This is a genomic window from Leptolyngbya sp. FACHB-8, assembly GCF_014695575.1.
Lineage (GTDB): Bacteria > Cyanobacteriota > Cyanobacteriia > Elainellales > Elainellaceae > Vacuolonema.
This window is the reverse complement of the sequence record NZ_JACJOO010000030.1, coordinates 1-41,923: the sequence shown is the minus strand read 5'-3', so window position 1 is coordinate 41,923 and position 41,923 is coordinate 1. Positions and strand designations below refer to the sequence as shown.

40 protein-coding genes, 2 tRNA genes, 1 pseudogene, 1 riboswitch and 1 other annotated feature are annotated in these 41,923 nt (G+C 51.7%); of the genes and pseudogenes, 14 read left to right on the top strand and 29 right to left on the bottom strand.

Annotation, left to right across the window (positions count from 1 at the left end):
- Positions 1–96: 96 nt before the first annotated feature.
- A complete protein-coding gene (gene larC, locus H6F91_RS06205) occupies positions 97–1,542 on the bottom strand; it encodes a nickel pincer cofactor biosynthesis protein LarC (RefSeq protein WP_190770478.1) in 1,446 nt (481 codons plus the stop codon).
- 170 nt (positions 1,543–1,712) lie between these two features.
- Here larC and H6F91_RS06200 point away from each other — a divergent pair, with 170 nt between their 5' ends.
- Positions 1,713–2,366: an L-threonylcarbamoyladenylate synthase gene (locus H6F91_RS06200; protein ID WP_190770477.1), complete on the top strand. Its 654-nt coding sequence runs from the start codon at positions 1,713–1,715 to the stop codon at positions 2,364–2,366.
- A gap of 300 nt (positions 2,367–2,666) precedes the next feature.
- The gene (locus H6F91_RS06195; protein WP_190770476.1) at positions 2,667–3,947 is read left to right on the top strand and encodes a HetZ-related protein; all 1,281 of its coding nucleotides are present in this window, start codon (positions 2,667–2,669) and stop codon (positions 3,945–3,947) included.
- Positions 3,948–4,078: 131 nt separating this feature from the next.
- On the opposite strand, the gene H6F91_RS06190 is transcribed toward H6F91_RS06195, so the two are convergent.
- Positions 4,079–4,738, bottom strand: coding sequence for a sigma-70 family RNA polymerase sigma factor (locus H6F91_RS06190; protein ID WP_190770475.1), 660 nt, complete (start codon positions 4,736–4,738; stop codon positions 4,079–4,081).
- Between the two features lie 313 nt (positions 4,739–5,051).
- Between H6F91_RS06190 and nuoH the strand changes: the two genes are divergently transcribed.
- The 5 genes from nuoH to H6F91_RS06165 all read left to right on the top strand — a co-directional run bounded on the left by nuoH (position 5,052) and on the right by H6F91_RS06165 (position 8,908).
- Entirely contained in the window at positions 5,052–6,170 is a 1,119-nt protein-coding gene (gene nuoH, locus H6F91_RS06185) for an NADH-quinone oxidoreductase subunit NuoH (protein ID WP_190770474.1), read from the top strand.
- Between the two features lie 57 nt (positions 6,171–6,227).
- A complete protein-coding gene (gene ndhI / locus H6F91_RS06180) occupies positions 6,228–6,842 on the top strand; it encodes an NAD(P)H-quinone oxidoreductase subunit I (protein WP_190770482.1) in 615 nt (204 codons plus the stop codon).
- 52 nt (positions 6,843–6,894) lie between these two features.
- Positions 6,895–7,485, top strand: coding sequence for an NADH-quinone oxidoreductase subunit J (locus tag H6F91_RS06175; RefSeq protein ID WP_190770473.1), 591 nt, complete (start codon positions 6,895–6,897; stop codon positions 7,483–7,485).
- 73 nt (positions 7,486–7,558) lie between these two features.
- Complete coding sequence (gene nuoK, locus H6F91_RS06170; RefSeq protein WP_190770481.1) at positions 7,559–7,864, top strand: NADH-quinone oxidoreductase subunit NuoK; 306 nt, start codon at positions 7,559–7,561, stop codon at positions 7,862–7,864.
- 123 nt (positions 7,865–7,987) lie between these two features.
- Positions 7,988–8,908 carry an NAD(+) kinase gene (locus H6F91_RS06165; RefSeq protein WP_190770472.1) on the top strand — a complete coding sequence of 307 codons (921 nt, stop codon included), beginning with the start codon at positions 7,988–7,990 and terminating at the stop codon, positions 8,906–8,908.
- Between the two features lie 143 nt (positions 8,909–9,051).
- Here H6F91_RS06165 and H6F91_RS06160 read toward each other — a convergent pair whose 3' ends face one another.
- Together H6F91_RS06160 and H6F91_RS06155 are read right to left on the bottom strand one after the other, a co-directional pair.
- Positions 9,052–9,804, bottom strand: coding sequence for a hypothetical protein (locus tag H6F91_RS06160; protein ID WP_190770471.1), 753 nt, complete (start codon positions 9,802–9,804; stop codon positions 9,052–9,054).
- Between the two features lie 186 nt (positions 9,805–9,990).
- The gene (locus H6F91_RS06155; RefSeq protein ID WP_190770470.1) at positions 9,991–10,734 is read right to left on the bottom strand and encodes a DUF4231 domain-containing protein; all 744 of its coding nucleotides are present in this window, start codon (positions 10,732–10,734) and stop codon (positions 9,991–9,993) included.
- A gap of 683 nt (positions 10,735–11,417) precedes the next feature.
- Here H6F91_RS06155 and puuE point away from each other — a divergent pair.
- The 3 genes from puuE to nth all read left to right on the top strand — a co-directional run bounded on the left by puuE (position 11,418) and on the right by nth (position 14,481).
- Entirely contained in the window at positions 11,418–12,341 is a 924-nt protein-coding gene (gene puuE / locus H6F91_RS06150) for an allantoinase PuuE (RefSeq protein ID WP_190770469.1), read from the top strand.
- Positions 12,342–12,531: 190 nt separating this feature from the next.
- Positions 12,532–13,620, top strand: a complete 1,089-nt coding sequence (gene rseP / locus H6F91_RS06145; RefSeq protein ID WP_190770468.1) for an RIP metalloprotease RseP — start codon at positions 12,532–12,534, stop codon at positions 13,618–13,620.
- A 162-nt stretch (positions 13,621–13,782) separates the two neighbouring features.
- On the top strand, positions 13,783–14,481 hold the full coding sequence (gene nth, locus H6F91_RS06140; protein WP_190770467.1) for an endonuclease III: 699 nt from the start codon (positions 13,783–13,785) through the stop codon (positions 14,479–14,481).
- A 127-nt stretch (positions 14,482–14,608) separates the two neighbouring features.
- Here the strand turns inward: nth and H6F91_RS06135 are convergent, their stop codons facing one another.
- The 19 genes from H6F91_RS06135 to H6F91_RS06045 all read right to left on the bottom strand — a co-directional run bounded on the left by H6F91_RS06135 (position 14,609) and on the right by H6F91_RS06045 (position 32,102).
- A complete protein-coding gene (locus tag H6F91_RS06135) occupies positions 14,609–14,971 on the bottom strand; it encodes a VOC family protein (RefSeq protein ID WP_190770466.1) in 363 nt (120 codons plus the stop codon).
- Positions 14,972–15,181: 210 nt separating this feature from the next.
- Complete coding sequence (locus tag H6F91_RS06130) at positions 15,182–15,988, bottom strand: HAD family hydrolase (protein ID WP_190770465.1); 807 nt, start codon at positions 15,986–15,988, stop codon at positions 15,182–15,184.
- Between the two features lie 131 nt (positions 15,989–16,119).
- Complete coding sequence (locus H6F91_RS06125) at positions 16,120–16,893, bottom strand: ABC transporter ATP-binding protein (protein ID WP_190770464.1); 774 nt, start codon at positions 16,891–16,893, stop codon at positions 16,120–16,122.
- Between the two features lie 117 nt (positions 16,894–17,010).
- Positions 17,011–17,808, bottom strand: coding sequence for an ABC transporter permease (locus H6F91_RS06120; RefSeq protein WP_347280013.1), 798 nt, complete (start codon positions 17,806–17,808; stop codon positions 17,011–17,013).
- Positions 17,809–17,970: 162 nt separating this feature from the next.
- Positions 17,971–18,999, bottom strand: a complete 1,029-nt coding sequence (locus H6F91_RS06115) for an ABC transporter substrate-binding protein (RefSeq protein ID WP_190770462.1) — start codon at positions 18,997–18,999, stop codon at positions 17,971–17,973.
- A gap of 83 nt (positions 19,000–19,082) precedes the next feature.
- Positions 19,083–19,850, bottom strand: coding sequence for a hydrogenase nickel incorporation protein HypB (gene hypB, locus H6F91_RS06110; protein ID WP_190770461.1), 768 nt, complete (start codon positions 19,848–19,850; stop codon positions 19,083–19,085).
- 43 nt (positions 19,851–19,893) lie between these two features.
- Entirely contained in the window at positions 19,894–20,268 is a 375-nt protein-coding gene (hypA, locus tag H6F91_RS06105; RefSeq protein ID WP_190789256.1) for a hydrogenase maturation nickel metallochaperone HypA, read from the bottom strand.
- Between the two features lie 66 nt (positions 20,269–20,334).
- Positions 20,335–21,525, bottom strand: a complete 1,191-nt coding sequence (locus H6F91_RS06100; protein ID WP_190770480.1) for an agmatinase family protein — start codon at positions 21,523–21,525, stop codon at positions 20,335–20,337.
- A gap of 111 nt (positions 21,526–21,636) precedes the next feature.
- Positions 21,637–21,775, bottom strand: a riboswitch (guanidine-I (ykkC/yxkD leader).
- A 484-nt stretch (positions 21,776–22,259) separates the two neighbouring features.
- The gene (gene rplL, locus H6F91_RS06095) at positions 22,260–22,652 is read right to left on the bottom strand and encodes a 50S ribosomal protein L7/L12 (protein WP_190770459.1); all 393 of its coding nucleotides are present in this window, start codon (positions 22,650–22,652) and stop codon (positions 22,260–22,262) included.
- 87 nt (positions 22,653–22,739) lie between these two features.
- Positions 22,740–23,282, bottom strand: coding sequence for a 50S ribosomal protein L10 (gene rplJ / locus H6F91_RS06090; RefSeq protein WP_190770458.1), 543 nt, complete (start codon positions 23,280–23,282; stop codon positions 22,740–22,742).
- Positions 23,283–23,326: 44 nt separating this feature from the next.
- Positions 23,327–23,476 (bottom strand) — a sequence feature (ribosomal protein L10 leader region).
- Between the two features lie 63 nt (positions 23,477–23,539).
- A complete protein-coding gene (rplA, locus tag H6F91_RS06085; RefSeq protein WP_190770457.1) occupies positions 23,540–24,256 on the bottom strand; it encodes a 50S ribosomal protein L1 in 717 nt (238 codons plus the stop codon).
- Between the two features lie 76 nt (positions 24,257–24,332).
- A complete protein-coding gene (gene rplK / locus H6F91_RS06080) occupies positions 24,333–24,758 on the bottom strand; it encodes a 50S ribosomal protein L11 (protein ID WP_190770456.1) in 426 nt (141 codons plus the stop codon).
- Between the two features lie 7 nt (positions 24,759–24,765).
- Positions 24,766–25,416: a transcription termination/antitermination protein NusG gene (gene nusG, locus H6F91_RS06075; protein WP_190770455.1), complete on the bottom strand. Its 651-nt coding sequence runs from the start codon at positions 25,414–25,416 to the stop codon at positions 24,766–24,768.
- A 3-nt stretch (positions 25,417–25,419) separates the two neighbouring features.
- Positions 25,420–25,596, bottom strand: coding sequence for a preprotein translocase subunit SecE (gene secE / locus H6F91_RS06070; protein ID WP_242035657.1), 177 nt, complete (start codon positions 25,594–25,596; stop codon positions 25,420–25,422).
- 549 nt (positions 25,597–26,145) lie between these two features.
- A complete protein-coding gene (locus tag H6F91_RS06065; protein WP_190770453.1) occupies positions 26,146–27,309 on the bottom strand; it encodes a glycosyltransferase family 4 protein in 1,164 nt (387 codons plus the stop codon).
- A 367-nt stretch (positions 27,310–27,676) separates the two neighbouring features.
- On the bottom strand, positions 27,677–29,257 hold the full coding sequence (locus H6F91_RS06060; RefSeq protein ID WP_190770452.1) for an MFS transporter: 1,581 nt from the start codon (positions 29,255–29,257) through the stop codon (positions 27,677–27,679).
- The gene (gene recO / locus H6F91_RS06055; protein WP_190770451.1) at positions 29,254–30,297 is read right to left on the bottom strand and encodes a DNA repair protein RecO; all 1,044 of its coding nucleotides are present in this window, start codon (positions 30,295–30,297) and stop codon (positions 29,254–29,256) included. The genes H6F91_RS06060 and recO overlap by 4 nt, the downstream gene beginning before the upstream one ends.
- Before the next feature lie 34 nt (positions 30,298–30,331).
- Entirely contained in the window at positions 30,332–31,039 is a 708-nt protein-coding gene (gene deoC, locus H6F91_RS06050; RefSeq protein WP_190770450.1) for a deoxyribose-phosphate aldolase, read from the bottom strand.
- 211 nt (positions 31,040–31,250) lie between these two features.
- The gene (locus H6F91_RS06045) at positions 31,251–32,102 is read right to left on the bottom strand and encodes an Npun_R2479 family HD domain-containing metalloprotein (protein ID WP_190770449.1); all 852 of its coding nucleotides are present in this window, start codon (positions 32,100–32,102) and stop codon (positions 31,251–31,253) included.
- A gap of 491 nt (positions 32,103–32,593) precedes the next feature.
- Between H6F91_RS06045 and H6F91_RS06040 the strand changes: the two genes are divergently transcribed.
- The 3 genes from H6F91_RS06040 to H6F91_RS06030 all read left to right on the top strand — a co-directional run bounded on the left by H6F91_RS06040 (position 32,594) and on the right by H6F91_RS06030 (position 36,881).
- Entirely contained in the window at positions 32,594–34,528 is a 1,935-nt protein-coding gene (locus tag H6F91_RS06040; protein WP_190770448.1) for a Calx-beta domain-containing protein, read from the top strand.
- A gap of 545 nt (positions 34,529–35,073) precedes the next feature.
- Positions 35,074–35,904 (top strand): CAP domain-containing protein, encoded by an 831-nt coding sequence (locus tag H6F91_RS06035; RefSeq protein WP_190770447.1) that lies wholly within the window; start codon positions 35,074–35,076, stop codon positions 35,902–35,904.
- A 590-nt stretch (positions 35,905–36,494) separates the two neighbouring features.
- Entirely contained in the window at positions 36,495–36,881 is a 387-nt protein-coding gene (locus H6F91_RS06030) for a VOC family protein (protein ID WP_190770446.1), read from the top strand.
- Between the two features lie 215 nt (positions 36,882–37,096).
- On the opposite strand, the gene H6F91_RS06025 is transcribed toward H6F91_RS06030, so the two are convergent.
- The 6 genes from H6F91_RS06025 to H6F91_RS06000 all read right to left on the bottom strand — a co-directional run bounded on the left by H6F91_RS06025 (position 37,097) and on the right by H6F91_RS06000 (position 41,280).
- On the bottom strand, positions 37,097–38,827 hold the full coding sequence (locus H6F91_RS06025) for a glycosyltransferase (RefSeq protein ID WP_190770445.1): 1,731 nt from the start codon (positions 38,825–38,827) through the stop codon (positions 37,097–37,099).
- 182 nt (positions 38,828–39,009) lie between these two features.
- A tRNA-Asn gene (locus H6F91_RS06020) sits at positions 39,010–39,081 on the bottom strand.
- Between the two features lie 88 nt (positions 39,082–39,169).
- A tRNA-Asn gene (locus tag H6F91_RS06015) sits at positions 39,170–39,241 on the bottom strand.
- 231 nt (positions 39,242–39,472) lie between these two features.
- Positions 39,473–40,018: an NYN domain-containing protein gene (locus tag H6F91_RS06010; RefSeq protein ID WP_242035656.1), complete on the bottom strand. Its 546-nt coding sequence runs from the start codon at positions 40,016–40,018 to the stop codon at positions 39,473–39,475.
- A gap of 298 nt (positions 40,019–40,316) precedes the next feature.
- Complete coding sequence (locus tag H6F91_RS06005) at positions 40,317–40,994, bottom strand: ABC transporter ATP-binding protein (protein ID WP_190770479.1); 678 nt, start codon at positions 40,992–40,994, stop codon at positions 40,317–40,319.
- A gap of 10 nt (positions 40,995–41,004) precedes the next feature.
- Positions 41,005–41,280, bottom strand: coding sequence for a hypothetical protein (locus H6F91_RS06000; protein WP_190770443.1), 276 nt, complete (start codon positions 41,278–41,280; stop codon positions 41,005–41,007).
- 503 nt (positions 41,281–41,783) lie between these two features.
- Between H6F91_RS06000 and H6F91_RS05995 the strand changes: the two are divergent.
- Positions 41,784–41,923 (top strand): annotated as a pseudogene (locus H6F91_RS05995) (photosystem II D2 protein (photosystem q(a) protein)); the annotation flags it as partial.

Genomic DNA, 41,923 nt, shown 5'->3' with positions numbered 1-41,923 from the left:
CTCTAACTGCTCCAGGCTCTCCGTCACCGTGACTTGAAAAGGACGTCCTGTCATCGCCCATCACCTCAAAGAGGACTCTTCTAGTTTGGCGCAGCTTCATATTTGTTTGGTATTAGCTTGTTCATGCCAGGCTTGTAAGGCAATGCGGTGTACTTCACGCCACGGCACATTCTGTTGGCGAGCTGCTTTGGCACAGTCCTCATACTCAGGTTGTGCATTGGAGATCGGTGCGTTTGTGGCAGGGCGAGCTAGCTTGATGCGAATACTGCCATACGGGGTATCTACATGCTCAAAATGACGTTGCAGGATGTGGCGTTGTTGCTGGCTTTGACGGATACCCAGAGTTGTAGTTTCCCGGAATAGAAGGGTTTCACAAACCTCGGCCTGTTCTGGTCGACAAATTACGGTGATCAAGGTGCCCATCCGTGACTTTTTCATCGTAACTGCCTGGGTAAAGACATCTAAAGCCCCTGCGGCGAGGAGGGCTTCTTGGGTGAAGGCGATCGCTTGTGGGCTAACGTCATCCACTTGAGTTTCGAGAACCGTTACCGTTTCAGTACTGGTTGGGTCATGCTCATGGGAGTAATCATGAGCCTGCTCGGAGTCATCGGAGGCATGAGGAGAATGCTCGTGGCTATGCGTATGGCTAGCAGAGTGAGCATGCGGTTGTGTTACTCCGATGGTAGTTCTCTCGGGTTGCCCGCTGTCTACTCTGGTATCGCCAAGCCACAGCCGCAGAATGTTGGGTAACGAGAAGTTGCGTGATCCAGCTCCCAGACCCACTTTAGTTAAACGCATGGGAGGTGGTGCGCCAAACTCATGAGCCAGAGTGGTGACCAGCGCTGCACCTGTGGGTGTGACCATTTCACGCTCGATGCCGTTGCTATAGATAGGCACTTGTCGTTGCTCCCAAAGCTTCAGGACGGCAGGCGCAGGTACCGGTAATCGTCCGTGAGCAGCGCGGATAGTTCCACCACCGATAGGTAAAGCTGAGCAGTAGACAGCATCGACGTTGAGCCAATCCAGCCCCAAGCAGGTGCCCACAATGTCTACAATGGCATCAGTGGCTCCTACCTCATGGAAATGGACATGTTCCATGGTTGTGCCATGAACGGCGGCTTCCGCTTCGGCTAAGCGCCGGAATACGGCCAGGCTCCAGGCTTCTGCCCGAGGAGGCAACCCAGCTTCCTGGATTATTTGCTCAATGTCAGGCAGTCGGCGATTTTTGACAGAAGACCCGACGGGATTGTTGTGGGAATGCTCACTTCCCTGGCCATGCTCATGGTGAACCGTACGAGGATCAGAGGCGGCAAAGGTGGCATATTCATCCCCGTCTCCCCGCAGCAAATCTACATGCACCTTTGTCGCGGCCTGGCCATTACGCATCACGATTTCAGACCACAAGTGAAACTCATCCCCAATGCCCAGGCGCTTCAATTGGTCGCTCAGGTAGTTTAAGGGCACGCCTGCGTGCACCAGGGCTCCCAGACACATATCTCCAGCAATGCCGGTTGGGCACTCAATATAAGCGATCTTCGTCATTGGGCTTAGGGGTGTAGATAAATAGGGTCAGCGTGATTCGGAGTTCAATGCGACCTGCTACTGAAAGCCGGTGTGAAGTGGAATGTGTTCAATCTGATTGTGCCTGAAGCTTCTGTGAGGCAGATGAAACTTAACAGCAGAAATCGGGTGATTTCTGTCATCTTTAAACTATGGCAACAATTTATACCCTCCATCCAGAAACACCGCAAACGCGGAAGGTTGAGCAGATTCGAGAAGCTCTCCAACGGGGAGCGGTTATGCTGTATCCCACTGATACGGTCTATGCCATTGGCTGTGACCTGAACTCAAAGGCAGCAATCGAACGGGTGCGGCAAATTAAACGGCTCTCTAACGAGAAGCCCCTAACGTTTCTCTGCCCCTCGCTGTCCAACATTGCCAGCTATACCTATGTGGCAGATTCATCCTATCGGTTGGTTCGTCGTTTGGTGCCCGGGCCTTACACCTTTCTATTGCCTGCAACGAAGCTGGTTCCTCGGCTAGTTATGAGCCCCAAGCGGAAGACAACGGGGATTCGGGTGCCTGATCATGCCATTTGTCAGGCATTGCTTCAATCTTTGGGAAACCCTGTGATCTCATCATCCGCTCCTGTTCCTGCTGATATGGATCATCGTGATGTCAGTAAGCCAGAGTTATTCGATTTTCTGGGTCCTTTGGTCGATATCGTGATTGACGATGAGGATTCAGTGTTACGTCACGAGGTGTCCACTGTACTCGACTTGACAGGGGAGGAGCCTGTGGTACTCCGCCAAGGGCTGGGCTGGGAGGCGGTAGATGATCTGCCTCTAGCTTTGGAGGTTGGATGAATCATGTTGACCAAAGTTCTGAACTGTCACAGGGTGTCACAGTCAACTCAAGCTCCTAAAAGTGCCCTTGAAGCCTTCAGTTGAAAGAAATGTAGCGATTTAATGCAGACTTATCACATCCCGTCTAATCGGTGTGCCAGTCAACCACCTCAAAAAGTGCCATACCTCTGTCCAGGTCTGCCCGTAGTCCCTCAGAATTGAGATGTAGACAAGTTTGTGGCAGAGAGGCGAAGCGAACTTTCAGTTCCAAATGTCTAGCGCCGCACGACTCAATTCTGTGCATCACCACCAACTTCCGCCATGAACGTCGAACCCGCGAACTTTTCTGATTTTGCTGAATCCGCTGACACACCATCGCAAGATACTCAGCCTACGAGTGATGGGCTAACCCCAGATGATGCGTCCGCTGAGATTGTGTCTGTGGATGACCTCGACAATTCTACTTCTGTCAGCGAACCTGACGAAGCGCTCATGGAAGCGCTGCTTGAAGATTTGCAGAAGACGCTGTCAGTTGCCCCATCTGCTGGTGCCCAGGCGATTGTGCGACGCATCGCAGTCGAAGTAGAGCGTATTTGTGAGAAGAGCGATCGCATTCAAAGCTCTGGCCAGATTAGCACCTGGAAGATGACCCTGGCTCAACATCGGCTTCAGAAAATTCTGGCTTACTACAAGCTAGGTTCTCGACGGGGCCGTGTCGAGTTGCATAGCCATCTGAGTGCTATTGTTTATCGCCATATTTCTCGCAGCCGTGCGCAACTGGGTTTCCAGGGCCGCTATGGATTAATTGAAGATTTCCTGCAAGGGTTTTACATTGAAGTATTAAAAGCGTTTCGTAAAGAAAATAACCTGCCTGAAGACTATTCTCCCCGTTCTCGTTTAGAGCTATCCGAATATATGGCGTTCTCGGAGCAGTACGCCAAGCGCCGGATCAACTTGCCGGGACGACGTAACCAGCAGTTGATTGTGCTGCGGGCTCAAGGCTTTGCTAAACGCCAACCGGAAGAAGCTTCTGTTGACATTGAACTGGCGGTGGAATCGGGCAAGGGCGAAGAAGCCGAAGCCCATAGCCGTTCCCCTGTCGTGCAGCAGGTGCGGGAACAGATGGTGGCTGATGCTGTGGATCCTTCCGATTCTGTGTTGCGCGATCGCGTCATCGGTGAACTCATTCAATACCTTCAATCTCAGGATCAGCAAGACTGCGTTAACTATCTAGTGCTCAAGCTGCAAGATCTGTCGGCTCCTGAAATTGACGATATTCTAAACCTCTCGCCTCGTCAGCGCGATTACCTGCAACAGCGATTTAAGTACCACGTGGAGAAGTTCGCGCGCTCCCAGCGCTGGCAACTGGTTCACCAATGGCTGGGCGCTGACCTCGATCAAAATCTGGGGATGCCTCCCCAAAAGTGGGCTGCTTTCCTGGAAACCCTGCAACCGGAACAACGCCAACTGGTTCAGCTTAAGAGCACCAATGCTGCCGATCAGGCGATCGCCAAAACCCTTCGCTGCACCCCCAAGCAAGTTCACAAGCGTTGGGTCAAGGTGCTGGAACTGGCCTGGCAATTCCGCAACCAGGAGGGCTGACTGACGCCTCAAAAAGAGAGGAGGAGCAAGGCTCCCCTCTTTTTTATTGTTTATTGACTTAGGCGATCGCACGCCGTGCGGCTTTTCAAAAATAAACTGTCTGGTTCTGAGCGCCCAGCGCTATACCTACCTTAAACGTCCAAACCAGGTTTAGGAACTGGGCTCATGGGCCGATCAAACCCGCGACCATCCATATAGATTTCCTGGATGTCTTCGGGGACGAATTCTTCTAATTGACGATAAGCGGCGCGGAGTTGTAGCTTGACCTCTGCCGGAGAGATGTATTCTCCTTCGGCCTGTAAATAAGCAGCGATGCGGGTTTCGCTCCAGTGAAAGGTCTGGGCCATGAGCACGATGAGGCGCTGAATGGGCACAAGCTGGCTGAGAGAGCGCTCCACATAACACCAGAGAGGAGGTGGAGCAGCCTGTAATGAATAGTGGATCGATTCAACGGGAGGGAGGTCGGCCCGGTTGATGCAGACGGCTGTAATGTTGATCAGCCAGGATTGAAGGGTTGAATTTTCACCGGGGAGGGCGTTCAGATCCAGATCGCCCAGTTCATAAAAGATGTGCCGCCAGGTTTGGGCGAAGAGGTAGTCGGCTTGGACGGGCGATCGCGCCGAATGCCGCACAAGCGTATACACCAGTGGGCTATAACGACAAAATATTGCTGTGAAATATTGTCCGGAGTCGGGGTGTCGCTGAAATAACGTCAGCAGCTCCTGATCGCTATAGTGAGAAAGCGACCGAATCAGCGGATGATTCGCTTCTGGAATGGAAGGAACTTGCACAGATTTTGGCCAAAAATCGACGCGACGCTATAGCACCCAATATTACTGAGAAATTAAAAGTTTCCCATCTTTTGTTCCTTATTCTTAAAAGTGTTGGCTTTTAAGACCTAATTGTCATGAAATGACATGAATTTATAGATATAACTCTATGATTGACTGCGAAATCAATACTCAACCTTTAGGCAGACTTATCCTGATGCCAGGAATTTATCATAACTGACGGGCGATCCACGTTAATTTTGCCTCACCTTCAGTCGGTATACTGTTGGGTAAGAATTCTTAGCCCTGATCCTAACGCTCGGTCTAACTACCTATGAACCCAGGGATTGATTTACAAGCAAGCTTTGTCCAGATTCTGGAGCAACTGGGCCTGCCTCACGGAGCAGCCAAGCTCGTCTGGATTCCACTGCCCATGGTCTTAATCGTGGGTGCTGTCACGGTTCTGGCCCTAGTCAGCACCTGGTTAGAACGGAAAATCTCGGCGGCAGCCCAACAGCGGATTGGCCCCGAGTTTATGGGCCCTCAGGGTATGTTGGTGCCCGCCGCAGACGTACTCAAGCTGTTGACAAAAGAGGACGTTTTTCCTGCCAAGACGGATCCCTGGTTGTATGCGATCGCACCCATGCTGGTATTCGTCCCTGTGTTTTTGTCCTACATCATTGTGCCGTTTGGGCAAAACATGTTGATTTCAGACCTGGGCGTCGGGATCTTCCTGTGGGTTTCTCTCTCCAGCATTGCTCCCATTGGGCTGCTGATGGCAGGTTATGCCTCCAATAACAAATATTCGCTGCTGGGGGGGCTGCGGGCCGCCGCTCAGTCCATCAGCTATGAAATTCCTCTGGCACTCTCCATCCTGGCGGTGGTGATGATGTCCAACTCCCTGAGCACCATTGACATCGTTGACCAGCAGGCGGGCTACGGCATCCTGGGCTGGAACATCTGGCGTCAGCCGGTCGGCTTCATCATTTTCTGGATTGCAGCTCTGGCCGAGTGCGAACGGATGCCCTTTGACTTGCCCGAAGCGGAAGAAGAATTGGTAGCGGGTTATCAGACAGAGTATGGCGCTGTGAAGTTCATGCTCTTCTATGCAGGCTCCTATGCCAACCTGGTGCTGTCGGCTCTGCTGTTTGCTGTTCTTTACCTGGGTGGTTGGGAGTCTCCCATTCCCGTGAGCTGGGTCGCCGGTGTGTTGAATGTCAGCGAAACAGAACCCTGGTTCCAGATCATCTCTGCTAGCCTGGGAATTGTGATGACCCTCTTCAAGGCTTACCTGCTGCTGTTCCTGGCGATTTTGCTCCGCTGGACGGTACCCCGGGTGCGAATCGACCAACTGCTTGATTTGGGTTGGAAGTTCTTGCTGCCCATTTCTCTGGTAAACCTGCTGGTTACCGCTGGGTTGAAACTCGCATTTCCTATGGCCTTTGGTGGCTAAGCCAATACATTCATCTGCCGTTCCGACATGCTCTGCAATACCTAAGGAAGAACCATGCTGAAGTTTCTCAAACAGGTTGGGGATTACACCAAAGAGGCGGTGCAGGCTGCGAAGTACATTGGTCAAGGTCTTTCGGTTACCTTCGACCACATGTCTCGCCGTCCTATTACGGTGCAATATCCCTACGAAAAACTAATTCCTTCTGAGCGTTTTCGGGGCCGGATTCACTTCGAATTTGACAAGTGCATTGCCTGCGAAGTGTGCGTCCGCGTATGCCCCATTAACCTGCCCGTAGTGGACTGGGAATTCAACAAAGAAACCAAGAAGAAGAAGCTGAACCACTACAGCATCGACTTCGGGGTCTGTATTTTCTGCGGAAACTGCGTGGAGTACTGCCCCACCAACTGTCTCTCCATGACGGAAGAGTACGAGCTTTGCACCTACGATCGCCACGAACTTAACTATGACAACGTGGCCCTGGGACGCCTTCCCTACAAGGTGACGCAAGACCCGATGGTGACGCCTCTGCGGGAGCTAGCCTACCTGCCCAAGGGTGTTACGGAACCCCACAACCTGCCGAAGGGTTCTCGCCGGGCTGGGCAACTGCCTGAGGAGATCCTCGAAGGTTTGGAATCCAAAACTCCAACAGCTCCGCCTGCGAAGGCTGAGTAATTCTGTGAATCTGTAAAACGAGTTCGAGAACACCAGCAAAGGTAGCGAAGCTATGAATTTAGCAGAGGGCGTTCAAGTTGTATCGTTTGGGGTGCTGGCATTGATGATGCTGGTTACATCCCTGGGCGTTGTGCTCCTGAATAACATTGTTTATTCGGCGTTTCTATTGGGAGCCGTCTTCATTAGTATTTCCGGCTTGTACATCTTGTTGAATGCCGGGTTCGTCGCAGCGGCGCAGATTTTGATCTACGTCGGTGCGGTTAACGTACTGATCCTGTTCGGGATCATGCTTGTAAATAAGCGTCAGCCTTTCCAGCCTGTGCGTAATGCTTGGGTCGGTCAGGCCGCGACGGCAGCTGTTTGCTTTGGCTTGTTTGCCTTGTTGGCAACAACGGTTCTGGCTACTCCCTGGGCACTCTCTTCGGCCCCCATCGCTGGGGATGCAGCTCTGGTTGAGATTGGTAAGCACTTCTTCAGTGACTTCCTGCTGCCCTTTGAGTTGGCGTCGGTGTTGCTGCTGATGGCGCTGATTGGGGCGATCGTTCTGGCTCGCCGTGAGTTCCTGCCGGGTGAGATTGATGAGCGTGCTAATTTGACACTGCCTGAGCGTCCTCGCGAACTAACGACTACGAATCGCCCTTAAGCTTTTTGGGGTGCTACGTGCCCTCAAGAAAAGTCATCTTTTGCTCGAATAGGACTGAAGAAAACCCCCTATGTTGCAACTTCAATACTTCCTTCTGCTGGCAGCCGCTCTTTTCTGTATTGGAATCTATGGCTTGGTGACGAGCCGTAACGCGATTCGAGTATTGATGTCGATTGAACTGCTGCTTAATGCAGTCAACCTCAACCTGATGGCGTTCTCCAACTTCTTGGATCCGTCTGCCATTAAAGGTCAGGTATTCACGGTGTTTGTGATTACCATTGCAGCGGCAGAAGCGGCTGTAGGTTTGGCGATCGTACTGTCTATCTACCGCAACCGCGATACGGTGGATATGGAACAGTTCAACCTTTTGAAGTGGTAATCTGACTTCAATCGGATTGATTGATAATTGACTGATATAAGAATTGGCTCAGTGCTTAGCGCTGAGCCAATTCTTATATTGGGCTTACACTGGAAATGTTCTAGACGCCTTACTGATTAACTGGTGCAATTACAACAGGTCATTATTGCCCACAAATCCGGAGATCCCAATAGTCAGCAGTGGGCCGAGCGATGTGCCCGTGAGCTGGAAGCGAGGGGCGTGCGGGTTCTAGTTGGGCCGAGTGGAGCTAAAGATAACCCCTATCCCGTGTTTTTAGCGTCAGTGACGCATCCGATTGATCTGGCGATCGTGCTGGGCGGTGACGGTACGGTGCTGTCAGCAGCTCGCCACTTATCAGAGGAGGGGATTCCTATTCTGGCGGTCAATGTTGGCGGCCACCTTGGTTTTCTAACCGAATCCCTGGAACTGTTTCAGAATACGGAAAAGGTTTGGGACCGTCTTCTGAGCGATCGCTTTGCAGTACAGCGGCGCATGATGTTGCAGGCCCGTACCTACGAAGGCAGCCGTTCCAATATGGAGCCTATGAGCGATCGCTTCCTCGCTCTTAATGAAATGGCAGTTAAACCTGCCTCGGCTGATCGCATGGTCACCTCTATTCTGGAAATGGAGATCGATGGCGAGGTGGTCGATCAGTACCAGGGGGATGGGCTGATTGTGGCGACTCCAACGGGCTCAACCTCTTACACGGTGGCGGCGAATGGGCCAATTATGCATCCAGGAATGGCGGCGATCGCTGTCACGCCTATTTGCCCTCTCAGCCTCTCCAGTCGTCCGATTGTTCTGCCCCCGGGCTCTGTCGTTAGTATCTGGCCTCTAGCCGATCATGACATGACCACCAAACTATGGATGGATGGGGTGATGGCGACCTCTATCTGGCCGGGGCAACGAGTTGACATTCGTCAGGCAGAATGTCAGGCGCAGTTTATCATTTTGCGTGAAAACTACTCCTACTACCAAACCCTGCGTGAGAAGCTGCTGTGGGCCGGAACTCTAGTGCGCTACAGCAACAATCACCGCAATTGATAGATAGACCCAAAACGAAGTTTGCTGCCCTCTAGGGCAGCAAACTTCGTTTTGAGTATCAGGACTTACGCAAGCCCGCTACCTGTAGTGCATTGTTGTGGGTGCGGAGAACCTCACCCACAACAATGCGTAAGTGCTGAGTATTACTGGCTGATCGGCATGGCTGGATTGAGATGAGCCTCAAAAACTTGCTGGAGGTTTTCAGGTGGGGCCGCCAGGTCGATCGCTTCCATTAGGCCCGATTCGACTAGGCGGTTGGCGCGGTCGTTGCTGCGATCGCCTGCCAAAGCTGCTGCCAAGACATCAGCGGTGCGTCCACTGCCGCTCATTACCAGGACAGGGCGGTTTTCGCGCAAGCTGTTATCCACATCCTGCCAGGCGATCATGCCACCATTGACCAAGACCGTCAGCGAGGGACGTGCCCCCGAGAGAACCGTTGCAACTTTTGCAATCCAGGGGGCCTCGTCGCCCCAAAGCGCACCCGGTACCATCATGAAGTGGGTGTGATGCGGTTCTAGTGGAGCCCCGTCAGGAGGGGCAGGTTGGTCTGGAAAGGCTACCATTGCATGGGCCACGACGCCCAACAGTGGAAAGCTGCCCTGAATATGTTGACGGGCATGGCCCATGAGCTGCATTACACCAGAATCAGTGCCCCCATCCACAACGGTTAACCCTAGCCGCTCCGCTAGGGGCGCGAGGGTGTTGCAGAAAAGCGATCGCAACTGCTCCATCGCCTCCGGTGAAATACCGCTGGCTCCGCCAACCAGCACCAACGTTGAGGAGGGTGGATGCAAGCCAAGCTGCTTCAAGGAGGTCAAAACATCAGAATTACGATGAATGCGAATTGTTTTGGCCTGGTGTCCATTTGGAAAGGCCAGCTCATCAACCTGTTTCATGGAAGGCGGTCTCAACGGCTTCGGGATTAAGGTAAGCAAGGATGAATCATCCTTGAACGGTCACATCTGTAAGGAACCCCGATCGATGAAAAGACGCTGGCCTATGGTTCCTTGGCACCCAGTAAATTAATTCCAGCATGCCCAGAAGGGCTATGGCTCTAACACTAACAACGGTCATAAAGAGCATTAGGCCGGATTGGTATAGCTTTCCGGATTGGTTTCTGTCACGTAGTCTTCTGGAGTTCCAGTATTGGCAGAATGGGGAGAAGTTCCATAGTCTGTGGATGTTCCAAGGTCGCTAGAGGCTGTATATCCAGCAGATGGAAGTTGGGCGGGAGCGGAGTATTCAACAGAAACGGGGTTGGTGTAGTTCGGTGTGCCAGTATTTTGTTCTTCCTTTTTGACCTGTTGTTCATTGATAACCTGAGTGGCGTAAACCTCTACATCCCGTTGAATGATGTCTTCAACTTGTAGGGTAAAAGCCGTGAACGCATCGGCATGAGTTGCAAAACTGGAATAGGAACCCGTCAGTTGCGAAAACTGCCACCCTTGAGCTTTCAATGACTCAACACTACGTCGGTAGTGTCGCCACCGCTCGCCGTAATGGAAAAACTCCTCGACCGTTGAACTAATGGCAACGATGCCTCCTAACCCAATCGTGATGTAGCGAATGACGTTGGATAAATTGCGCTGAGTTTCAGGCAGATTAAGACTAACCAGGATTGGAATAATGACACCACCAATGATAGTGGTTAGACGCAGTCGGTAGTACCAATCCCGAGCTTTTGAGGCACGCCCCTCCATCCAGAGCACCTGATCCATCCAACGCCCACGTAGGTACTGGTTCTGGTTTTCTTTGAGGCCCAATGAATTGAACAGTGTGTCAAATTCGGCTTTGAGTTGTTCGCGATAAGGATCCTGCTTTTGCATAGAAGGTTTTCAGGGGGTAGATGTAGATGACGCTAGAAAGTTGCCAAATTTCTAATTGCAGATCGTGACATTGCCGAAATTTGCTACGTTTAGACAAAAGTATCTTAAAGAAATAACTGATTCTTAGATTACAAAGTGTTTTATGCCTTTGCAAATATCGTTTTCGGTTTGTAATCTTAGCGTTGACAATTCTGCAAGATTCAGAACAATTTGGCTATAAGTCGTAATTTTGCTTAGCTTTTACTTCGTGGAACCAAACCATTAGAACTGCACAGGACGGGAGGTGTGACGCGTACACATCCCACCTCCCATTCTGTATATAAAAACAGTACGAGAAGTTGTTGTTCATTATTCAACATGAAACCCATAACCCTCTTCCTCACCTCATTAGATTAGGAAATGCTGTAGCTTTTTAGACAGCTTCTGAAGTGGGAGTAGGTGTGGAGGCGATCGCCCACACGTTTCCTTTGACTAAGTGTGCTCCAATAACTCTCGTTGGTTTCAGATTTGTGGTTGGTTATTGTGGTGGACCGGGGTATCCCATCCATAGCAAGCCATCCCCGAAGAAACACACTTGTTTCTGACTTATTTCACTAGGTGAAATTGGGAACAGTTTCGCCCAGTGAGGAACACAGATCTGAAATACCAACCTGATTTTTCCTGTATCGACCTTTAAGAGGCTTATGTCTGCTGAGTATTACGCTTCCGATTATCCGCGCGACTTAATTGGTTATGGTCGCTATGCTCCCCATCCTCAATGGCCCGATGAAGCCCGTATTGCGGTGCAGTTTGTCATCAACTACGAGGAGGGGAGTGAAAACTGCATTCTGCATGGAGATCCCGGCTCCGAAACTTTCCTATCAGAAAGTGTAGGGGCTCAATCTCTGCTTGGTGTTCGCAATATGAACATGGAATCCATGTATGAGTATGGCAGCCGGGCTGGTTTCTGGCGCTTACATCGACTCTTTACAGGGCGAGGGTTGCCGGTCACGGTGTATGGAGTAGCGATGGCGATGGCCCGCAATCCTGAGGCAGTAGCGGCCATGAATGAAGCAGACTGGGAGATTGCCAGCCACGGCTATCGCTGGATTGACTATCAATACATTGGTGAAGAAACCGAACGGGAGCACATTCGCAAAGCTATTGAGCTGCATACCCAAGTCACCGGAAGTCGACCGTTGGGTTTTTATCAGGGGCGGATCAGTCCCAACACGCGGCGACTTGTGGTTGAGGAGGGTGGTTTCCTGTATGACGCTGACAGCTATGCCGATGATTTGCCCTACTGGGTGTATGACTATGGGCGACCTCATCTGGTCATCCCTTACACCCTGGATACGAATGACATGCGATTTGCCACCTATGCTGGATTTAATTCAGGGGACCAATTTTTTGCTTATCTACGCGACGCCTTTGACACGTTGTACGCCGAAGGGCAAGATGCTCCCAAAATGCTGAGCATTGGCCTGCACTGCCGTTTAGTGGGTCGGCCCGCTCGTACAGCTGCTCTGGCTCGGTTTCTCGATTATGTGCAGCAACACGATCGCGTTTGGGTATGTCGGCGGGTCGATATTGCACGACACTGGCACGCCCACCATCCACCGCAATAAAGGTTCAGCCTTTTGGCGTGTGCTTTGCGCACGCCAAAAGGCCCTTAAACCGGACTCAGGTTAACAAAACTACGCGAGGTCTGTCCAAGATAGGATTTCCAGGGAAATCCAGGCCATGCTTTGATGAAACCTCTAAAATGATCAATAGATGTGTGCGATTTAGGTTGTTGCTCTTCAGGTTGGGAAATCTATGTCGGTTTTTGCGGCGATCGCAGTTCTTGCCTTGTTAATTGTGGTTCATGAGCTAGGGCACTTCCTGGCCGCTCGGCTTCAGGGAATTCATGTTAACCGCTTTTCCATTGGCTTTGGGCCAATCCTCTGGAAGTACCAGGGGCCTGAAACCGAGTATGCGATCCGCGCCTTTCCCCTGGGTGGCTTTGTGGGCTTTCCCGATGAAGACCCCGATAGCACCATTCCTGATAATGATCCCAACTTGCTGAAGAACCGCCCTGTGATTGATCGGGCGATCGTTATCAGTGCGGGGGTGATTGCCAACTTACTTTTCGCCTATTTGGTGTTTGCAACGCAAGTAGGGGTTGTGGGTGTTCAACAACCGCACTTTGAACCGGGGGTATTAATTTCTCGAGTGACATCTACCGATGTACCCGCTGCTCAGGCAGGCTTGAAAGATGGTGACTTAATTCTGGCGGTGGATGATCTTGTTCTAGGAGAAGGGCAAGAGGCAAATAGTCAATTTAGAGAGATTATCCTAGACAGCCCGAACAAATCGCTTAGCCTCAGAGTGCAACGGGACGATCGCCAATTCGACCTGCAAGTGACTCCCCGTTCCAACGACAAAGGTGATGGCATTATTGGCACTGAATTGCGGCCTAATGGCTCCATCGATTTCCGTCGTCCCCATAGCCTGTTTGAAGTTCTCAGTGAAAGTGCTCGTCAGTTTCAGATCGCTGTGATCATGACGGCACGAGGCTTCTTTACCCTGATTACCAACTTCGCTGCCGTGGCCGATCAGGTGGCTGGCCCTGTCAAGATTGTTGAGCAGGGAGCCGCGATGGCAGCGAACAACCTGGCCAGCCTGTTCCCTTTTACAGCCATTATCAGTATCAACCTGGCTATCATTAATATCCTGCCTCTCCCGGCTCTAGATGGTGGTCAACTGGCGTTTCTGCTGATTGAGGCTGTGCGGGGTAAGCCACTGCCAAGCCGTTTTCAGGAAAACGTTATGCAGACTGGATTGGTACTGCTACTGGGCTTAGGTATTTTCCTGATCGTGCGCGATACAACACAATTGGGTGTGGTACAAAAGCTATTTCAGTAAGGGCTAGTGTTCTGTCAATGTTCACGTGTTGGGTATCGGACACTTGAACATTAAATTTAAGAATTTTTTGACGGGTCTTTGACCCGTCAAAAAGTTTTAAAGGAATACTAATGCTCAGGATTTGATTCGTTCACTTTTCAATCAGCGAGGCGATCGCCCCCTATGACTACCACTCGTCGACGGGCGTCTAAGAAGCAGCGGGCGCTGGAGATTCTGTTGCGCCTCAAACGCCTGTATCCTGATGCAACCTGCTCACTGGATTATCAAACTCCTGTGCAGCTCCTGGTGGCAACCATTCTGTCGGCTCAATGCACTGATGAGCGTGTCAACATGGTAACGCCAGCTCTATTTAGTTGCTTTCCCGATGCTCCTGCCCTGGCGTCTGCTGATCCTGCTGAGTTAGAGATGCTGGTCAAATCCACGGGTTTCTACCGCAATAAGGCTAAAAATATTCAGGGAGCCTGTCGCCGGATTGTGACCGAGTACGGCGGTGAGGTGCCTCAGCGGATGGAAGATCTGCTGACGCTGCCCGGAGTTGCCCGAAAAACGGCGAACGTGGTGCTAGCTCATGCCTTTGGGATTAATGCCGGGGTTACGGTAGATACCCATGTGAAACGGCTGACCAATCGCTTTGGTTTAACCAAGGAGAGTGACCCAGTCAAGATTGAGCGAGATTTGATGAAGCTCATCCCGCAACCGGATTGGGAGAACTGGTCCATTCGAGTGATCTATCATGGGCGAGCTGTGTGCAATGCGCGGAATCCAGCGTGCGATCGCTGTGCTCTTGCAGACCTCTGCCCTTCTGTTGATTTAGTAAAAGTGGCAGCGGCCACAGTCCCCCAATACGAAACAGAACACTAAGGTTGAAGGGTTGATGCTCAGCATCAACCCTTCAACCAGAATCACCAACGCAGCTAAAGACCCGCCTAATGGTGGGAATGGTGGCTTTGCCATCACTTCCCCAAATATGGGAATTTCTAAAGGTTGATTAGACCGCAGCAGCTACTGGGGCGGGTTCGTAGAGATATTCAAACCAGTTACCATCAGGGTCACGACCATAGAACGAAGCCGTTCCATCACGATGTTCGTGAATTTGAGTGACGTGAACTCCTTCAGCCTTTAGCTTTTCATAAGCGCGATCGACTTCGCCGCGATCGTTGAAGATAAAACCAAAGTGTGGACCCGACTGGGAATAGTGAGGGCTGAGCAATGCCAAACCATCATCTCCAGCTTTCAGGTAAGCCCAATCGGGGTCTTTCCACACCAACTCCATCCCCAGGTTCTGGTAAAACTCAGCTGCTTTGTCTAAATCCTGCACACAAATGGCTACGTGCCCTAAACGCTTCAACATAGGTTCTCGTTCCCTGCCACAACAAACGTCTCTCTTTCATTCTAGAGACATGAAATAACCTGTTCTAAGAACACCTCAGTTCGGGTTAAGGGCTTTTTCGAGTGCTGCGCTTCGCGCGGCACTCGAAAAAGCCCATTATTGCGTGCGCATCGTGCACGCAATAATGGGCGGTTCGGCTTATCCCGAACTGACGTTAAGAACCTATTCGAGTTAATCTCTGGGGAGCCATTGGGGAAAGGGTTGAACAAACTGGTTGAGGGAAATGAGATGAATGCGGGGATCTTGGCGAGCCGTCTGGCGATCGCCCGATGTGTTATATCCCCAATTCGCTAAAAATAGCTCCACATCTTCTAAATCTGAATCCCCTTTAATCTTGTGTAGAGTCTGCGCCCGATCTTCTACAAACCAGATTCGTACCGGCCCAGAGTCCGCAAAGCGCTGGCGCAGGTCGCGCAATGTCTGGGATTTTGGTTGACGGATTTCCTTCCCAATCACGTGATCCTCAGGAAAATCAACTCCACCCTGACCTAAGAGTTGCCGAATAAATCGGCCCTCCTTCGTACTGACAATAAATACAGGAAGGCCATTGCTCATCGTCTGCCTGAGGCGATCGCACACCCCCGGGTAAAACTTCTGAAGTCGAAGCCAACCTTCCACATCTGTGGAAATCCACTCGTCTCGGGTGCCATCGACGGCGGCTCCTAGCTCTGCGGCTGTCAGACCTTCTTTCTCTAGAAGTCGTTGGACGATGCCATTCCAATCAGCCAAAGCTTCTGCTTCGGAGATACCATTAAGCAGTGCTCGCAATGCTAATGGCATTTCCCATCCCGTTTCTACCAGGGGCCGCAATCGAGCAAAGGCTCCCCGCAGATGCTCGGGGAGGGTTTGGTCGGCAGGGGTCCAGATTTGACAGTAGGCGCGCCAGGCCGTCACAAAATATTCGGCCATACCGTCGCACAGCACCCCATCGAAATCGAGGGCAAGAAGTGTCGGTTCTGTTTTAACGGATTGAATCATGATGGCTCATCGTGCAATGCCGTCAGTTTAGCCTAGCCGAATGGCTCCTTTGGTTCTCTAGAATTTTGTTCAAAAACTTTCCGAAGGATCTCTGGTTCTTCGGAAAGTTTCTGAACAAAATTCTAGAGATATCAGGCTGGAATTGAGGCAGCAGGCTCTCCCCGCAACAGATCGCGGATGGTTTCGGCATAGTCGCGGAATCGGCTCTGGCGTTTGATGTGATAATTGCGATCGCCTGGCAGATCAATCACGATCTCTTGCTGCACTGTACCCGGATGAGCCGTCAACACATAAATACGCTGAGCTAGAAACACAGCCTCTTCCACATCGTGGGTGATCATCAGAATCGAGGTGTTGGTTTGTTGCCAAACCTCTAGCAAGAACTGCTGCATGGTTTCCTTCGTCTGCACATCCAGCGCACCGAACGGTTCATCCATGAGGAGAATTTTGGGCTGGGAAGCTAGAGCACGGGCGATCGCCACCCGCTGTTTCATCCCTCCCGACAGCTCCTTGGGCAGAGACTTCGCAAACTTAGTGAGCCCCACCACATCCAGGTAATAGCGCACCCGTTCCCGTTGTTCAGCCACAGGTAGATGGCGCAGCTTCAGACCAAATCCAACGTTATCCGCCACAGTCATCCAGGGATACAAACTGTAGTTCTGGAACACCATGCCGCGATCGGCACCGGGGCCAATAACCTTCAATCCATCCACCCGCACCTCACCCATTGTCGGCTGCTCCAAACCAGCAATGATTCGCAGTAACGTGGATTTCCCCGAACCTGAAGCCCCAACGGCGCAAACGAACTCTCCCCCTTCCACATGCAGGCTGATGTCATCTAATGCCACCAAACGGCTGTTGCGAGACGAGAAATGCTTCGAGACGTGGTTGACTTCAAGGTGCATAGTCGTGTCCTGCAATGAAAAGAAAATCGTCTGTTTCCAAAATTTTGTAAGGGCCGGTTTAGTAACAAGGTTCATGGAAGAACCAGGGATTCGGGGCAAAACCTGTCCTGTTCGGAGTTATCGCCAACGACAGGTTGACCGCAATAACCAGCGGAACAACAGGTCGATCGTCAGCCCAATTAACCCAATCACAATCAACCCAGCAAAAATTTCGTCGGTGTGGAGAAACCGTTGAGCAATGCTGATGCGCTTACCCAAACCCTCAGTCGCCGCCACCAATTCCGCTACAATCACCAGGTTCCACGAAGCCGCCATATTGACCCGGCCGGCATCGAGAATACTGGGGTAGATGTAAGGAAATATCACCTGAAAGAACACCTGAGATCGCTTACCCCCAAGGGTATAGGTGGTTTCAATCAACTCCTTTGGCACGAACTTCACAGAGTCCATCACCATCAGCGTGTTAAAAAACAGCGTGCCAATGAAGATGAGGAGAATTTTGGGAACTTCCCCCAGACCAAAGTAGAGAATGAGCAGGGGAATGAAGGCTGGAGCGGGCATGTAGCGAACGATGCCGATGATGGGTTCGAGGAGCGATCGCACACTCGCAAACGTTCCCATCAGTGTTCCTAACGGGATTGAAATAGCGGCGGCTAGCAAGAATCCGCACAGCACCCGAAACAGACTGAAGCCAATGTCCTTCGGTAGCGTACCATCACTCCAGAGTCGCACAAACGCTGTCCATACCTGAGCCGGGGTCGGCAGAAAGAGTGATACATCTTGCCCATTGCTGAGAAACCCTGAAATCACCGCCCACAATACCAAAGGAACCGTGATAGATAGGACAACTAAAATTAGGGTCAATCGAGCAGGAATGGCTTCAGCAATGCGCCAGAAGACCGTAGGAGGGAGCATGTCAGGCGATCGCCCATCCGACTTGGCAGCCGAAATGGATGAGACTGAATCCGGTGAGGTGGTCATAGAGCAGAGAGAAGAGATTGGAAGGATGGCTAGGAGCGAGGAAGCACTACGAGAAACTGCACATCTCTTGTCTCGATTCTCGTAGTGCTCAGGGTCCTAAGTCTGTGCCTTATAAGCTTTTACGAAGCGATCGTCAAAGAGCTGAGTGAGGTCGGGAGCCTGCTTAAGCAACCCAGCTTCCTGAAGAAACTTAGAAATTTGCTCCGCCGCGTAGGGTAGGGAAGTCATATCACTACCAGGCTCCAGCGCTTTCAAGTTGTCCTCGGCTGAGAAAATCGTGGTACCGGCGTCGTACTCTTTGTAATCATCAACGCTGACTCCGGCCCGCTTGCTCATGATGTCGATCGCTTTGTCCCCATTCTGTTTGATGTGATCCAGAGTGGCGAACCAACTGTTGACGAGAGCTTGCACCGTGTCAGGCTGTTCTTCGACCAATTTGCGCTGCACAACCAGATGGTCAGAAATAGCACCTGGAAAGTCTTTGGAGGTGAACAGTACTTTACTGCCAGGGCGTTCTAATGCCTGAGTTGTGAAGGGCGCGAAAACTCCCACGGCATCTAGCTGGCCAGCCACGAAGGCAGCAGCAGCAGCTCCTGTTTCCAGTGGTTGAAAGTCAATATCCGCTTGAGTCATCCCAGCTTTTTGCAATCCCAGCAGTAATAGGAAGTGATCCACTGTCCCTTCTTCTGCCGCGACTTTTTTACCGCGCAGATCTTCGATCGAGTTAATGCCTTCGCGGGCAATAATCTGGTCGTTGCCGGTAGAGTTGTCATTAGTTAATACAATGACTACGTCCGCACCAGCGGCTACAATGCTCAGCGTGTCGTTGAGGGTTTGACTGTTGCCATCTAGCTGCCCGGCTGATAATGCGTTGATGGAATCGAGATAGCCATCAAACCAGGTGAGATTCACGTTCACTTTGTTCTGCTCAAAAATCCCTTCCTCTTCAGCAACCTGCCAGGGGAACCAGCCGGGCCAGGCACTAAAGCCAATAGCAACGGGGCCACTAGCCGATGCTTCAGATGAGGTTGAGCCGGAACTGCCTGAGTTGGGAGTACAACTGACGGCAACAAACAAACCAAACAGGAAAACAAACGCGAACGAGAGTAATCTACGCAGTTTCATGGTGGGTTGGTTCCAGAGTTAAATAATCAAAAATTGGGGGCCAGGTGCTTAAGCCTCTTGTCTGATCAAAGGATTGCTGCCCGTTAGTGAGTGTGGTCTGCCAGTGCTAATTCGGAAGCAGCATCATGATCCTGATCGTGGTTGTGGCTATGAGAGATGCGGTTGGCTCGGTAAGTGCCTCCTAAAACGACCTGCTGACGCACCCAATCAAACCACTCTGTTAAGCCTTCACCTGTCTTGGCTGATACAGGAATGATGGTGCAGTGCGGATTCATCTGGCGTACATTCGCCACAATCTGTTCCACATCCACATCCAGGTGGGGAGCTAAATCCATTTTTGTGATCAGCAAGCAGTGTGCTTCCTGAAACATGACTGGATACTTCAGCGGCTTATCTTCGCCTTCAGTAATGCTTAGAAGTGCTACCTTCGCGTGTTCTCCCACCTCAAATTCAGCAGGACACACCAAATTACCCACGTTTTCCACCAGCACTAAATCAAACTCGCTAGGGGTGTACTCGTGCGCGAGACGATGCAGTCCTCCCGCCACCATCTTCGAATCCAAATGGCAAGAACGCCCGGTGTTAATAGCAATGACGGGGACACCGTATTGACGAAGGCGATCGGCATCCAACTCGGTGGTCATATCGCCTTCAATAACGGCAATCTTCAACTCGGCAGCAAGGGTACTCAAGGTGCGCTCTAACAAAGCTGTTTTGCCTGCGCCGGGGCTGCTCATGATGTTGAAGCAGGTAATCTCCCATTCATCGAAATGGGCACGATTGTGATCAGCACCTTCCTGATTAGCGTGGAGCAAGTTAATCCCAAGGGCGGCGTCAAAAGTTTGATGCATGGCAGGTTTGAGGAGTAAGGATGTGGAGTGTGCAGCAATAGTTTTAAGCGCAAGAATGATCGGCCTGAGCAGGTATGGCACCTTCCACGCGATCGATCTTCAACTCGCGGCCTGAGCGAATGTCTTCCATGGGAGATTTGCAGGTAGGACAGGCGTATTGAATACCGATTTCAGGGCTGTATTCGCCCTGGCAGGTGTGGCAGAAGGCAATGAGTGGCGTTTCCCGAATTACAAGCTCTACGCCGTCGAGGAAGGTGTTGCGGGTTTGAACCTCGAAGGCGAATTGCAGGCTAACGGGTTCGACGCAGGTGAACTTGCCGACAACTAAGTGGACGCGGGCGATCGCCGGGCACCCCTCTCCTTCCCACCAATCCTTGAGGGTGAGAATCAGGGCTTTGGCCATATCGGTTTCATGCATAGCCGGAAAAAGGGGTGAGGGTGAGCAGGTAGGGACGTTTCACGGAACGCCCCTATAACGGCGAACTTATGTCCAGGCTTGATCCACGTTCATGTTGCATTCTTCGTGGATATAGGAGGGCTTCTCCTTACGAGGCAGTTGCCCAGACAGTACCAAGTGGGCCATAGCATCGCAAATCACCCGAGTCGCCATGAGTGAGGTCATGTCGCTGATGTCATAGGGGGGTGACACTTCCACGATTTCCAGTCCACAAACCGGGGCACGCTGGATGATTTTGCCCAGTAGTCCCAGCGCTTCCCGAGGCAGCAGGCCACCGGGTTCTGGCCAACCCGTACCCGGGACGAACCCTGCGTCGATGCAGTCAATGTCGAAACTGATATATACGCAGTCGGTTCCATCTAGCGCCCGCTCTAAGGCAAATTCTGCCGCTGCATCAATGCCGATTTCAGTAATGTCTGTAACGGTCAGAATGTTGGTAGAGCGCTCACGGCATACCTTCACGCCGGGACGAGGCACTTGCCAGCCACCGATACCCAACTGCACCAGGTTCTTTGCCGGAGCATTCGCCATATTGGTGGCGTGGAACCAGGGGCAGGTGTGCATCCGCTCATCCAGGTCGGTTTCCTGCGTGTCAACGTGGCGATCGAAGTGAATGATGCCCACTTTTTTATCGCCCAGATGACGGCAGACACCACGCACAGTTGGAAATCCGATGGAGTGGTCGCCACCTAAGATGATGGGGAACGCGCCGGAACTAAAAATGTGAGCAATCCCTTTGGAAATTTGATCAAAGGATTTCTCGTTGTTGGCGGGAATGGTGAAGATATCGCCCACATCGCAGAGAGTGATTTGCTCCCGCAGGTCAACACCCATCTCGAAGTTATAGGGCGTGTAGAGTGCGGAGATGCGGCGAATACCCTGGGGACCGAAGCGGGTGCCGGGACGGTAGGTGGTACCAGAGTCGTGGGGTACGCCAACGATCGCCACATCATACTCCCCTACCCTCCGCACATCCTCCAGGTAGGGAGCTTTCATGAAGGTGTTGATACCTGCATAGTGAGGCAGTTCGCCACGGGAGAAGGTGGGAATGGTGCGATCGCGAATACTCTCCGCCGCTTCCAACCCATACTCCAGTCCCTTGTTCACCTCCTGTTGCCAGCCGGTGAGGGGAAGGCGCGACTCTAGCTCCAGCGCCCGCTGAGCTTCGAATTGTTGAGCGTTAGCATCTGGGCTTTGAAACAAAGACGGATCTGTCATGGCAGGTACGAGGGGTAGATAGTCAGTCGGGCGATCGCATCGCAATAACCCGTAATCGGTCAGGCAGGCACCAAAACAAAGCCCAGGAGACACTGCAAGCAACGTTTGCAGATCTCCCGGGCTTTTATCCCGCCGTGTAGCTGAGCGCTGTAATACTGCAATCGATCGGCAGTATTACTGATCAGCCTGCTTCTCTCGGACCAGCCATTCAATACTCAGGAATTGAATCGGAACCCTAGAAGCATCTCCCTATTCATAGTTCTGGTTATAAACCCGTGTTGTTTCTATGCAGAAACTTAGGTTGAGACTATAGAACCAGGGAACGCAGAAGCGAACTGTGCTGGACGATACATTTTAGACTGGTGCAGTAAGGGCGATCGCCAAACCCTTGACCCAGTGCAGGGTTAGCTCTAACGCTAAGACGATTCATGCCCTTGTGTAACGACACTACCCAAACCTGCTCCAAACCCCACAGATGCGAAGCGGCTTAACACATCACCTGCAAACCTCCTTGTCTAGGGGGTCTGGGGGAGGGACGCCCGTCCTCCAGACGGGAGGTTTGGAGGGCGACGCGCCTCCAAGCCAGGTTTTTGCAACTCATCAAGAATCTAGAGAAGACTTATGCATTTTTAATGTGTGAGGTATGTGGAGCAAACCTCACACATTAAAAATGCATAAGAAAAACACCCCTTCCCAACGGGAAGGGGTGTTTTTCTTATGCAAAACGCAGCAGCTTACTTAACGGCAACCTTACCGCCAGCTTCTTCGATTTTCTTCTTAGCTTCTTCAGCAGCGTCCTTCGCAACGGCTTCCATGACAGCCTTAGGAGTCGATTCAACAACTTCCTTCGCTTCCTTCAGACCCAGACCGGTCAGTTCACGAACGATCTTCAGAACTGCGATCTTCTTATCGGCGGGAACTTCTTCCAGAACCACGTCGAATTCGGTCTTCTCTTCAACTTCTTCAGCGGGGGCAGCGCCAGCACCAGGGGCCATCATCATCATGCCGCCAACGGGAGCCGCAGCGCTTACGCCGAAAGCCTCTTCAATCTGCTTCACCAGATCAGCGGCTTCCAGCAGAGTGAGGGACTTCAACTTTTCCAAAATTTCATCGGTTGCAGCAGACATTAGGGTAACTCCTAAGATGTGTTTGATGTCTCGAACAGTGTGTCGAACGTTTTCCAGGGCTAAGCCTGAAACCTATCGCAGTGCCAATTAGGCTGCTTCGCCGCCTTCTTTGTCTTTGTCGGCGTATGCCTGAAGGGCACGACCCAGGCCGGACGGTACTTCTTTGATACCGACAGCCACCTTGGTGGTAACGGCATTGATGGCACCGGCAATCTGGCCCATGAGTTGCTCTTTAGAAGGCAGGTCACCGATCGCCTTTACGTCGGCTTCGCTCAGCGCCCGGCCTTCCATTGCGCCACCCTTGATTTCAGTCTTCTTGGTGGCTTTTTGGAAATCCTGATATGCCTTAATGGCTCCGCCGATATCGTCCTTCAAGAACAGAAAGGCAGAAGAATCCTTGCAATGGGTCGTAATGACTTCCCAGCTGTCGTCCCCTGCAACGGCCTTCCGCATCAGGGTATTCTTCGCAACGTGGCAGGATGCACCCGCAGGACGCAAACGGCGACGGAGATCGGTAATTTCTCCTACAGAAAGACCTTTATAGTCAATCACAACCGCCATTTGAGCCTGGCTCAGTTCTGCTTTCAGCTCCGCCACGAGCTCCTTCTTGTTTTCCAATGTTCTACCCATTCGTTCTCACCTCCTTATGTTGGGTAATGTGGAAACTTGATTCATCCAACCAGCAAAAAACCCGGCAATTGGCCGGGTTTCAGTTCACACTTGGGAATACCCAGCGGATGGGTATTCCCAAATAAAACTTCAACCTCGGCAGGAAATTTTAAGCGAGACGCTCCTGCTGTCTCTGGCTGGTGGATTCAGTTGTTAACGGTTTGTCAGAGGCAATCTCCAATTAGTCGAACCGAAAACGAACTTCGAAAACTTACAAATTAGGCGGCAGCATCTGCCTTCAGGTCACGCAGAGCGTTGACGTCCACTTCGATGGATGGCCCCATGGTAGCGGAAACGAAGATGGATCGCCAGTAACGACCTTTTGCGCCAGTGGGACGGTTCCGGTCGATGGTCTCTTGCAGCGCCTTCAGGTTAGCCAGCAAATCTTCGGTGGGGAAGGTTGCTTTGCCAAACATAACGTGGACAATACCAGTACGATCCGCACGGAATTCTAGTTTACCCGCTTTGAATTCGGCGATCGCCTGACCCAGATCAAAAGTTACCGTACCACCTTTGGGGGACGGCATCAAGCCCCGGGGGCCGAGGAGACGACCTAACTTCGCAACCTGGGGCATCATGTCCGGGGTCGCGATCAGAACGTCGAAGTCCAGCATACCCTTCTGGATTTCATCGATCAGTTCTTCAGAACCGGCACGATCCGCACCATTGTTGTTCGCTTCGGTTACTTTTTCGCCTCGGGCGATAACCGCAACGCGCTTATCCTGGCCAGTGCCCTTGGGCAGCACAACCGTAGTACGCAACTGCTGGTCGGTGTACTTGGGGTCGATACCTAAGCGAATATGAGCTTCGACAGATTCGGGGAACTTAGCCGTCGCTGTTTCCTTAACCAGATTCAGCGCTTCCAACGGCTCGTAAGCCCGATCCTCAACTTTCTCTACCAACGCCTGCAAGCGTCGTGACAAACGTTTTACCATTTTTACTCCTTCGGGGTGTTAGCGAAGAATTTCTTCTCCCCCAACATGGTTGACAAATTCTAAATTGAGCGGAATCTTATCGCTTAACGGTAATACCCATGTTACGGGCTGTACCTTCCACGATTTTCATCGCCGCATCGACATCATTAGCGTTCAGGTCAGGCAGCTTCTTCTCAGCGATTTCACGCAACTGAGCTTCGCTGATCGAACCCACTTTCTTCTTGTTCGGTTCACCAGAACCCCGATCAACTCCAGCAGCTTTCCGAATCAAAACGGAAGCGGGAGGTGTCTTCAGAACAAACGTGAAGCTGCGATCTTCATAGACCGAAATTTCAACAGGAATAACCATGCCAGGCTGATCAGACGTTTTTGCATTGTATTCTTTGCAAAACGCCATGATGTTCACCCCGTGCTGACCCAGGGCGGGACCCACGGGTGGAGCAGGGTTGGCCTTGCCGGCATCAAGAGCCAATTTGATAACCGCTACAACTTTTTTTGCCATTGATGAACTAGCTCTGCTTTTGAACTTGATTGAATTCCAACTCCACCGGCGTGTCGCGGCCAAAGATTGACAGCAGAGCTTTCAGCTTGCTGCGCTCAGGGCTGACCTCAATGACCTCACCTTCGAAGTCTTTAAACGGACCGGACAACACCATGATTTTGTCCCCAGCCGCCATGTCGATTTTCACGACCGACTTCTGTTCCTGTGTCCGCTTGAAGATGCGCTCAACTTCCGCGTTTGACAGCGGCATGGGCTTTACGTGCCCGCGCCCCCGGCCATAGCGACGCTTCTGTTCTGCACCTACAAAGTTGATGACGTTGGGTGTATTTTTGACGATTTGCCAAGCATCATCGTCCATCACCATACGCACCAGCACATAGCCGGGGAACACCTTCTCAGCGCCTTCCTTCGGCTTGTTGCCCTTTTGAGGTTTCAGGATAGGAGTTTGGGGGATCTCAATCTGGATGATGCGGTCAGACACATCAAGTGTCTTGATCCGTTGTTCCAGGTTGAGCTTGACCCGGTTCTCACAGCCCGAAGCGACCTGCACAGCATACCAACGAGCGGACTTGTGGAGAGCGGCAATGTCGCTCTCAGTTAACTCGCCGCTCGGCTGGGTTAACACATTCTCGTTGTCGGAGTCGTCTGACACATACATAGGTTAAAACACCTGATGGGAGGCCCATGAAAACAGGTTATCGACCAGGTAAATCAGGGTGGCAGAGACAATAACCATCAGCAAAACGGCAACTGATTCACTGATTAGCTGCTGCCGGGATGGCCAGACAATTTTGCCTAACTCTTCCCGAGCACCTGCCATAAACTCTGAGGCGTTCAGCCCAGAGCCTTCTTCTGATGCTTTTGTGCTAGCTGCTTTTGTCTCTTTTGTCTTGGTTTCTTCTTTTTCAGCCACGACCTTAAAGCCCCCTTAAATCTGGGTGTCGGAGGGTACCAAGACGCCAACTCGTTCAGGCATAGCCTGAAGCTGCTCAATCACTTATGCCATGATGCTCCTGGGAGCAATTGGCGTGAAGAAGATTCGGACAGCCCCTGTGAAATTTATCAGTGTTAGAGATCTAACTCTAAAAATTCCACGTAATATACGGGCAAAAATGGCGCTTTCCCATCATAACACCCTGTAACGTTTATAGGGCAGCTTCGATTGAACCCTAGAAAACCTCAGTTTTACTAAACTGCTGCTCCTTGTGGAGGCAGCAATCTAGCACTTCACAAGGTGCCAAGGGTGCCAGGTAAGATGTGATGGGCTACTAGTACGCTGAGGCGGAAATCCATCACTTATGTTTTTGTGTGGAGTGCGAAGCACCCCACACAAAAACATAAGTCGCGAACTTAGGCCGCAGTAGCCTACTAGTGACAACGAGAGATCTTACTGAGAGATAATTGAAGGGAGCAAAGCAGGCTTTGAGCGCTGCTCGTCTAAAACCTCGTGGTACAAGCTCTCCAGGTGAGTAATGTTTCGGCTGAGCGTGTAGCGTTCTAATACGCGCTGTCGCGCTTTCAATCCCAGCATGGCTGACAGTTCGGGGTGATCTTGGAAGAGAGGTAATAGAGTTTGGAGCTGCGTAGAGACCCGTTGGGTACCGAGTACAACTCCGGCCCCATTTTCGAGCACTTCACCGTCTGCCCCGGCATCAGTGGCTAAGCAAGCGACGCCACAGGACATAGCTTCTAACAGGGAGAGCGAAAGCCCTTCTACTAATGAGGGCAAGATGAAGACGTCAGCCCCTCTCAACAATTCAATGCGCCGTTGTTCTTCTGCAACGAACCCCAACCAGTGAACTCCTTGTTCTGGACCGTAGAAGGGCATAAGTGTTGCAGCCAGGGGGCCGCTGCCGACGATCGCCAACTTACTACCCGGCTTCATTTTGGCTCGCTTCCAGGCCTTGAGCAGAGATTCGACGTTCTTCTCGGGAGCAACCCTTCCCTGATAGAGGAAGAGGCGATCGGCCTTCAGGTCAGATTTGATGGTGGAGAAGCCAGCACAATACTTATCGGCATCCACCCCGTTGGGAATGACCGCAACTACGTCAGCAGGAACCCCTAGACGGATCAGCAGCTCCTTTTGCAGATTGGAAAAGACAATGACTCTCTGGTAGTTGGCCAGACAAGGAGCATAAACCTGATAGGTGAGGTGCTGGGTACCTGAGGTGAGATTGCGAACCCGATGGTCGAAAGGTGGATGGAAGGTCGCAATGAGTGGTATGCCCAGCTCCTCGCAGATTTCTGGAAGGACAAAGTCGAGTGGGGAGAGTGTCAATGAGGCGTGAACTACATCGGGCTTGAGCCGTTCCAATGCTTGGGTCAGAATTTTGCTGGAGCGGGGTGATGGAATGGTATAAATCTGCGAGTGAAATAGGCAGGGGAGGGAAACCTCTTCACCCTCATGGGCCGGGGTGTTACCAGGGCTTTCCTGGGCGAAGTGAAAAAAACTGACCCGGTGGCCTCGCCCTAACAGAGCATTTGTAACTTCACGACTGTAGGTAACATTGCCGCAAAAGGGCGACTTTTTTCCGAGCCAGGCTATATGCATTAACTGATACGGATCAACGATCTGAAGGGAGCTTTTATCGTTCGATACAAAGCAAAATGCTTATCTTGTTACAAGTTAATCATTGTTTAATCGTTTTTGATACCAACGGACGGGACAGTTTTTGGAAAACCTTGATTTTTCGCACGCTGTATCCATGCAAAATCAAGGTCTTCAACAAGCGTCCTAGTGCGATCGCCCACCTATCCAAAATACGTATAGCCTTACACACGTTTGTTTACTTAACCTTGGGTGGGGATAAGCCCAAGTGACCTTTTTGGTATGCCCAAAGCGCACACCAAAAAGGGCTTTTTCGAGGGGTGCACTTCGCACGCCCCTCGAAAAAGCCCTTAACCCGGACTCAGGTTGCTTAGGGTGAGCTCTTGCGAGAGAGGCTAAAGGTGAATAGGCCGCTGGCGATCGCCAATCCTGCCAGGGCCAGAAACACAACCCGCAGTCCCAAGAAGGTTTCAGCTATGCCTGCCAGGGCTAAAGGTAAGCTCAGGGCAATATTGACGGCATTGTTTTGCAAGCCAAACACCTTTCCTCGCATATCTTCAGGGGTTTGTTCCTGAATGGTTGTTTGTAGGGGGACACCAACGGCGGCAGCACTGGCACCTAAGCAGACCAGGGTTAACAAAGCTGGAACAAGTTGCTGGGTAAACAAGGAGAGGACTGCTAGAGAAGCACCCAAGCCAATGGCGCCATAGAAGCTGAGCCGTTCTCGGGAGAAATCGTGCCCAATATGCCCGACCAACAGTGCCCCAAGACCCATACCGATGCCACCGGCAGCTAGCAGGAAGCCAAATTGAGAGGAGGCCAGTGTTGGCATGACCTCAGCCATCCGAACGGCCAGTACCGCTAAGGCTGCGAAGATGGAGAAGAGCATCACCAGTTGTAGTAAGGCTGCCCGAACGCGAGGCTGGCTGTTGAGATAGCGCACACCATCACGGATTTCTTGCCAGACAGGAGGTTGCTCTCGGTGCGGGCGATCGCTCGGCTCATGGGGCCGAATCAACAACAGCAGTACAGCGGCGATGACATAGCTGCCACCTACCAGCAACTCTTTCCCTAAGTTGCCAGCACCAATAGACGGGGCGATGACGCGATCGGCCAGACCCAGCAACGGTTCACCGACAGCAAAGCCAATGATCACCGAGGCCATCATTGTTGTGGTGTAGAGGGAATTGGCAGAGAGGAGATGACGTCGCTCGACCAGTAGAGGAATAATGGCCTGTTCTGCGGGGGAGAAGAACTGAGTCAGGGTTGAAACCAGGAATGTGACTGCCAGCAGGACGCCAAAATCTATGGGAACTCCGGCGATCGACCCTACCCCAGCAACGCCCAGCAACAGCGGAAGTAGGAGTACCAGCACCCCACGCAGCAGATTGGTCAGAACCAGAACCCCTTTTTTAGGCCAGTAATCGACAAAAACCCCGGCGACTGAGCCAAAGAGCACCGCTGGAATGGTGAACGCCACCATGATAGAGGACACCCACCCACTCACCGTTTGCCCTGTGCTCTGAATCTGAGTGGTGATGATCATAATCATCAGCACCAGGTAGACTTTGTCGGCTAACTGAGAAAAAACTTGTCCACTCCAGAGCGACAGGAAGTTTGTATTCCGGAGTACAGGCCAGAAACCCCGTTCAATGGCAACCTCAGCTTCTGCTTCAGTAGGGGGCGATATTCCAACCGGTTGGCTAGTTGTAGGGGATTCTGGGTTGGAAGCGGCCGTGTGCCCATTTTGTGACCCAGTTTCTGTGGACTGAGTATCGGAGCCACTAACGTCCTCTTCGGTCCCATCCAAGTGATGATCCGATTGGGGTGGCGCAGCAGAACGTGCGCTGACCCCGTTATCGTCTAGATTTGCGAGTTCGCAAACCTCTTCCTCGCCCATTTTGGACGCTTTGTAGGAGATGTCTAAATCAGAGTTAAACCGTTGCATCATGCGTGGGGCAAAACCGTAGACGGTAACGGAGCAAAGCACGAGTCCATCAGGCTGGCTGATTGAATGGTGCGTTCAAGGTGGTACTGCGCGTAGTAGCGCAGAGCTCGCTCCATAGCAAGCCATGTTTCAGACGGGTAGGCGGAAGCCACAAAGGGCTCCTCTGACCCGGTTTGGGGCGATCGCCCAAGTTGACGAAGTAAGGCCAACTCATTAGCGGTCAGACGGGTTCCGGCAACAGGAGCCCGAGAGCGGTAGGAGCCTCGAGACTGTCGCACGAGGGTTCCTTCTTGAACATCACGACGTTCAGGGGTGGGAGCAGACTGGGTTTGAAAGGCACTTGGTTTTGGTTCCGGGGACGTACTTCCTGCTTCTCCCTCACGGGTGCTGTTTCTATTGTTAGCGAATGGCACAACATCAGGGAAAGCCGGATCATCTCCTGTGGGAGCGTATCGTTCCCGGTGAGTGATTTTGTCAAACACTGAAAGTTGCACCAAACCCCCTGCGGCGGGGTGAAACCCAGCCTGCCAGCGAGCCTGAGTGTTGCCTTCCGCAATGGGCTTGCGCGTCACTGAGCAGAGTTCGACCTCAGGGGCGACCCCGGCTAACCGTATCATCTGCATAATACCTTGCACGAGCAACGGAAGAATGTCTTCACCATCCGCTTGTTCAAGCTGGCTCAAACTAGCCTGCAGAGTGTCGAATAAGTCGTGCTGGGGTTGCTCACTGAGAGCCTGATAGAGGGCAAGTTCTGCTAAATATTGAGCAGCAGTTAGCTTCCGTAGGTCCAGGCTTAGTTTTGGAAAGGATTCCAAACTGTCGGCCTGAATAATTTTGTCGAGCCCTCGCCCCTTCGCCAGGAAGAGATCGTTGACCACAAACAACCCACTACGCCCGCGTAACCCTGACTCATGTTTGCGAGAACCGGGCGCGACGGCTCGGAGCAGGCCGTACTCACGGGTGAGTATGGTCAGGAGGCGATCGCTCTCCCCCATCGGTACTCCCTTCAAATTGATTCCTGTTGCCTTATAGGTTCCTGGCATGTACCTGCTCCGTAAATGGGGAGTTGAGAGCTGACTAGTATTCTTGCAGCGTCTCCTCCTCCACTTGGCTTAGATCGAGCCCTTCCAATTGGTTGATCAGTTGTACTCCCTGAGAGGTTCCCAACCGGGTGGCGCCTGCCATGACCAGGTCGAGGGCCTGCTCCACCGTACGGATACCTCCGGAAGCTTTGATGCCGATGCGATCGCGCGTCACTTCTTTTAGCAAACGCACATCGGCTACTGTTGCGCCACCAAGCCAACCTGTGCTGGTTTTGACGAAATCAGCTCCGGCATCCATACTAATTTCCGCTGCCAGCTTCTTTTCTGCATCCGTCAGCAGACCAGTTTCAAGGATGACTTTCATCACCTGTCCGGTTTCGGCTTTAATTTCGGCCAATTCTTTGTAAACAGCTTCGGATTGCCCCGTTTTTAACAAACCCAGGTTTAGTACGACATCTAGCTCGGTTGCACCGCTCTCAGCCGCTTCCTGGGCTTCGTAGAGCTTTACGGCTGAGGTATTGGCCCCCGTGGGAAAGCCAATAACGGTACAGACGTTTGGAGATTTATTTTTGAGCAAATCTACAGCCTGACGCACATAAGTCGGTAAGACGCAGACAGCCGCAAACCGAAAGCGATCGGCTTCCTCACAAATTTTGGCGATTTGCTCCGGTGTAGCGGTTTGGAGGAGAAAGGAATGATCGATCAAGCCTGCCAGATCGAGATCGACATACGGTTTAGCCATGGGTTGCTTCTATCCGGAGGGCAAGGGAGTCACTCTTTCCATGCTTCCACAAGGGCTTCCGAATTGACAACCTGAAAGCAGATTGAAAAGCTATATTAATCAGATGTTTTGCGCCTCCACCAATAGGACAAGGTCCCAAAGCTAGAAACCGCATTTACCGACAGTGCTGTCGATAAATGCGGTTTCTAGCTTTGGGGGTCAAGGGGCGAGATTAGACCTGCACCATAGGCAGGGCGACATCATCATGCTCGACGACAAAAACGTTGGAGTACAGGTTGGCAATGATCTGCTGTCCCTGCTGAGTTAGTGCGAGGTACCGGAGACCATCCTTCACATAGGGGAAAACTCCTTTCCAGTAGAAGGTGGGGTAGTTTTTCCGCAGGTCACCGGGGTGGCTGTACCCCAAATGCTGGTTCACTCCAGTTTCTTCGAATTCGTAGTAGAGTGCGCCAATCTTCTTGAGGTAGCGGGGGTCACTGAGCTGACCGATGAGGTCGGCGGCCCGCACTAGCCCAGGATAATTCATTGTGTCCTGGTGATCCTCATCGCTCGGGACAGGGAAGCGAGTCAACTCAATATTCTTTTTCACGATGTCAGCGTCGATCAGACGGTTGCTACCAAACCGCTCGTCTACAAACAGCTTGGCGCGATCGACGTGATAGGGAGTCAGGCTGGCATCAGAGGCCCCTGCTGGCAGGCTTACTCTGTGCTCGCTCTGGCCTGTAGCGTAATAACCATCCCGGTCTTCACGACAAACGCCCTTGACGTAACCAATATCATGGCAAACCAGGGAAACGATAAAGTGGAGCCAGTCTTCGCAGGACACCCCCCCTTCTCGGATATGCTTACCCCGTAAGATTTCCTGACCAACGAGGGTAACGAGAATGGTGTGCTCGACGTTATGGTAGAGGGCATCACTGTTGGCGATGTTTTCTAGCGCCATTGCGCCAACCCAACCAATAATGTCCTCATAGTCAGACTTTAAGCCCCCATAGGTATGGCGGTATCCCTCCTTGAGCTTGGTCACGAAGTCGGAAATCAGGAGTTCTGTAGCGTTAAACATCTGGAAACCCAGCCTAATGTTATTGAAGGGTTTGCTAAAGAATAGCGGAAGATTCTCTAGGGTTAACGTAGCTTAGTTTTCATTCTGGATCGGTGACGAAACCCCTGGGATATGGAGTGATTGCTATCACACCTTAACCTACTCAGGAAACCTCTTTTAGCATAAGCCCTTAAAGACTGGATTGAGAGGGGTGACACGATTTCCCTGGAAGCAGTGAACGTGAGTCTACGCCTTGATTTGGGCGGGAAACCTCTGTGCGTTCGAAGGAAAAATTAATGCATTCAGAAAATCTACTCACAGTGTTCCCTTCAAAAACACCTGAGCTCCCATAAATTTCCTGTAAATCCCTAACTTTCCCTGATGGGAACAAATTCTGTCAGGCCAAGAATGAGACGGGATGCGTAGAATCGCGGCTGTTTTCGGAAAGAACTGGAAGAAAACAACTCAACTTACGTATTCATTACCGATTCATTCACCTGGGAACGCCCACCATGACGGCTGACTATTTTCGTATTGCAACGGCTGACTTTTTCCAAGATTGGAGCAACACAGGGCAAATTGTGGAGGCTGATAACTGGAGTGGTGTTCCCAGCATTCAAGGGTTTCGAGGCGATGGCTTGACTGGCAGTATTGGGGCTAGCCCGCAACTGATTCTTTTAGATGGCAGTGGTACCCCCATAGATGTCAATGCCAACGAGATTGCTCCTGGATTCCTGACAGTAGGTGGGGTCGCAGAATTTGAATTGGTTGATGATCCTACCGTTGCTCTAAATGGTTCGGGCACAGCGGATGCTCCGCATATTGTTCTCTACCTTGATACAACGGGTGTCACCAACATTCAGCTTTCATACCGCCTACGAGATTTAGACAGTTCTCCTAACAACTCGATTCAGCCCGTCGCTTTGCAGTACCGCATTGGGGATGCAGGCGAGTTTATGAACTTACCAGCAGGGTACGTGGCCGATGCCAGTGGTGGCCCTGATACGGCTACTCTTGTCACCAACGTTAGTGTGGCGCTTCCTGGTGCTGCTGAAAACAAGGAGCGGCTTCAAATTCGCATCATGACGGCCAATGCGAGTGGGAGTGATGAGTGGATTGGAATTGATGATATTCGCGTCACGGCTACGCGGCCCTCTTTGACGCCGATTGTGGCGATCGCCCCCCTCACCTCTACTCTCACCGAAGGCAGCGGCTCCCCAGGCCAGTTCCAAATCAGCCGCACTGGCAGCGATCTCAGTCAAGAATTAGTTGTGCAGTATCTGATCAGTGGATCGGCATCCGGTGAAGATTATGGGCCAATGTTGACGGGAACGGTGGCGATCGCCCCTAACGCAACCAGCACGATCCTTGACATTACAGCTTTGGATGACAGCCTCGTAGAAGGGGATGAAACGCTTATTCTCACCCTGGTGGACGGGACGAACTATGATTTGGCGTCCTCAACCCAGGCAACTATCACACTGTTAGATAATGATGGTCCACCCGCTCTGCCGGTCGTTACGCTTCAAGCGATTGATGCTACTGCCTCTGAAGCTGGCAGTAATCCCGGTCGCTTCCGTTTTACCCGCACAGGGGATACCAGCACGGCTCTAACCCTCTACTATTCCATTGCGGCAGGAACCGGGCAAGCAACCCCGACCGCAGACTATACCAGCCTGAGCGGAGCCATTGTGATGGCTGCCGGAGCGACTTACGCGGATCTGCCGATTACTGCAGTGGATGACAGCCTGGCTGAGGCTACGGAAACGGTACAGCTATCGTTGGTTGCTGACAGTGGCTATACGATTGGCTCCGTCAATTCGGCAACGGTGACGCTGACTGATAATGATCCCTATTCAATCTTTCGAGGAAATGCGGCGGCAAATACCTTAGTTGGGACGACAGGAGCCGATTTACTGCTGGGTTTTGCAAGTAACGACACACTTTCGGGTGCGGCAGGTAACGATACGCTGAATGGGGGCACAGGGGGCGATCGCCTTTCTGGGGGCACAGGGCGCGATGTATTTGAATACCAGGGAGCTGGTCAGGCATTAGCCTTGGCTAACTCCCGCTTGGCCCCGATGGATCGAATTATGGATTTCAATGCGGCAGGGGGCGATCGCATTCGTCTCGACTATGACGGCAATCCTGCGACAAGTAACCGTCCGGTTGGCCTTTTTAACGCAGGCCTGCAACGAACGGCAACTTTGGCTGCTGCTGCTCAGGCTGCTTATCGGGATAAGAATGCGCGCCAGGGTGGAATCCAGGGGCTACGGGCAAGTGAGGGCGTATTCTTTGCCTGGCAGGGACGGCAGTTTTTGGCAGTCAATAACACTCAGGCAACCTTTGCTGCCTCGGGGGACTTTGTGGTTGAGGTGACAGGCATGCGCTTTCAGTCGGGTGACTCAACCCTGGGAGCGCTTGCCGTGGCCCGCTACTTTGTTTGACTAACTGAGCATGTTGCAAATAGGTGGTTGGTTGTTGTGAAAGAGATGCTGGACACCCTCTCACAACAACCACACGTCTAGAACGTTGATTAAGTACGGTGGTGTGGGGCACGAAGTGCCCCACACCACCGTTGTTGTACTTAACGCACTTGCACATGGCTATAGATGTATGGATGGGATGTGGTGAAAGAGGCACGAAGTGCCCCTTTCACCACATCCCATTCACACGCTTTAAATATGACCAACGAACTCAACCATCGGGAGAAAAAGTCCGGTTCAACCCGTGGAAACATGAATTCTTTTTCTAAGTAAGAAGTCTTTGCAAAGTCTTGCAATTTCAAGGTTTTAGGGATTTAGCCTCTCCCTGATTCGCCATACAATTTTCATACAGTCAACGAACTTTCATAGGCCTGGTGGTTTTTGTGCCTTCTCCTATGAGAGTTTGCCCAATTGACTAAACAGAAAATTCCTTCCGATTGGGTTGGCGATCGCCCTCATTTGAGCCGCTCACCAACCTAATCGGTAAGGCTCTCCCCTATTCCGATATGTCATATTCCAAATCCTGGGCGTCCGCTCTGCTGCTAGCAGGGATGGGAGTTCTTGCGTCTGTTGGTATAACGGCTAATGCTGAGGCTGCCCCAACGGAGCCAAAGTTTGCCAATCTTGTTCTGGTTACGCCTACGACTCGTGCCGTGCAACAGGTCTCTCAAGGTTCCTCTATGGAACCAGCGCTCCCAACGCGCATTCCTCCGCTGGCAACTACTGAGTACTTTACGGCCGTATCTACGGTTAATTACCTCTCAACAGTGGAACGCGAGATCGTAGCGGAAACTAATCGTCTTCGAGCTGAACCCTCCCGTTACGCCGATGAACTGGAAAACTTGAGGTCATACTTTGATGGCAACTTGCTGCGGTTGCCTGGTTTGCCACCTATCGAGACGGTAGAAGGCGTGGCGGCCGTGGACGAAGCGATCGCCGCCCTCCGCGATACGGCTCCCCTGCCTGTGTTAACTCCATCCCCAGGGATGTCTCATGCTGCTCGGGACCATGTCAGGGATTTGGGGTCGCTCGGAGCCGATGGCCACTACGGCAGTGATGGCAGCACCCCTTTTGATCGACTGAATCGTTACGGTTCCTGGGAAGCCGCGCCAGGAAGCCAGGCTGGAGAAAATCTCAGCTATAGCCCCATTAATGTAGCCCGCTGGCATGTCATGCAATGGATCGTCGATGATGGAGTTTCTAACCGAGGCCATCGTCAGGCAATTCTGCGGCAAAATTACCGCTATACCGGCATTTCCTGTGGTGAGCACACTGTTTATGGAACGATGTGCAGCATGACCTATGCCAGCGATTTCATTGAGGGCAGTGAGCGCTAACGGCTAACCGAGAGCTCGCGGCTTGTACAAGGGGAGGATGGGAGCAAGCCTATCCTCCCCCTGCTTTATGTGTATAGCCTTGGTCCGGTTAGTGAGGACATCAGAAGCTATTGAGTGGAGGAAGACGCTCAAGCCTGGAACAATTTTGCACTTGGGGGATGATACAACTCCCATCAATACTCAACATTCTCGCCATTTTTCTCAAGGCCTTGATTTTGTATACGCGACGCACACACAAAATCAAGGCCTTGAGAAAAATAGTAGCAATTCTCGTTTTGAAATCAGACCCGAAAACCGCGCACCTTTGGCGCGCGGTTTTCGGGCATCAAAGCTAAGAGTTCACGCCCTACGGGCGCGAACTCTTAGCTTTGATGCCCATACTGAGAATTGCTGGAAAAATGGTGAAGGTATTGATACTGAGACATGTTTAGATCATCGAGATGTCAATATCTGCGATGCATAAGCTCAGGCAGTTGGTTGAAAGCATGGCTTGAAGTGTCATTGCATCGTTGATCTGAGTAAGTATTGAGCTCATCTTTCCAGTTGATTCACGGCTTACTGCAACTCTGGACGTTACCGAACCCATCGTTATGAAACCTGCTGGAATTCATCACATTGCTATTATTTGCTCGGATTATGAACGCTCTAAACACTTTTATGGAAAGGTCTTAGGATTTCCTATCATTCAGGAAACCTACCGAGCTGAGCGCCAATCCTACAAACTTGATTTGCGCGTTAATGATCAGGCACAAATTGAACTGTTTTCCTTCCCGGATCCCCCGGCGCGTCCTCAGTATCCGGAAGCCTGTGGTTTACGTCACCTGGCATTTGCCGTTGAAAGTTTAGACGAAGCGATCGCCGACCTGACTTCTCAAGGCGTTGAAGTAGAACCCATCCGCCTTGATGAACTGACAGGAAAACGGTTCACCTTCTTCAAAGATCCTGATAATCTCCCCCTGGAACTCTACGAAACCTGAGTTCAGGTTAAGGGCATTTTCAAGTGCCGCGCAACGCGCGGCACTTGAAAATGCTCATTTTGGTGTGCGCTTTGCGCACGCCAAAATGAGCACTGCAGCTTATCCCGAACTGAGGTTACGAACTGTAGTTGGTATCAGCTGAAAGTGAACAAATTCGAGAAGGGTAATGCATGATGCCCTTCTCGAATTTGTCTTTGCCTCAAACTGAAGTTGATTTAAGTGCGAGGTTGGCAGTTATAACGACGGAAGCTATATCCCTCGGTTCGGCGGCGCTTCGTGTCAACGGCACACTGCTCGTCCTTCAAAACATCCCGCAATTGTTGATCGGAGACGGGGGCAAAATTAACTAGCCACAGGTCAAAGGGGCGTACATGGGTTTGTAAGGTTTCTTGCAGCGTCAGGATAGCCTGATTGGGATTATCAGCCGTGTGGGACGCCAGCAAAATTTCTGGTTCAGGGACATCGGGTATTTGCTTTCGCCATTCCAGGGCAACGCCCATCATCCGCCCGGTTTGGCTATGAGTGCGATGGGCCATGGCCAGAAGAGTAGAATCGGCGGGCTCGTCCTTCATCCACCGCACCACAACATCAGGCTGGTGGGTTTTGCGGAAGCCTAAGTCGTTGACGACGAGGAGAGAACCCACTAAACCCCAGGCCAAAACTGTTGTGATAAACCCAGCCTTTGCCTGCTGCCAGCGACGCAATCCCTCAGCAGGTCGTAAGGTTGAACGATATTCCAGGCTGGCCAGGGCAGCAGCCGCTAACACAATGACGGCGGGGTAGTAGACAAAGGTGTAGCGGAAACCCAGGGTCAGGTCGAGGTTGAGGAGATAGGCCGAGGCCAGGAAGATCGCGATCGCCCCCACAACCATTCCGCCCAGGATAATCAGAGGGAGTCGCCATTCAGGTTGCCTTAACCCTCGACGCAGCCCCCGGTAAAATTTTGGGAATGACCAACTCACCAAAGCCAACAGCCCCACTCCTGAAAGAATGGCGACCCAAAGCTCTCGGGCTTCTACTGGAAGCAAGTAGAACATGGCGCCGAGGCTGGCGATGATCCGTCCTGGAGGTGCCAACCCATCCAACCATCCCTGAGACTCTGGGGTAATCCAATCGGTGAGGGCACTATTCTGAACGTTTTGGACGACGGGAACCCAGACTAGCATCGTGGCAAGGGTGCCAAGCATAGCCACGGCAACACGGTTCCAGAGCTTTAGGGGGAGGTGATCATCCTGGCGGTATCGGGCGATCGCCAGGGCCAGCAGCACTAGCCCCTCAGCCACTAGCGTGAAGGCCATGAAGTAGTGTGTGGCAAACCCTAGAGCATTGACGACAATCCAGGCGAGACATACCCACCAGGACGGTGGATTTTGGTGTGCCAGCTGGCGGCTAACGGCTACCAGGCATGCCAACGAGGCTGTTACCCATAATCCTGCCAGGGTATAGTGACGAGCCTCCTGAGCCAGATAGATGCCAAACGGTGAGACGGCTCCCAGAACCGCGGCCAAGTGGGCTACGCGGAGTGAACCAAAAGCAAGCCACGCTAAGCCAAAAAAGGCAGGAATACAAAGGGTGCCGAAGATCGCGGAGAGCGATCGCACACCCCACACGGACACTAGCCCCTGTACAGAAGGAAATAACTCCAACCATTGATGGGTCAGCACAAAGTAGAGCGGTGGATGGTTGCTCTCTGTCAGCAGATGGCGAATCGTATCTTGAGCGGTTGCGGTGGGGTCTGGCTGTAATGGTGCGAGGAGATCCGCCATGGGGATAACCTGGTCTAGAGGCACCGTGCGAAAGCTGTTACCCAAACTGAAGACGATAGTGGCAAATTCATCCGTCCAGACAGGCTTGCTCGTCAGGTTGAGTAAGCGTAGCCCGAGGCCCAGGGCAATCCAGAGACCCAGTAATGCAATATTTTGAGTGGTTTCGTTCCACGCTTTCAAAGCTTACCTCGCTTCTGGGATGCCACGCTTTCTACAGCAGGGGCCACGAACCCAACAATTTCCTGATCATATCGTTTGGGAAATTGGAATTTGTTTGCGGGGAAACAGGACGCTACGTAGCCTGTCACATAGAGTACGCACAATAAAAAAGCGGTGACATTGTCATCGCTTTTTTATTTCAACTCCCCCGGCTGGATTCGAACCAGCGACCAATCGGTTAACAGCCGACCGCTCTACCACTGAGCTACGGAGGAATGCCCGTTCAAACTTTATATTACCGACAAACGCATGGCCTTGGTCATAAAAAAGAGGGGGAAGCTTCCGCCCTCTTTTTTATTTCAACTCCCCCGGCTGGATTCGAACCAGCGACCAATCGGTTAACAGCCGACCGCTCTACCACTGAGCTACGGAGGAACGCCAGTGCGAAATTTATATTATCGATAAACGGTTGTTCTTGACAACCCTTACAGCCCTCTTTTTTAAAGATTTTTTTGGAAAATCTGAAAAGCCTTGCTGTAAGAGCTTTCTAGAAACAGCTTGGCTTTACTGTCGTCTTGCGCTGGTTCAAAATCAAACCCCCTATTTTTTCGCTTTGATAGAGTAAAAATAGGAGGTTTGATTTTGTTGCAAAAAATGATTGTGCCCTCAAGGACTGGGAGGTGCTTTCCGTTCTATATTCATACGCAACTCCACCAACCGTTTCTGAGCCGCTGGGTCGAGACCATTCATCAGGAAGCGACCCGAGGATTTTTGATTGTGGGAGTGGCGTTTGCGAAATTGGCGTTCGGCCAGAGCCACTTCAGTCTGCAATTGTTGGGCCGACATCCAGTTAGCTCCGTAGCCCTGAACGGTTTGCTGGTGGGCGCGGTCGGAGGTGGCGACAATAATCTGTTGGTGCGATGCTTGGATCGCCGATCGCAGCCGACAGCAGATCAACTCAATATAGCTATCGGCGGTTTGGCGGTAATCGGTGTAATAGACGGAGAAATAGGAGTTTAAGACCTCACGGTTGCCCTGAGTCATCTGATAGTGGGCATCAAAAACGACCTCTGTGGTGTAGTCGCGGGAGGCACTAAAACTAATCAGAATTTCGATGAGTTGGCGGCGCGCTTCTTCAAGGCCATGGCGATCGCGCACATCGGTGAGATCTGCCCAGGCCCCAATCATGTTGTAACCGTCGACCAGCAACATGGCTGGCGGCTTTTTGCGCGGCATTGGAAGAGGTATGTGTGGTTAAGTGAAGCGAAACCTACCTCATCATCCCTTTCTTTATTGCAATATGTAAATATTTCATCTTGTAATCTATAGATGTTTCTCATACCTGGCGATGTGCAGGTGCATTCAGTACAGCAACGGAGCAGCCACGCTGGCCGAATGCACTAACGACGTGGCTTCAGTAGGAAATTCGCACCTTCTCCTGAATATGAAAAAGCTTGCTGTACTGCGAGATGTCCTCATGGAGGGCATCTCGCAGTACAGCAAGCAGATACTACAGAAAGCTTCCCTGCAGCTCCATCATGCGTTGTTCAAGACGGATGGGGTCGCCTTGGTCGACGACGCGGCCTTGGTCCAGTAAGAACGCTCCATCACAGTAATCGAGCTCCTGCAATCGGTGGGTGACCCACAGAGCAGTGATGCCCCGTTCCCTGACAATGCGCTGTACCTGTTTCACCAGGTCGATCTGGCTTTCAGGGTCGAGCAGGGCGGTGGGCTCATCTAGCAGCAAGACTTCGCAGTGACGGGCGATCGCTCCCGCAATGGCCACGCGCTGCTTTTGCCCTCCACTCAAAGCGTAGATAGGGCGCTGCTGGAGGTGCCGCAAGTTGACGGCTGCGAGGGATTCTTCCACGCGATGCCGTACTTCCAGGGTGGATAGACCATCGCTGCCCAGGCTAAAGGCCACATCCGTTGCCACGGTGGGCATCACTAGTTGATGATCAGGATTCTGAAAGACAAACCCAAAGGGTTTTTGAATTTCTAGAGTTCCACTCTGGGGTTTGAGCAACCCCCCCAATAATTTCAACAGCGTAGATTTTCCACTGCCATTAGTGCCCAGGAGCATCCAGAATTCGCCCTTGGGCACAGACAATGTGCAAGATTGCAAAATGGGCGCATCATCCGACCAGCTAAAGGAAAGGTCGTGGGTTGCGATCGCCAAATCGGTCATAGGGGACGAACTACTCACCCGCCGTTAGTGCAAAGAAGCCAGGGGCACGGCCCGAGGTGCTACCGGCACCGGCCTTGTCAGAAACTTGCACTGCAATCACTTCGCTTACAACCATTGTGATCCGCTTGCTGGCTTCTTTTTCACAGGTGAGTTCTAGAACTTTAGGATTGCCGTTGGCGATCGCCTCCGTGATTTGTTTGTAAACCGCTTCTGCATCTTCGGCAGCCTTCCGCTGCACCGACAGGATGGAAGGGGTGTTTTTCAGCACGACATCAATCATGAACATGAGTTTAATTACCTAGCCCTGCAAAACGTGAATCCAGATCCCAGTATCTCAAATGTTTCGAAGACCGGGGGGAAATCTTGAGTTCTCTTCTTTTATGAAGAGTTCTATCAGATTCTTAGAAGTTCAGACCGTCATACTTGTAGTTTGCGGAAAAAACTATCGATATTTCAATAAACTGTCCGTCTCTTGAAGTGGTTTTTGCTGCGCATAAATACTCATTAGGATGTGGCGAACTCAACTTGTTAGCTCACATAAGAAGGAGAATTTCGTTAAGAAAAACCTCTTGAAGAGATCGGCAAAAGAGCCTGTAGTGCTTACCCAGCAAATATTTCATCGATCTTCCTTAAGATATAGCTTTCCTGTGGGAGATCGGTATAATGATAAAACAGTAAAGAAAAGTAAACACTCCTTACAGGTTTCGTTATCTTCTGCATTTGCAGGACGACGCTCTGTAAGAAGCGAACTTATCCATTACCTACTTTTTTAATTCGGAGATTTGCGCGATGACCATAGCAATGGGACGGGCGCAAGAGCAGCGGGGATGGTTTGACGTCCTCGATGACTGGCTCAAGCGTGACCGATTCGTCTTCGTCGGCTGGTCTGGCATCCTGCTGTTTCCCTGTGCTTACCTGGCACTGGGCGG

Excerpts from the sequence above, each read along its gene's own strand:
- larC (WP_190770478.1), bottom strand. The coding sequence starts at position 1,542 with ATGACGAAGATCGCTTATATTGAGTGCCCAACCGGCATTGCTGGAGAT.
- H6F91_RS06200 (WP_190770477.1), top strand. The coding sequence starts at position 1,713 with ATGGCAACAATTTATACCCTCCATCCAGAAACACCGCAAACGCGGAAG.
- H6F91_RS06195 (WP_190770476.1), top strand. The coding sequence starts at position 2,667 with ATGAACGTCGAACCCGCGAACTTTTCTGATTTTGCTGAATCCGCTGAC.
- nuoH (WP_190770474.1), top strand. The coding sequence starts at position 5,052 with ATGAACCCAGGGATTGATTTACAAGCAAGCTTTGTCCAGATTCTGGAG.
- H6F91_RS06175 (WP_190770473.1), top strand. The coding sequence starts at position 6,895 with ATGAATTTAGCAGAGGGCGTTCAAGTTGTATCGTTTGGGGTGCTGGCA.
- H6F91_RS06160 (WP_190770471.1), bottom strand. The coding sequence starts at position 9,804 with ATGAAACAGGTTGATGAGCTGGCCTTTCCAAATGGACACCAGGCCAAA.
- H6F91_RS06155 (WP_190770470.1), bottom strand. The coding sequence starts at position 10,734 with ATGCAAAAGCAGGATCCTTATCGCGAACAACTCAAAGCCGAATTTGAC.
- puuE (WP_190770469.1), top strand. The coding sequence starts at position 11,418 with ATGTCTGCTGAGTATTACGCTTCCGATTATCCGCGCGACTTAATTGGT.
- rseP (WP_190770468.1), top strand. The coding sequence starts at position 12,532 with ATGTCGGTTTTTGCGGCGATCGCAGTTCTTGCCTTGTTAATTGTGGTT.
- nth (WP_190770467.1), top strand. The coding sequence starts at position 13,783 with ATGACTACCACTCGTCGACGGGCGTCTAAGAAGCAGCGGGCGCTGGAG.
- H6F91_RS06135 (WP_190770466.1), bottom strand. The coding sequence starts at position 14,971 with ATGTTGAAGCGTTTAGGGCACGTAGCCATTTGTGTGCAGGATTTAGAC.
- H6F91_RS06130 (WP_190770465.1), bottom strand. The coding sequence starts at position 15,988 with ATGATTCAATCCGTTAAAACAGAACCGACACTTCTTGCCCTCGATTTC.
- H6F91_RS06125 (WP_190770464.1), bottom strand. The coding sequence starts at position 16,893 with ATGCACCTTGAAGTCAACCACGTCTCGAAGCATTTCTCGTCTCGCAAC.
- H6F91_RS06120 (WP_347280013.1), bottom strand. The coding sequence starts at position 17,808 with ATGCTCCCTCCTACGGTCTTCTGGCGCATTGCTGAAGCCATTCCTGCT.
- H6F91_RS06115 (WP_190770462.1), bottom strand. The coding sequence starts at position 18,999 with ATGAAACTGCGTAGATTACTCTCGTTCGCGTTTGTTTTCCTGTTTGGT.
- hypB (WP_190770461.1), bottom strand. The coding sequence starts at position 19,850 with ATGCATCAAACTTTTGACGCCGCCCTTGGGATTAACTTGCTCCACGCT.
- hypA (WP_190789256.1), bottom strand. The coding sequence starts at position 20,268 with ATGCATGAAACCGATATGGCCAAAGCCCTGATTCTCACCCTCAAGGAT.
- H6F91_RS06100 (WP_190770480.1), bottom strand. The coding sequence starts at position 21,525 with ATGACAGATCCGTCTTTGTTTCAAAGCCCAGATGCTAACGCTCAACAA.
- rplL (WP_190770459.1), bottom strand. The coding sequence starts at position 22,652 with ATGTCTGCTGCAACCGATGAAATTTTGGAAAAGTTGAAGTCCCTCACT.
- rplJ (WP_190770458.1), bottom strand. The coding sequence starts at position 23,282 with ATGGGTAGAACATTGGAAAACAAGAAGGAGCTCGTGGCGGAGCTGAAA.
- rplA (WP_190770457.1), bottom strand. The coding sequence starts at position 24,256 with ATGGTAAAACGTTTGTCACGACGCTTGCAGGCGTTGGTAGAGAAAGTT.
- rplK (WP_190770456.1), bottom strand. The coding sequence starts at position 24,758 with ATGGCAAAAAAAGTTGTAGCGGTTATCAAATTGGCTCTTGATGCCGGC.
- nusG (WP_190770455.1), bottom strand. The coding sequence starts at position 25,416 with ATGTATGTGTCAGACGACTCCGACAACGAGAATGTGTTAACCCAGCCG.
- H6F91_RS06065 (WP_190770453.1), bottom strand. The coding sequence starts at position 27,309 with ATGCATATAGCCTGGCTCGGAAAAAAGTCGCCCTTTTGCGGCAATGTT.
- H6F91_RS06060 (WP_190770452.1), bottom strand. The coding sequence starts at position 29,257 with ATGATGCAACGGTTTAACTCTGATTTAGACATCTCCTACAAAGCGTCC.
- recO (WP_190770451.1), bottom strand. The coding sequence starts at position 30,297 with ATGCCAGGAACCTATAAGGCAACAGGAATCAATTTGAAGGGAGTACCG.
- deoC (WP_190770450.1), bottom strand. The coding sequence starts at position 31,039 with ATGGCTAAACCGTATGTCGATCTCGATCTGGCAGGCTTGATCGATCAT.
- H6F91_RS06045 (WP_190770449.1), bottom strand. The coding sequence starts at position 32,102 with ATGTTTAACGCTACAGAACTCCTGATTTCCGACTTCGTGACCAAGCTC.
- H6F91_RS06040 (WP_190770448.1), top strand. The coding sequence starts at position 32,594 with ATGACGGCTGACTATTTTCGTATTGCAACGGCTGACTTTTTCCAAGAT.
- H6F91_RS06035 (WP_190770447.1), top strand. The coding sequence starts at position 35,074 with ATGTCATATTCCAAATCCTGGGCGTCCGCTCTGCTGCTAGCAGGGATG.
- H6F91_RS06030 (WP_190770446.1), top strand. The coding sequence starts at position 36,495 with ATGAAACCTGCTGGAATTCATCACATTGCTATTATTTGCTCGGATTAT.
- H6F91_RS06010 (WP_242035656.1), bottom strand. The coding sequence starts at position 40,018 with ATGTTGCTGGTCGACGGTTACAACATGATTGGGGCCTGGGCAGATCTC.
- H6F91_RS06005 (WP_190770479.1), bottom strand. The coding sequence starts at position 40,994 with ATGACCGATTTGGCGATCGCAACCCACGACCTTTCCTTTAGCTGGTCG.
- H6F91_RS06000 (WP_190770443.1), bottom strand. The coding sequence starts at position 41,280 with ATGTTCATGATTGATGTCGTGCTGAAAAACACCCCTTCCATCCTGTCG.